Raw genomic sequence first — 57,671 nt, 5'->3', positions numbered from 1 at the left:
AGCAAGGACCGTTGCAACTGGCCATCGGACCCTTGAGCTTTACCGACAACCATTTCGGCCAGCACATGGTGCTGCATACAGGCCAGAGCTGGCGCTCACCTTCACATACCTGGGTACAACTGAGCACCCGGCAAGCGGGTCACGCTCAAGTTCAGGTTCATCAGCCCCAGATGCAGAAAAGCTGCACTACCCCCATCGAAGAAGCGGTGCAGCTTGCTAAAAATGACCAAGCTCAGGGCATGAACGCCACGATGGCCAAAACTTGGTGGCAGGTACTGAGCTTGCGCAGTCTCAGCTGGAGCAGCTTCAGGCGCGGGCAGCGCGTAGCTTGACCGAGAAGTCCTTGAGCGCGGCAATACCACTGGCCTCGGCACGCAGGCACCAAGCCTGCAGCTGACTGGTCAATTGCTCGCGGCTCAGCGTGGTGTTCAGCCACAGCTGGCGCAGCTCTTCACGCATGGTCAGCATCTGATCAATCACCGGGTGAGCGGCCCGGGCCTGCGCCAGCTGGCCTTGTGCGCGCTCTGGCACTTTTTCTGCATCGCGATGCAGCCAGCGCTGAACACCCTTGAGCAATGAAACATCAGATTTTTGCGCCTGCTTTTGCTTGAGCAAATCCAGCTCTTGCTGAACAGCAGAGCGTACGCCGCGCGCATAGCGGGCCATGACTTCGTAGCGATTGGCGATGATGGCTTCCAGCGTCAGTTCATCAGCGACCGGCTTGATCGCACCCATGCGCAGGCGCGGCGGCGTCTTCTTGACCTTGGCCCAGCCCAGCTTCTGCATGATGCTGATATAGAGCCAGCCAATATCAAACTCATAGGGCTTGACCGAGAACTTGGCCGACGTTGGATACGTATGGTGGTTGTTGTGCAGCTCTTCACCACCAATGATGATGCCCCAGGGCGACAGGTTGGTAGAGGCGTCCGTTGCCTCGTAGTTGCGATAGCCCCAGAAATGGCCTAGGCCATTGACCACGCCAGCGGCCCAGAAGGGAATCCAGACCATTTGCACCGCCCAGATGCTCATTCCAATGACACCGAACAGCGCCACATTCAAAATCAGCATCAGCGTGGGGCCCCAGACCGAGTGCTTGGAGTACAGATTGCGCTCCAGCCAGTCATCGGGCGTGCCGTGGCCAAACTTCTTGATCGTTTCCGTATTCTTGGCTTCGCTGCGGTACAGCTCAGCGCCTTCGCGCATGACTTTGCTCAGGCCACGCGTCTGCGGGCTGTGAGGATCGTCCACCGTCTCGCACTTGGCATGGTGTTTGCGGTGAATGGCCACCCATTCCTTGGTCACCATGCCCGTACCCAGCCAAAGCCAGAAACGGAAGAAATGGGAAGGCACAGGCCCCAGATCCAGAGCCCGGTGCGCCTGACTGCGGTGCAGAAAAATCGTGACACCCGCAATCGTGAAATGGGTGGTGATCAAGGTGTACAGCAGCAACTGCCACCATGACAGATCCCACAGCCCGTTGGCCATCCATTCCACGACTTCATTCCAGAGCAAGCCAATATCCAGCGACATAAATAACAAAGCCTTTGGCAAAAAACCATGCTCCACCTTATAAAGCACGGTCGTGCAATTTTAGGTGAGCTGCTTACAAGCCTACTGCTGATACCCTGACAGCTGATACCGGATTTGCACTGAAGTTACGCCTTCTTCACCCAAACAGCGGCGAAAAATCCGTCAGTTTCGTGCTGATGCGGCCACAGGCGCAGATAGCGCTTGCCGTCATCTCCACCGCTGCACAGCTTGTCGCCATCAGCAATCTTCAGCTGCTCCAGCACATCGGCAGCATTCAAGGGTTCAAACTCAGGGTGAGCAGCGCTGAAAGCTTCGGCAATGGCTTCGTTTTCCTGCGGCAGGATGGAGCAAGTAGCGTAGATCAGGCGGCCACCGGCCTTGACCAGACGAGCGCTGCTTTCCAGAATCGCGGCCTGCTTGACGGTCAGCTCTTCCACGGCCTTGGGGCTTTGGCGCCACTTCAGGTCAGGGTTGCGGCGCAAGGTACCCAGGCCCGAGCAAGGCGCATCCACCAGCACGCGGTCAATCTTGCCAGCCAGGCGCTTGACGCGTTCATCACGCTCATGGGCAATGGCAGCGGGGTGCACATTGGACAGACCCGAGCGCGCCAGGCGTGGCTTGAGTGCATCCAGGCGGTGACCCGACACGTCAAACGCATACAGGCGGCCGGTATTGCGCATGGAAGCGCCAATGGCCAGCGTCTTGCCGCCGGCACCGGCGCAAAAGTCCACCACCATCTCGCCGCGCTTGGCATCCAGCATCAGGGCCAGCAGTTGCGAGCCTTCGTCCTGCACCTCGATGGCACCACGATTGAAGGCATCCACCTTGGCCAGCGCAGGCTTGCCATCGACACGCAGACCCAGTGGCGAGAACGGTGTGGGCTTGGCCTTGATGCCAGCTTTTTCCAGTTCTTTGCGCACTTCAGCGGGCTTGTCGTTCAGGGCGTTGACGCGCAAGTCCAGCGGCGCAGCCTTTTCCATGCTCGCAGCCAAGGCCCAGAATTCGTCACCCACCTGTGCCTTGAGCGGCTCAACCAGCCACTCGGGCAGGTTGTGGCGGTGGGATTCCATCAGCTCTTCAGGCTTGATGTTGTCGCAAGCGTCCAGCCACTTGAGTTCCTGAGGTGTCAGCGCAGCCTTGATAAAGGTCTCGCTGTCCTGGCCGTCCTTGTTCTTGACGTTGCCTTGCTTCTTGCCCTGCTCACGCAGGACAGCGGCAAAGCCGAGAATGGCCAGACGGCGCTCACGCGGGCCGCTGCCGGAATGTGCCAGGCCTTCAAACAACAGCTTCTTGCGCAGCACGGTGTAAGTGGTTTCGGCCAGAGTGGCGCGCTCACGCGGGCCGAGGTAACGGTTTTCGCGGAAGAAGTAAGACACCACGGAATCGGCCGCGTGTTCAAAAGTCATGGCGCGCTTGACGAGTTCAGCGCAAGCGTCGAGAAGCTGTTTGGGATGCATAGCCCCAATTGTCCCACTGTCACCCTAGCCTTGGCTTGCGCCAGAAATCTATGGCCTCCAAGCGTCAACGAAGATTCATAGTAAAAACAGGCTCTAGCCCTTTTAGAGCATGCACTAACCGCTCACCTTTTTAAAATATCATGTCCGACCACAACCTGCCGCCCCTCATCACCACCCCGCCCGGCCTGTACGAACATTACAAAGGCATGCCCTATGAAGTGATTGGCACCGTGCGCCACAGCGAGACGCTGGAGCCTCTTACGCTGTACCGCGCCCTGTATGGCGAACGTGGTCTGTGGGTGCGCCCTGCCGCCATGTTTAATGAAACCGTGGTGATTGATGGCGTGGAGCAGTCGCGTTTTCGCCGTCTGCCGGAAGATCAGCAGAAATTGGCATAAAAAAGGCTCTAGCGCCTATTCAATAAGCGCTAGCAGCTATCAAATCTGATTTAGCTCTTGATCAGATTAAGCACAGCACGCGGGTAAATGGCGTGTTCTTGCACCAGCACGCGCGCGGCCAGCAGGTCGGCTGTATCGCCGGGCAGCACAGGCACCACAGCCTGCTCCAGAATCGGTCCCACATCCAGCTCGGCCGTCACGCGGTGCACGGTGCAGCCCGCAAACTTGCAGCCTGCATCAATGGCGCGCTGATGCGTGTGCAGGCCCGTAAAGGCGGGCAACAACGAGGGGTGGATGTTGATGAGGCGGCCTTCGTAATGCGCCACAAAGCCGGGGGTCAGAATGCGCATAAAGCCAGCCAGCACCACCAGATCAGGCGCATGGCGGTCAATCACCTGCATCAGCTCGGCATCAAAGGCCTCGCGGCTATCAAACTGCTTGTGATCCAGCACCTCGGTGGCGATGCCGTTATCGCGCGCAAAGACCAGTCCTTTGGCCTCAGCCTTGTTGCTGACCACGGCCGCGACCCGGGCGTTGTACTGCTTTGCCCAGTTCTGCTGCTGGGATGCACGCACAATGGCGGCCATGTTCGAGCCGCCGCCCGAGATCAGGATCACGATGTTTTTCATGGGCGGCGATTGTCGCATTGACGGGCTAACCCTTGGTGGCTTGCAGCCGTTCCCGTGCGCCGTTCTAGACTTTTGAGGAGACAACATGCCTTTTGACCCACGCAATATCGCCCTCACCCCCATTGAGGCCCGCGTTCTGGCCACGCTGATGGAAAAGGCCCGCACCGTGCCGGACAGCTATCCGCTCACGCTCAACAGCCTCATCACCGGCTGCAACCAGAAGTCCAGCCGCGACCCGGTGATGGAAATCAGCGAAGGCGAAGCCCAGGAAGCGCTGGACAACCTGCGCATGAAAACGCTCGCCGTGCAGATCAGCGGCACCCGCTCTACCCGCTGGGAGCACAACTTTCCCCGCGGCATCGGCGTGCCCGACCAATCCGCCGTGCTGCTGGCCCTCTTGATACTGCGCGGCCCCCAGACGGCGGGCGAGCTGCGCATCAACTCCGAACGCTGGCACCGCTTTGCCGATATCTCCTCGGTCGAGGCATTTCTGGATGAACTGCGCGAGCGCAGCGAAGAAAAAGGCGGCCCGCTGGTCGTACTGCTGCCCCGTGCGCCCGGCGCCCGCGAATCGCGCTGGGCCCATCTGCTCTGCGGCCCCGTCGATGTAGCCGCCCTGCAAAGCGCCGCCAGCGCCAGCGGTGGCACGGGCGGCGGCAATGCATCTGCCCTGCAGCAACGCGTGGATACGCTGGAAGCGGAAGTGACCCAGTTGCGCGCCACCGTGCAGATGCTGTGCGAATCACTGGGGGTGGAGCCACCTGCCATCCAGACAGCACCAGCTGAGTAAGCCAGTGCATTGAAATTGATAGCTGCTAGCGCTTTATAGATAAGCGCTAGAGGCATATTTCAATCAACTATAAAAAACTGGCGCGCTCCAAGCCAGAGACAGCAGGGCCGCCATCCCCCTGAGGGGACGGCACAAAGCCCCTCAGGGGATCAACAACCTCGGGGGAACCCTTCCTTGTCACGACCCGGACAGGAAGAAAAAGAACGTGCGTGCTACAAAACATCCAGATTTTCTGGAGACACCGCATGGACTTGGCATTCACCCCTGAAGAACAGGCTTTTCGCGATGAAATCCGCACCTGGGTGCGGGCAAATCTGCCCGAGGATATTGCGCACAAGGTGCGTAACGATCTGCACCTGACGCGTGACGACATGCAGCGCTGGGCCAAAATTCTGGGAAAAAAAGGCTGGCTCGGTTACGGCTGGCCCACAGAGTTTGGCGGCCCCGGCTGGTCGGCCGTGCAAAAGCACTTATTCGAAGAGGAATGCGCGCTGGCCTGCACGCCGCGCATCGTGCCCTTCGGCCCGGTGATGGTGGCCCCGGTCATCATGGCCTACGGCACGCCGGAGCAGCACAAGCGCTTTCTGCCCGGCATTGCCAGCGGCGAAGTCTGGTGGAGCCAGGGCTACTCAGAGCCCGGCTCGGGCTCTGACCTGGCCAGCGTCAAAACCCGCGCCGAGCGCGTGGGTGACAAATACATCGTCAACGGCCAGAAGACCTGGACCACGCTGGGCCAGTACGGCGAGTGGATCTTCTGCCTGGTTCGCACCAGCAACGAAGGCAAGCCCCAGACCGGCATCAGCTTCTTGCTGATCGACATGAAATCCCCCGGCGTGACCGTGCGGCCCATCAAGCTGCTGGATGGCGGCCATGAAGTCAACGAAGTCTTCTTCGACAACGTGGAAGTACCTGCCGACCAGCTGATTGGCGAAGAAAACAAGGGCTGGACCTACGCCAAGCACCTGTTGAGCCACGAGCGCACCAATATTGCGGACGTGAACCGCGCCAAGCGCGAGCTGGAGCGCGTCAAGCGCATTGCCAAGGCCGAAGGCGTGTGGGAAGACCAGCGCTTCCGCGACCAGATCGCCCTGCTGGAGATTGATGTGATCGCGCTGGAGATGCTGGTGCTGCGCGTGCTCTCGGCCATGAAGTCGGGCAAGAACCCGCTGGACATTGCCGGCCTGCTCAAGATCAAGGGCAGCGAGATTCAGCAGCGCTATGCCGAGCTGATGATGCTGGCCGCCGGCCCCTACTCCCTTCCCTACGTGCAGGAAGCCATGGAGGCAGGCTACCAGGGCGACTTCCCCGGCGGCGTGCTCTGCAACGCCCCTCTGGCCGCCACCTATTTCAATATGCGCAAGACCACCATTTACGGCGGCTCGAACGAGGTGCAACGAAACATCGTGGCTCAGACGGTTCTTGGCTAAAGGCCACAGGAGACAAATATGGATTTCGATTTTTCCGACGACCAGCAACAACTGCGTGATGCCGTGGCCCGCTGGGTGGACAAGGGCTACACCTTCGAGCGCCGCCAGAGCATTGCCAAGCAAGGCGGCTTTTCGCGCGAGGTCTGGAACGAGCTGGCCGAGCTGGGACTGACGGCTCTCACCGTGCCCGAGCAATACGGCGGCCTGGGTCAGGGCGCAGTCGATGTGATGGTGGTGATGGAAGAACTAGGCCGCGGCCTGGTGATGGAGCCGCTGACGCAGGCTTTTGTGGCCAGCGCTCTGCTCAGCCAGTTTGGCAGCGAGGCCATCAAGCAAAGCTGGCTGCCCCAGATTGCAGCGGGCGAGAAACTGGTCGTGCTCGCATCTCAGGAGCGCAAAGCGCGCTACCGTATTGATGTCTGCGATGCAAAGGCGAGTAAAACTGCCAATGGCTATACGGTAGACGCTACCAAAAACATAGTTCTTGCCGGTGACAAAGCCGACGCTTTCATCGTGCCTGCCCAGCTGGACGGAAAAATTGCGCTCTTCCTCATCGAAAACGGTGCCGAAGGGGTGTCAACCAAGGCTTATGTCACTCAGGATGAAGCCCGCGCCGCCGATCTGGTCTGCAAGGCAGCGCCCGCCACGCTCATCACCAACAACGGCCTGGCCGCACTGACGCTGGCGCAGGATGTGGCCAACGCCGCCCTGTGCGCCGAAGGTGTCGGCGTGATGGAGCAAACGCTCAAGCTCACCACCGAGTACATGAACCAGCGCAAGCAGTTCGGTGTGCCCATCTCCAGCTTTCAGGCCCTGCGCCACCGCGTGGCCGATATGAAGATGCAGCTGGAGCTGGCCCGATCCATGAGCTATTACGGCACGCTCAAGCTAAGCGCCCCGGCAGAAGAGCGCCATCTGGCCATGGCTCGCGCCAAGGTGCAGCTGGGCCAATCCATGCGCTACGTGGGCCAGCAGTCCGTGCAGCTGCATGGCGGCATTGGCGTGACCGATGAATACGTGGGCAGCCACTACTTCAAGCGCCTGACGCAGATGGAGATGACGGGCGGCGACACTCTGCACCACCTGGGCACCGTGTCTGCGCACATGCAGGACAGCGCTGGCGTTTTTGCCTAGAAACCCACAGGAATACACAGCAAGTTACGGCAACTGCATTCAACATAAAAGCAAAAGTCAACAGCACGCTACGGCGTGCTGTTTTGCTTTTGGCATGCGCTATGCACAGCCCTGCGCTTCCTATGATCTTTGCGCCATTCACAAGATCAAGGAGACACGCATGAGCACGCAAGACACCGAAAAGTACCTGCTGGAGTCTATTCGCCTGGCCATGGGCAACGTCAAAGGCCGCGAACGCGCCACCTGGCCCTTCGGAGCCGTTCTGGTGCGTGACGGCCAGGTGCTGGCCCGCGCCGTCAATCAGGTCGAGGAGCTGTGCGACCCTTCGGCTCACGCCGAGATGCAGGCCCTGCGCATTGCCGCCAAGGAGCAAGGCAGCACCGATCTGTCCGGCTCGGTGATGTATGCCAGCGGCTACCCCTGCACCATGTGCCACACGGCCATGCTGCTGGCCGGCGTGAAGAAGGTCTTTGTCGCCTACTCCAACGAAGAGGGCGAGCCCTATGACCTGTCCGCCTCCCGTGGTTACGACGAACTGGCTCGCCCCGAAGACAAGCGCGAGATGCCCGTCATCAACCACCGCGTGCGTGATACGGGTGAAGACTTGTACGAAGCATGGCAAAAAGCCGTGGATGAAGATCGCGCCACTGTCTAAGCAGTACAAGCGCTAGGCGCTATCAAAAACAAAGCCCTGAATGATGAGTTCAGGGCTTTTTTGTTCTCAGCACAGCGGCTTCAGGTCAGCAGATAGTCCACCGGCTTGAGGGGTGGCGGAACCTGCGGGTCGCCCAGCGACTGGCTCAGGCTGATCTCAATGCCACGGCACATGGAGTCCAGCGCCAGATCGTTGCTTTCCATGCCGAAAGGCTCTTCCAGCTCATCGCCCAGTGCATCAAGACCGTAGAAGGTATAGGCCACGATGCCCACCACAAAGGGGGTCATGAAGCTGGTGACATCGACCAGGCCAAAGGGCAGCAAGAAGCAGTACAGGTGCGCCGTGCGGTGGAGCAGCAAGGTGTAAGAGAAGGGAATTGGCGTGTTCTGAATGCGCTCGCAAGATGCCGCAGCCGAGGTGAACCCGCTTAGCGTCCTGTCAATCGACACCGCCAGACAAGGATCGATGCGCTTGTCCTTCAAGCATTGCCCCAGGTCCTGCCCCATGGCCAGAACAATGGCGTCTGTGCGCTGGCCCAGCGGCAATTGCTTCAGGCGCAGCCATTCGTCATCGGTCAGCCATTGCTGGGCTGCCGTATCCTCTTTCAGGCCGCGTAGCTGGGCGCGCAGCGCGTGGGCAAAGGCCACGGCGCGGTGCACCATGCGCACGCGCACATCGTTGGCGCGCTGACGCGGGTCAATGGGGTGATCAGATTCAATCAAACTCTGGCACTGGCGCGACAGAGTGCGCGCGTAGATGACGATTTCGCCCCAGAGCTTGCGCCCTTCCCAGTAGCGTGAGTAAGCGGTGTTGTTGCGAAAGCCCAGAAAAATCGCCAGAGGCAGACCGATCAGCGTGAACGGGATCGGCGTGATGGGAATCTTGGTGTGAAACAAGGTGCCGTGGGCCACCGTGACGATGACGGCAAGCACGATGTTCACGGCCAGCACACTTTTGATGCGTTGCAGCACCGAGCCCCGGACAATCCAGAACAGCCTGAAGCCCGATGGGCGATCTCTGACGATCATGAAAACCTAGATAGGCATAAACCCCAATTCAATCACAGACCCCGAGAGCCTTCAGCCAACGCAGCAAACTCCCACTATCTTGCTCAACTGCGCCAGCGCGAGCCACGCGGAACGTGGGCGACGAGAAACTCCATCTGGTCGGCCAGAATGCGGCGGTTTCTCAAAATGAAGTCTTCCCACAGCGTGGGGGTGTAGGGGGTGTAGAGCAGCGGCATGCGCGCCTGCTCGGGCGTTCTGGCACCCTTGCGGTGATTACAGGCACGGCAGGCGGTAACCAGATTCATCCAGGTGTTCTCGCCGCCGACACTGGCGGGAAGAATATGCTCACGCGTCAGATCGCCCTCATGGAACTGGCGCCCACAGTAGGCGCAGACGCAGTGGTCACGCGTAAAGAGCTTGCCATTGGTCAGACCCGGCAGCAACTCGTGCGGGTTGATATTGGGCATGCCCTTGGTGCCAATGATGGAGTTGATGTGAATGACTGACTGCTTGCCGGTCACCGCATTGTGGCCACCCCGAAAGCAGGCGATTTCGACACCGGCTTCCCAGCGCACATCTTCAGCTGCATAGTGCAGCGCCGCTTGCTCCAGCGTTACCCAGGACTGCGGCAGCCCCTGGGCTGTCAGCTTCAAGACTTTCACAACACGCCTCCAGTCAGTCAACAAGACCACAGAAAACGGCAGAGCGTCTTGGCGCTCTTTTGCAGCCTCCTCAGCTGCATGGATTGAAGCAATATACTCTGAAACTATGTCAAATAGACGGCTTGCGCCGCATGCATAGGCGCTAGCTGCTACAAATAACAAAGCAGCCCATGAAGATTTTTCGCGGTATAAATCATCCCGGACTGGCCCCCGCCTGCGCCGTGACCATTGGCAATTTTGATGGTGTGCACCGGGGACATCAAGCCATGCTCGGCCTGCTCAAGGCAGAAGCCGCACAGCGTGGCATTCCCAGCTGCGCGATGACCTTTGAGCCGCACCCGCGTGACTACTTTGCGCAAAAGCTGGGCAAGCCCGAGCTGGCACCAGCGCGCGTGGGCACGCTGCGCGACAAGCTCAGCCAGCTTGAAATCTGCGGCGTTGATCAGGTCGTGATCCTGCCCTTCAACGAGTCCCTGGCCAGCCAGCGCCCCGAAGACTTTATTCAGGATGTACTGATTTCCGGTCTGGGTGCCAGATACGTGCTGGTGGGCGATGACTTCCGCTTTGGCAACAAGCGCGCCGGCGACTACGCCATGCTGGATAACGCCGGTCAGGCTCTGGGCTTTGATGTGGCGCGCATGAACAGCTATGAAGTCCACGGTCTGCGCGTCTCCAGCACCGAGGTGCGCGCCGCCCTAGCTGCAGGCGATATGCAGCAGGCCGCCAAGCTGCTGGGGCACCCCTACAGAATCTCGGGCCATGTGGTTCACGGTCGCAAACTGGGCCGCAAACTGGCCGAATCCCAAAACGGTGCCAATGACGGCTTTCGCACGCTAAACCTGCGCTTTGACCACTGGAAACCCGCAGCCAGCGGCATTTTTGCGGTGCTGGTGCATGGACTGTCGGACCAGCCGCTGCGCGGTGTCGCCAACCTGGGCGTGCGCCCTTCTCTGGACCCCAATGACATCAACGGCGGACGCGTGCTGCTGGAGACCCACTGTTTTGATTGGCCCGCACAGCTGGGAGGGGAAGGTGCCTACGGTAAAATCATCCGCGTGGAACTTCTGCACAAACTGCACGACGAGCTGAAGTATGACAGTCTCGATGCCCTGACGGCAGGCATCGCCAAGGACTGCGATGACGCGCACGCGTTTTTCGCCTCCGGCCACACGCCGTCTCATACTTCTGCACACACAGAGACTCGTCGCCAGACCACGCGCGACCGAATTTGACGCTCGCTGCTCGCACGCCATAGGCGCGGCAGCGCATCTGGCGCTCACCTCATCATTCACGCCCAGGCAGCACTGCCCGGGCCCAGTATTGCTCTCAAGGTTTCCCATGTCTGATTCGAAGTCCAACAAGCCCGAAGCGTCCGTCTATCGCGCCACGCTGAACATGCCCGACACCCCCTTCCCCATGCGCGGCGACCTGCCCAAGCGCGAGCCGGCATGGGCCAAGGAGTGGGAAGATCAGGGCACCTATCAAAAGCTGCGCGTGGCACGCAAGGGCGCGCCCATGTTCATCCTGCATGACGGCCCTCCCTACGCCAACGGCAAGATCCACATCGGCCATGCCGTGAACAAAATCCTGAAGGACATGATCGTCAAGAGCCGCCAGCTGGAAGGTTTTGACGCGCGCTACGTGCCCGGCTGGGACTGCCACGGTCTGCCCATCGAAAACGCCATCGAAAAGCTGCATGGCCGCAACCTGCCCCGCGACGAGATGCAGGCCAAGAGCCGCGCCTTTGCCACCGAGCAGATCGCCCAGCAGATGGTGGACTTCAAGCGCCTGGGCGTGCTGGCCGACTGGGACCACCCCTACAAGACCATGAACTACGCCAACGAGGCGCTGGAGCTGCGCGCCTTGAAGAAGGTGATGGAGCGTGGTTTTGTGTACCGCGGCCTCAAGCCCGTGTACTGGTGCTTTGACTGCGCCTCGTCGCTGGCCGAATTCGAAATCGAATACCAGGACAAGCAGAGCCAGACCCTGGACGTGATGTTCCCCGCTGCCGAGCCTGCCAAGCTGGCAGCAGCCTTTGGCCTGCCCCAGCTGAACAAGGAAGCCTTCATCGTCATCTGGACGACCACGGCCTGGACCATCCCCGCCAACCAGGCGCTGAACGTCAACCCCGATCTGGAATACAGCCTGGTCGACACCGAGCGCGGCCTGCTGATCGTGGCCTCGGCCCTGGTCGAAAAATGCCTGACTCGCTGGAAGCTGGAAGGCACTGTTCTGGCCACGGCCCAGGGCAAGGCGCTGGACCACATGCCCTTCAAGCACCCGCTGGCCCATGTGGACAAGGGTTTTGACCGCATCTCGCCCGTGTACCTGGCCGACTACGCCACGGCGGACGACGGCACCGGTATCGTGCACTCGGCCCCTGCCTACGGCGTGGATGACTTCAACAGCTGTGTCAACAATGGCATGGACTACAAGGACATCCTGAACCCCGTGCAAGGCAATGGCGTGTACGCAGCTGATCTGCCCATGTTCGGCGGTCAGTACATCTGGAAGGCCGTGCCCGTCATTCTGGATGCGCTGAAGGTCGCCAACCGCCTGATGGACACCACCAGCCTGGAGCACAGCTACCCCCATTGCTGGCGCCACAAGACGCCCGTCATCTACCGCGCTGCAGCGCAATGGTTCATCCGCATGGATGAAGGCGAAGGCGTGTTCACCGACCCCGCCCAGAAGCCCGAAAAGACTCTGCGCCAGATCGCGCTGGACGCCATCGAGCAGACCAATTTCTACCCCGAAAATGGCCAGGATCGCCTGCGTTCCATGATCGCCGGTCGTCCCGACTGGTGCATCTCGCGCCAGCGTTCGTGGGGCGTGCCCATCCCCTTCTTCCTGCACGTGGACACGGGCGCTCTGCACCCGCGCACCATGGAGATCATCGACCAGGCGGCCGACATGATCGAGCAAGGCGGCATCGAGGCCTGGAGCCGCGTGACCACCGAAGAAATCTTGGGCGTTGAAGAAGCCAAGCAATACACCAAGAGCACCGACATTCTGGAAGTGTGGTTCGACTCTGGCAGCACCTTCTGGCACGTGATGCGCGGCACGCACAACGACATGCACCACGACCAGGGCCCAGAAGCCGATCTGTACCTGGAAGGTCACGATCAGCACCGCGGCTGGTTCCACTCTTCGCTGCTGCTGGCCTCGGCCATCTTTGGCCGTGCCCCGTACAAGGGCCTGCTGACCCATGGTTTCACCGTGGACGGTCAGGGCAAGAAGATGTCCAAGTCCGTGGGCAACACCGTGGCGCCACAAGACGTCAGCAACAAGATGGGCGCTGAAATCATCCGCCTGTGGGTCGCTGCGACCGATTACTCGGGCGATCTGGGTATCGACGACAAGATTCTGGCCCGCGTGGTGGATGGCTACCGCCGCATCCGCAACACGCTGCGCTTCTTGCTGGCCAACGTCAGCGACTTTGACGTGACCACCGATGCTGTTGCCTATGGCGACATGCTGGAGATCGACCAGTACGCGCTGGCCCGTGCTGCGCAGCTGCAAAAGGAAATCATCGGCCACTATCAGGTCTATGAGTTCCACCCCGTGGTCGCCAAGATTCAGCTGTTCTGCTCGGAAGATCTGGGCGGTTTCTACCTGGACGTGCTCAAGGATCGCCTGTACACCAGCGCGCCCAAGAGCCTGGCCCGCCGCTCGGCCCAGACCGCGCTGCACCAGATCACCCACGCGCTGCTGCGCTGGATGGCTCCGTTCCTGTCCTTCACAGCCGAAGAAGCATGGAAGATTTTTGGCAACGGCGAAACCATCTTCCTGGAGAAGTTCACCGATCTGCCCGAAGGCGACGAAGCCCTGCTGGCCAAGTGGACGCGTCTGTGCGAAATCCGCAACGTGGTCAACAAGGACATCGAGAACGTGCGCGCCGACGGCAAGCTGGGCTCGTCCCTGCAAGCCGAAATCACCCTGTCCGCACAGCCCGAAGACCTGGCTTTGCTGCAATCGCTGGCGGATGACCTGAAGTTTGTCTTCATCACCTCCGCCGCCAACGCGGTGGCTGGGGATGCATTGCAAACCACGGTCAAGGTGAGCGAGAACGCCAAGTGCGAGCGCTGCTGGCACTACCGCGAAGACGTGGGCGTGAACCCCGAGTACCCCACTCTGTGCGGCCGTTGCGACAGCAATCTGCATGGCGATGGTGAAGTGCGCACCAAGGCCTAAGCACTTAAAAAGTGAGCTGCCAGCGCCTGCTGGCAGTCTCTTTCAGCATCAAACCATACTGAAACCTTTTTAAATCAGGCGCTAGCCGCTATCAAAAAACATTAGCAAAGAGCTGTCATGAGCAACACCCAGACATCTTCCGCAGGCTTTGGCCGAATCTGGCCCTGGCTTTTGTGGGCGCTTGTCATCATCGGCGTGGACCAGATCACCAAGCAGATCATCCTGGCCCATTACCAGCTTGGGGACTGGACGCCCGTCGCCAGCTTCTTCAACATCGTGCGTGCGCACAACACGGGCGCAGCCTTCTCCTTTCTGGCAGATGGCAGCGGCTGGCAGCGCTGGTTGTTTGTGGGCATTGGCGTCATCGCCACCGTGCTCATCGTCTGGCAGTTGCGCAAGAACCCCAACGAGAAAATGTTCTGCCTGTCGCTGTCCAGCATTCTGGGCGGCGCCATTGGCAACGTGGTTGACCGCCTTCAGCACGGCTATGTGGTGGACTTTCTGGACTTCTTCTGGGGCCGCAGCCACTTCCCAGCCTTCAACGTGGCAGATATGGCCATCACGCTAGGCGCTATTTTGCTGATTCTGGATGAAATCCTGCGCGCGAGGCGTGCCAAGAATCAAGCCTGAAAATAGGCTAAACCTACATCCCATAAGCGCTAGCCGCTATCTTTTAAAAGCCGCAACCCACTGGGTCTGCGGCTTTTTTATGGCATCTCGTACTCGGGAGTATTGGCCCAGACCAGTTGCCCATCCTTCCAGTAACGCACCGAAATGGGGTTGGTTTGATAGCAGGTATCCCGCACCCAGTCGGCCAGCGTCAGCGTCTGTGCTTTCTCGGGGATGACAAAGGGGTCACGCTCTTGCCTGGCATTGAACTGCACCATATACCCCGCCGCACAATCCTCGGCAGGCCGCCCCTCACGCGCCGCAAACTGCTGCGGCCTGGACAACTCCAGAGTCAGCTGGCCCGTCAGGCTCAGGGCATTGACCCATAGCCCGCCCACCTCTACCGGCACGGGAAAGCGGATGTCCTGCACCGCCCGCAAGTCGGGCTGGCCGTCAGCGCGCTCCACGCCGCCTTCCGGCATATCGCGATGCACATGACTGCCCGCCGGCACGGTGATATCACCCCAGACCACCGCGCGAGTCAGCGTAATGTTCATCAGCCGCTCCTGCTCGGCAATCTGCGCATCGGCATAGCGCTGACTCAACGCCATCTGCACCAGCATCACCCCTGTCGATATGGGCAGCACGGACAAAACCACGGCCACAATCCATTGCCACACCGCAAGCGGCGGCCTTGGCGTGCCGCGCCGCTCATGCCACAGCCGCCAGCCCCACCAGCCCAGCAAACCGACAGCCAGCAATAGCGCCAGCAGCAACAAGAAAAGGCCTGCAACGGCAGCACCTGGAACAGCAGGAATCATGGAGAACCCGTTTTGATGACAAGCCGCATAGGCAACGCCTGGATATTCTTGCAATGGAGGCTCTGCCTCACAAGGAGTTTTTCACGTATTCAAGGCTTGGCATCGGCCTGAGCCTGCAGCCAGTCCAGAAACTGACGAAGGTGGCGCGGCTTGTCCGAGTCCAGCGGCACCAGGGCTTGAAAGCTGCTGCCGCGCATGGTGACTTCGGGAAAAGGCGCCAGCAGGCGTTGCTGCTGGATATCGTTGCTCAAGGTCGGCAGCGGCCCCACGCCGTAGCCCAGCCCGTCCATCACCGCCTGCAGGCTGACGAAGAAATGGTCGAAACGCAGCACCTGCACGGGCCGCAGATCAGGCTGACCAGCCATCTGCAACCAGGTTTCCCAATCCCCGGGCCGGGTCTCCGCCGCCAGCCAGATGGTCTTAGCCAGATCCTTGGCGGACTTGAGCGGCTTTTGCTGCCACAGCGCCGGGCTGACGATCACGGTGTTGACCTCGGTATAGAGCGGCAGCACCTCGTACTGGCCGGCCTCGATAGGGCCGCGGCGGATTGCCACGTCAAAGCTGCCCTTGAGCGCCGGCTCGGTGCTGAAGGCAGTGGAAACGCGCACCTCGATGCCCCGGTACAGCGCATGAAAAGCCGCCAGACGCGGAATCAGCCAGCGCATGGCCATGGTGGCCGGGGCGTTAACGCGTATGACCTTCTCCGTCGCCCGCTTGCCGTAGCGCCGGGCCGCATCGCCGATATGGTCAAACGCCTGGCTGATCTCGCGTGCAAACGCCTTGGCATGCGGTGTGGCCACCATACGCTGGCCTTCTTTGCGAAACAAGGACTGGCCCAGCGCGGCCTCCAGCAGCGCAATCTGGCGGCTGACGGCGCCATGGGTCAGGTGCAGCTCCTTACCCGCCTCGGTAAAGCTGTTGGCCCGGGCTGCGACTTCGAACACGCGCAAGGCATGCAAAGGGGGAAGTTGATGTGGCATGGGGCGTAGTGGATAAGGCTTTGATGAAAGCTAAGTGACTTTATCCGTGATCTTTTATCACGCCTATCGCACTATTTGTCGATAGTGTTCACAGAGCGCACTGCCTAAGCTGCAAGGCATGAAACACCTACACATCAACCAACGCAGCTATCAGCTGCCTGCCTCACCCACCGTCATCGTCTGCATCGACGGCTGCGAGCAGGAGTACATCAACCAGGCCGTGCAGGCCGGCGTGGCACCGTTCTTTGCCAGCTTGCTGAAGAAGGGCGCGGTGCTCTCGGGGGACTGCGTCATGCCCTCCTTCACCAATCCCAACAATCTCTCCATCGTCACCGGCACACCGCCCAGCGTGCACGGCATCTGCGGCAACTATTTCTACGACACCGAACAAGACGCCGAAGTGCTGATGAACGACGCCCGCTATCTGCGTGCCCCCACCGTGCTGGCCGCCATGGCCGAGCAAGGCCTGAAGGTGGCCGTGGTAACCGCCAAGGACAAACTGCGTGCCTTGCTGGGTAACGGCCTCAGCGGCATCTGCTTCTCGGCCGAGCATGCGGACAAAGCCTGCATGGAAGTGAACGGCATAGACCAGTTGCTCACTCGCGTCGGCCTGCCCCTGCCTTCGGTCTACAGCGCCGATCTCTCGGAATTCGTCTTTGCCGCAGGCACCATGCTGATGCGCAGCGAGCGGCCCGATCTCATGTATCTGTCCACCACCGACTACGTGCAGCACAAGCATGCACCGGGCACAGATGAAGCCAATGCCTTCTACGCCATGATGGACCGCTACCTGGGCGAACTTGACGCCATGGGCGCTGTCATCGCCATCACGGCCGACCATGGCATGAATGCCAAAACCGATGCACTGGGCCGCCCGCAAGTCGCTTTCTTGCAGGATGTGCTGGATGCTCAGCTTGGAGCAAACAGCGCCCGCGTGCTGCTGCCCATCACCGACCCCTATGTGGTCCACCACGGCGCGCTGGGCTCCTATGCCACGGTGTATCTGAAAAACGGTACGGCGCAGCAGGCGGTGGTCGATGCGCTGAGAGGCATTCCCGAGGTTGAAGAAGTGCTGGACCGCGCCACCGCAGCGGCACGCTTTGAGCTGCCGCCGGACCGCATCGGCGATCTGGTGGTGCTGGCCCACCGCCTGGCCGTGCTGGGTACCAGCGCCAGCAAGCACGATCTCTCGGGACTGACGGTGCCGCTGCGCTCACACGGAGGCCTGTCGGAACAAGCCGTGCCTCTGCTGTTCAACCGCCCCCTCAAGGACATCCCGGCGCGTCGCCTGCGCAATTTTGATGTCCTGCAACTGGCACTCAATCACCTGCCAGTGCCTGCGGCCTCGGCCGCACCGCAGCAGCACGCTGCGCTGATCTAAGCCCTCCCTCCCCACAGCCATCCCCCGCAGCACCAGCAGTCCAACTGGTGCGGCGCGGAGTTGCTCGCCCTTTTTTCGCGCTAGCCCTCTACAAAAAATGCAGCGCCCCTGCTGCAATGCCCCAGGAGCCCATGATGAAAAACCCACTGCATCCAAGCCACTCCCGTTCCTTCAAACCGCTTTTTGGCACCTTGCTGATGCTCGCAGCCTTTTCAGGCCAGGTGCAAGCGCAAGGCTTCCCCAGCAAACCAGTGCGCATCGTCGTGGGCTTTGCGGCCGGCGGCTCCACCGACAAGCTGGCCAGAGTGATGAGCAAGCGCATGGGCGAGCTACTGGGTCAATCCGTCGTGGTGGAAAACCGGCCCGGAGCAGCCGGCAATCTGGCCGCCGAAGTCGTGGCCGGTGCGCCGGCCGATGGCTATACCTTGTTCATGACCACATTGAGCAGCCAGGCCATCAATCCACATATTTATTCCAAGCTGCGCTTCGATCCCGTCAAAAGCTTTGAGCCCATCTCTCTGGTTGCCAAATATCCGCTGCTGCTGGTGGTGGCTCCGCAGCTCAAGGTCAACTCGGTGCAGGAACTGATTGCTTACGTCAAGAAGAGTGATCAGCAAAGCTTCTTCAGCTCTGCCGGCAGTGGCTCGCCAGCGCATCTGGCAGGCGAGATGTTCAAGGCGCGCACCGGTGCCAATCTGCAGCATGTGCCTTACAAGGGCGGCAGCCCGGCATTGCTGGCGGTCATGGCCAACGAGGCACAGTTCGCTTTTGAAACCATTCCCAGCGCCATAGGCCAGACCAAGGGCGGTAAGCTCAAGCCCTTGGCAGTCTCCTCCAGTGCACGCTCGACTGCGGCACCCGAGCTACCGACCTTGCAGGAGGAAGGCCTTTCGCAATTCGTCGTGACCTCCTGGGCAGGACTGGTCGCCCCAGCAGGCACACCCCGCGACGTATTGGAAAAACTCAATCAGGCAACTCAGCAGACTCTGGCAACGCCCGCCGTCAACGCCGCCTTGGTAGCCGACGGGGCCGAGCCTGCTGGTGGAAGCAGCGCCGAATTTGCACGTTTTCTATCTCAGGAGTTCAAATCCTGGGGCGATGTGGTGCGCTCTGCCCAGGTAAAACTCGATTAATACGGGGACAAACCCAGTCAATGCCTCTGATTCGGTACCAAACGCACACTTTCGCGCCTATGCTTACCCTTAATTCGCACTGACATGTACGTTTTGGAATCATTGATACCAATGCGGCTCATCAGTCAGAGGTATATTTGACCGCTTCTCCGCAATAGCACATGAAGCATTTACTGAATCTTTTAGCAGCCATTGCCCTGTTGATCTGGGGCTCTCAGATGGTTCGCACCGGTGTTCTGCAGGTCTTTGGCGCAAACCTGCGCAACATCCTTGCTCGCAGCATGAGCAACCGTTTTTCGGCAGCGCTCTCGGGCATGGGTGTCACCGCTCTGGTGCAGTCCAGCACAGCCACATCGCTCATGACCTCGTCCTTCGTGGGTCAGGGCCTGATCACTTTGCCATCAGCGCTTGCTGTCATGCGCGGCGCCGACGTAGGCACCGCCATGATGGCCGTGCTGTTCTCGGCCGATCTGTCGTGGCTATCGCCCCTGTTTATTTTTGTCGGCGTGCTGCTCTACATCACGCGCAAAGACTCCAAACCTGGCCGCATTGGCCGCGTGCTGATTGGTCTGGGCCTGATGCTGCTGGCCCTGCGTCTGGTGGTCGAGGCGACCGAGCCCTTGCTGCAAGCGCCTGCCGTGCGCACCCTGCTGGCTTCCGTCAGCAGCGATCTCTTCATGGAGCTGCTGCTAGGTGCTGTGCTGGCCGTGGTGTCCTACTCCAGTCTGGCCGTGGTGCTACTGATTGCCGCCATGGCAAGCTCAGGCGCCATTCCCATTGATGTGGCGCTGGGCCTGACGCTGGGCGCCAACCTGGGCAGCGGTCTGGTCGCAGCGATCACCACAGCCAAGTCTGCGGTGGAAGAGCGCCAGGTCACCATCGGCAATCTGCTGTTCAAGATCATGGGCGTGGCCATTGTTGCGCCCTTCATCGGGCTATGGACGCAATACGTGGAGGTATACCTGCCCAATGGCGGCCAGAACGTGGTGATGTTCCATCTGGCCTTCAACATCTTCAACAGCCTGTGCTTTATTGGCTTGACCCAGGTGGTCGCCCGCTGGGTCACGGCCATCCTGCCCAAGCCTGAGGATGAAAGCACCTCTACGCTGCTTCGGCCCCGCCACCTGGACCCTTCTGCGCTCTCCACCCCATCATTGGCCATTACCTGCGCCGTGCGTGAGTCGCTGCATCAGGCTGACATGATCGAATCCATGCTGATCGGCCTGCAAAAAGTGGCCGAGACCGATGACCTCAAACTCTCCGAAGAAGTGCGCAACCTTGAAGGTACGGTGGACGATTTGTACTCCGCCATCAAGTACTACATGACCAAGATTTCGCGCGCCGAACTGGACGAGCGAGAAGGTCAGCGCTGGACAGAAATCATCAGCTTCACCATCAATATGGAGCAGATCGGGGACATCATCGAGCGTGTGCTGCTGGACCTGGAAGACAAAAAGATCAAAAAGGGCCGCAAGTTCTCGCAGGCCGGTATGCAGGAAATTCACGAACTGACCCAGCACCTGCTGGATAACCTGCGCCTTGCCATGAGCGTCTTCCTCAACGGCAATGTGCGTGAAGCGCAGAAGCTGCTGGAAGAAAAAGCACGCTTTCGCGACCTGGAACTGGCCTACTCCGCCACCCACCTAGAGCGCCTGTCGCAGCACACCGTCAACAGCATCGAAACCAGCTCGCTGCATATCGACATGATCAGCGACTTGAAGCGCATCAACTCCCTGCTGTGCTCGGTCGCGTATCCCATTCTGGAGCAGGCTGGGGCGCTGGCACCCAATCGCTTGAAGCCTGTCATTACGGACACTCAGCGTTAAGCGTTGCCTGACTCGGCATAGCGAACATGGTAGCCACGCGCTTCCATCATCCGCATCAGGTCAGGCTCGCCATACATGTTTTCCATGTCTGCACGTGAGCAATGGCTGCGAACTGTCAGTGGGTGCAGTGATGCCAGTTGCCGGTTACGCGAATGATGTCCAAAAATCCGCAATGCATCGACACCTGAGTGCAAGGGGCTTGCATTCTCAATCGCAAAACCAAGTGCCACATCAAGAGGCGCAAAACGCAGGCCCAGCGCTTCCAGTTGCGGGCGTAAAACGCCGCTCAGCTGCACGTCCTCATTGAGCACATCGCCAGCCCAGCCAAACTGCAACAGTGAATCGGAAAACCAGTCTGGCGCAGAAACTTCCACCCGCAGCGATGGATTCTCAGCAAACACGCGCATCAGCTTGCGGCTGCGCAAACTGAAGCCCCCATTGAGCACAGGCACAGCCTGATGCCCTTCTGGCACGCCATATGCCCACTCAAAGCGACGGCTCCAGTAATCGCCATCACGGCTGTAGACACGGGCCAGATGCACAGGCGCGCCAATGTAGTCGTAGTACAGATAGTCATCGCGCCAGAGTCGGCCATCCAGCACCCAGCCGTCGTCTTGCACGACCAGCGCAAAGTCGGTCTCGATCACGCGCCAGAGCATGAACAGCATGAACCAGCTATAGCCCTGATAGTCCATAGGCGCGATAGCGCGATGCTCCACGGATGACGGTAAGTCTGCGGGCCTGACGGGACTGCACAGCAGTGCCCTGCAACCGGGCATTTGCGCCTGACTCAAGGCTAGGGCCCAGCCAGCGGCCTTTGCATCAGGCAAGCCTGTGACGGAGACAATCGTGATTCGGCGCGCAGATTCTGCGGAGATATAGGTAGGCTCTGGCATGAACAGGCATTGTGACGATTTCACCCCTCGCAGGAAACGGGGAAACTGCGGCTGTGGCTACCAGCCCATATAGCTCGCCAGCACCAGCGATGCCTCGGGCGTAAAGCGCCCCTGCACCAGCCAGTCTTCCAGCGCACTCAAAGTCAGCCTCTCAAAGCGTTGCACCTCGCCATCCTGATTCACAGGCTGCAGCACATCAGGCACCAGCGCCGAGAACCAATCTATGCGCTCGACCATATAGCCTTGGCCTTCAGCCTCATCACTGGGTCTGGAAAATTCGATGAGTCCGCCGTGTGTGACCTGCGCCAGCTCGGTCACGTGCAGACCCGCCTCTTCCCAGGTCTCACGCGCCAGTGCCTCGGGCAGGCTGTCTTCGGCAGAGACCATGCCGCCCATCAAGGTGTCCCACATGCCGGGGTTGTTGGCCTTGTCTTCTGAGCGCTGCTGTACCCAGAGCGCGCCGTCCTCACCGTAGCCAACCAGATGCACCGCACGCGTGGCTATGCCCAGCGGCCGCACGGCACCGCGCTCAATCGTGGCAATCTTCAGCCCAGCCGCATTGCAAACAAGCAGTTGCTCATCGCGCCAGGCTCCGGCCAACCCTTTCGCACGCATAAGTTGGGCCAGTTGATTGAGCCTGAGCGTGCAATCAGCCTGCCCATCCAGAACCCAGGTGTCGTTGCGCCAGTGAAGACTCAAGCCGTACTGATTGAGCGCATCAGCGCCCAGTTGCAGGACCAATGACTCCTCGATGCTCCCGATCAGCTCACCCTCTACAGACAGCCCATGCCTGGGTCTCTCAGGCAGCTGATGGGCCAGCAGGCGCTGCGTCTGCAGCCAAGCCGATGTTTCTTGCTTCATTGCCAATCTCCAATGCCGCTCATTGTCACAAGCTTTCGCAAAGCGCCATGTCTTGCATCACCATTGATGACTGATATCCATCCCCTGCCAAACACCATCTGGGTACGTATATGTCTCAGCACCCGTGACCACCGCGTTACAGTGGCTCTCCATGAATTCTTCCCTGAAACCCTCCACAGTCGCCATGCTCAGTCTGGCTCCTGCGCTGTGGGCCGGTAATGCGATTGTGGGTCGACTCGCCCAAGACCTGATCTCGCCATTTGCGCTGAATTTCTTTCGCTGGTGCATCGCCTTTGTCCTGCTGCTGCCACTGGCCTGGCGGGTGCTACGCAAAGACAGCCCCATCTGGCCGCTGTGGCGCCAGTACATGTTGCTGGGTCTGCTGGGCATTGGCTGCTACAACGCCTTGCTGTATCTGGCACTCAAGACTTCTACGCCGCTCAACGTGACGCTGGTTGGCTCCAGCATGCCGGTGTGGATGCTGGCGATTGGCCGCCTGTGCTGGGGGACTCCTATCAGCCGCAAGCAGATGAGCGGCGCCCTGCTGTCTGTGCTGGGCGTTGTGGTGGTCATGTCGCGCGGTGATCTGCAAACGCTGATGAACCTGCGCTTTGTGGCGGGCGACTTATTCATGGTGCTGGCCACGATTGCCTGGGCTTTCTACACCTGGCTGCTGTCGCGCAGCACCGGGCCGCAGGAAGTGAAGTCGCACTGGGCCAGTTTTCTGTTGGCGCAGATTCTGTTCGGGCTGCTCTGGTCTGGCCTTTTTACGGGGGCTGAAGCCGCTCTGGGCGGCTTTCGCTTTGTGGTGGGCTGGTCGCTGCTTGGCACTTTGCTCTTTATTGCCATAGGCCCGGCCATTCTGGCCTACCGCTTCTGGGGCATGGGCGTGCAGCGCTCCACGCCAGCCATTGCAGGCTTCTTTGGCAATCTCATCCCGCTGTTTACGGCCCTGCTCTCCATTCCCGTGCTGGGCGAAACGCCGCATCTCTATCACGGCATAGCCTTTGTATTAATCGTGGCCGGCATCGTGGTTTCATCCCGCAAATAAGCAGCAATCGCCATAAAAAAGCCCCGCAATGCGAGGCTTTTCAGATGCGATCAATGAACGATCAATAAGTACCAGGGTACAGGCCACCGTCGGGCAGAAGGTTCTGACCCGTCATATAGCCAGCCTGACGGCTGCAGAGGAAGGCGCAGATCGCGCCAAACTCTTCGGCCGTGCCAAAGCGCTTGGCCGGGATTTGCGCAGCCTGAGCCTGACGAACCGCATCCAGCGCCTGGCCAGTCTTGGCCGCCGCTGCCTGATGGGTGGCCACCAGACGGTCGGTATCAAACTTGCCAGGCAGGATGTTGTTGATGGTCACGCCCTTGGCGGCAATACCCGAGCGAGCCAGACCCGCCACAAAGCCCGTCAGGCCGCTGCGTGCGCCGTTGGACAGGCCCAGAATGTCGATGGGCGCCTTCACCGCACTGGAGGTGATGTTGACAATGCGGCCAAAGCCGCGCTCGGCCATACCGTCCACCGTGGCCTTGATCAGCTCAATGGGGGTCAGCATATTGGCGTCCACCGCCTTGATCCATGCTTCGCGGTCCCAGGTGCGGAAGTCACCTGTGGGCGGGCCACCAGCATTGGTCACGACAATGTCGTAGTCCTTGCCCGGGCCGCCAGCGGCTTCAAACACGGCGGTGCGGCCTTCAGGGGTGGTGATATCCTCTGCCACGCCGATCACCTTGATCTGCGGAGCAATGGCTTGCAGTTTTTGCACGGCGGTCTGCAGTGCTTCGGGATTTCTGCCGTTGATAACCAGATTCACGCCTTCTTCAGCCAAAGCCTTGGCGCAGCCAAAACCCAAGCCCTTGCTGGCGCCGCAGACCAGTGCCCAGCGGCCGGTGATACCAAAGTCCATTTCAAAGTCCTTTCACACAGTTATCAGACCGGGCAATGCCAGCCCGGAATTATCAAAATCTATAGCTGCTAGCGCTTATCAATAAAGCGCTAGCGGTCAATTTCATGATTGACGCCCATGAAACAGCTTGTGGTGCAGCCTGCGCAGCGACCACCAGACGCAAAAGGCCACCACCGGAATGGCCACGGCCGCAGTCGATTCAGGCGACCAGGGCCAGCCCAGCTTTTGAGCGCCCTTGGCCAGATAGCTGATGAGACCGGTGATGTAGTAGGTAATCGCAGCAACGGACAAACCTTCCACCGTGGACTGCAGCTTGAGCTGCGTGCCCTGGCGGTCATTCATGGTGCCCAGCAGTTCCTGGCTGCTTTGCTGCTGCTCAATCTCGACACGCGTGCGCAGCAGACTGCTGACGCGGGAGACCCGTTCAGACAGCGCATTCTGGCGACGCGTGGCCCACTCACAGGTCGCGCGGGCGGGCGTCAGCCGTCTATCCATGAACTCACGAATGGTCTGAATGCCACTCAGCCGGGTTTCCTGAATCTCCTGAATGCGGCGATCCACCAGCTCAAAGTAGGCTGAGCTGGCCGAAAAACGCGAATGCGTGGCTGCATATTCGCTCTCGACCTGACCGGCCAGACGCGTCAGACGATCCAGCAAAGCAGGCTCGGCATCACGGTCTGCGGCGCGAATGGCATGAGCCAGCTCGGCCAATTCACGCTCTGCCGTCGCCAGCACTGCGGCGGCCTGGCGCGCAGCGGGCAGACCCAGCAACGCGGCCATGCGGTAGGTTTCAATCTCGAGCACACGCTGCACCAGCCGCCCCAGACGGCGTGGCGTCAAGCTGGCGCCCGCCAGCAGCAACATGCGCGAGAAACCATCGGGGTGGATGGCAAAGTCGGTATAGATAGAACCTGCATCGCCCGACACGCGCGAGCCGACAAGGGTATCGGCATGCAGCATGTGGCGAATCAGGTGCTGCGCATCCACATCCTGCTCGTTCAGCGCCCACAGGTGCAGGCTGCTTAGGCACTGGCCGGGCAAACTCGCCACCCAGTCTTGCGGCACGGCATCAATGGCTGTTTCGGGCTCACGCACATCGGCCACGGCGGCTTGCGCCATGGGCGTGGTGAAGGTCCAGGCCACAAATTCGGTGTGCTGCTCCCAGCGCAGGTGAAATGCGCCCAAGTCAATCAGCACATGGGTGGTGGCCGCATCGGGCAAGGGGCGGTGGTGGTTGCGCAGCAATGCCGCCACATGCTCGCGGCTGGCCTCGCGCTGGGCAGCGTCAGTCAACATCACGATATGCGTGATGGCCAGCGGCGCCTGCATGATTTCCGCAGGACGGGCGTGGATTTCGTTGTGCAGCAAGACCCGCTGAGGGTGCTGCGCGGGCAATAAAGACAAGGCCATGCAATCTTTCCAGTAACTGCAGCTATTTTGCAGCCCGAATCCGTATTTTCCCGAGCAAAAGTCCCCAGATAAAAAAAGCGGCCCTTTCGGGCCGCTTCAAACTTGATTCAGCAGTCAGGCAAGACCTTAGTCTTCCACGAAAGCTTCTTCACGCTTGTTCTTCACTGCAGGCATCAGAACGATGACCAGCAGAACCACAGCAGCGGCCAGCAAGCAGGCGGAGATAGGACGTGTCACAAACACGGACCAGTCACCACGCGACAGCAGCAGAGCGCGGCGCAGGTTTTCTTCCATCATCGGGCCCAGAATGAAGCCCAGCAGCAGCGGTGCAGGTTCGGTACCCAGCTTGTGGAACACATAGCCGATGAAACCGAAGATACCGACCATCCACACGTCCCATGCATTGTTGTTGGTACCGTACACGCCGATAGCGCAGAACAACACGATGGAGGGGAACAACCAGCGGTAAGGCACAGTCAGCAGCTTGATCCAGACGCCGATCAGCGGCAGGTTCAAGATGATCAGCATCAAGTTACCAATCCACATGGAGGCAATCAGACCCCAGAACAGTTCTGGGTTGCTGGTCATCACCTGAGGGCCGGGCTGGATGTTGTGAATCGTCATGGCACCCACCATCAGCGCCATCACGGCGTTGGGGGGGATACCCAGAGTCAGCAGAGGAATGAACGAAGTCTGCGAACCGGCATTGTTAGCCGACTCAGGAGCGCACACACCACGGATGTTGCCTTGACCGAAAGGAACTTCGCCGGGCTTCAGCTTGGTCTTCTTTTCGATGGTGTAGGCAGCAAAGGCCGACAGCATGGCACCGCCACCGGGCAAGATACCCAGGGCCGAGCCCAGAGCTGTACCGCGCAGCATGGCAGGAATCATGCGCTTGAAGTCTTCAGCCGTAGGCATCAGACCCGTCACCTTGGCGGCGAACACTTCGCGTTCGTCGTCGGGCTTGGACAGGTTGGCAATAATTTCGCCGTAACCGAACACACCCATGGCGATCACGACAAAGTCGATACCGTCAGTCAGTTCAGGAATGTCAAAGCTGTAACGAGCCACGCCGGAGTTCACGTCCGTACCAACCATGCCCAGCAGCAGACCCAGCACGATCATGGCGATCGCCTTGAGCAGCGAGCCGGAAGCCAGCACCACAGCACCGATCAGACCCAGGGTCATCAGCGAGAAGTACTCGGCAGGGCCGAACTTGAAAGCCACTTCAGTCAGCGGAGGAGCGAAGGCAGCCAAGATGATGGTGCCCACGCAACCTGCGAAGAAGGAGCCGATACCGGCAGCTGCAAGCGCTGGACCCGCCCGGCCTTTTCGGGCCATCTGGTAGCCGTCAATCACGGTCACCACAGACGAGGACTCACCTGGCAGATTCACCAAAATGGCGGTGGTGGAGCCACCGTACTGGGCACCGTAGTAAATACCGGCCAGCATGATCAGCGCCGCCACAGGGGGCAGAGCGTAAGTTGCGGGCAGCAGCATGGCGATGGTCGCCACTGGGCCGATGCCTGGCAACACGCCAATCAGCGTACCGAGCAGACAGCCCACAAAGCAGTAGATCAGGTTCTGGAACGTGAAAGCCACGCCAAAACCTATCGACAAGTTATTAATCAGATCCATGGACGATGCTCCTGGTTAGCCAGCGATGAAGCTAGGCCACACGGGGAACTGCAGATTCAGCGCCCACACGAAAGCGAAATAGCTACCCACGGCCAGAACGGTGGCCAGAACAGCTGTTTCCTTGATATTGAAAGTCTGTCCAGCCATGCTGGCGATGAAGACCAGCGCGTAGATAGCGATGATCAGACCGAACTGAGGGATACCCACAGCAGGCACGCCCACCAACAAAATGCCGAAGGCAAAGTTGGCAGCCAGCACGAAGAACACAGGCTTCCAGGCCCACTTTCCAATCTTGTCGCCATCAGAGGGGCCCTTTGTCAGGCCGCCTACGCAGATGGCTGTACCCAGGATGGACATAAGTACACCCAGAATCAGCGGAAAGTAACCGGGGCCCATACGTGCGCCAGTACCAATGGTGTAGTTGGATGCGCCGATCGCAAATGCGAGTCCGACGACCAAGAACATCAGACCGGAGAAAAAGTCTTTTTGGCTCTTGATTTTCACAAAAATGTCCCCTTACGGAAATCACGACTTGGCGATTCTCGTTTCTTACAAATGCCAAATTGATGTGGATTCCACCTACAAAGGGCTTACCCTATGGATGACGTTTTGTACACATTACCCGCATACACGGCATAAAAGTGCTGCTTGATTGGTCTGCGCAAGACAAAAAGCAGGCGCTCACACTCAAAACGTATTCGCGAGCTTGAATCGTCAGATTTCGCTCATCAGCGGCGTGCAGGCCAGCACTTCGGGCAAGGTGGTGATGCCTTCGGCCACACGTAAAGCACCAGCCAGACGCAGCGGGCGCATGCCGTCCTGCACGGCCTGACGGCGTAAAACGTCCATGGATGGCGCGTCGTGAATCTGCTTTTTCAGGCCCTCGCTCACAATCAGCAGCTCATACAGGCCCATACGGCCGCGATAGCCGGTCATGCGGCAATCTTCACAGCCCACGGGCTTGAAGGGCTGGTAGCTACCGGTCAGCTTCCACGGCTTGACGCTTTCGGCCAGTTCATCGGGGGCCGCTGCTTCATCGCGCACCTTGCAGCTGACGCATAGCGTGCGCACCAGCCGCTGGGCCAGCACGCCCAGCAAGGTGGCGTTAATCAGATAAGAAGGCACACCCAGCTCCATCAAGCGGCTGACGGCACTGGGTGCATCGTTGGTGTGCAGGGTGGAGAACACCAGATGCCCCGTCAACGCCGCCTGCACGGCCATCTCAGCCGTAGCGAGGTCTCGAATTTCCCCCACCATGATGATGTCCGGGTCCTGGCGCATCAGTGCGCGCAAGCCTTCGGTGAAGGTGAAGTCGAGCTGGGGCTGAACCTGGGTCTGGTTGAAGCTGGGCTCGATCATTTCGATGGGGTCTTCCACCGTGCTGACATTGACCTCTTCGGTCGCAACGCGCTTGAGCGTGGAGTACAGCGTGGTGGTTTTTCCCGAGCCAGTAGGCCCGGTCACCAGAATAATGCCGTGCGGGCGCTTGACCAGGTCTTCCCAGCGCTGCGCATCATGGGCGCTGAAGCCCAGTGCATCGAGATTTTTAACGGTATTTTCGGGGTCAAAGATGCGCATCACCATCTTCTCGCCAAAAGCCGTGGGCAGCGTGGAAAGGCGCATTTCCACTTCTTCGCCGCGCGGGTTGCGGGTCTTGATCCGGCCATCCAGCGGGCGGCGCTTTTCCACCACATCCATGCGGCCCAGCAGTTTGACCCGCGCCACCATGGCATTGAGCACGCCCATGGGCATTTGATAGACAGGGTGCAGCACGCCATCGATACGGAAACGAATCACGCCCTGCTCGCGCCGCGGCTCCAGGTGAATATCGCTGGCGCGCTGATCAAACGCGTATTGCCACAGCCAGTCCACCACCTTGACCACACCTTGGTCGTTCGCATCCAGTTGCTTGCTGCTCTTGCCAAGCTCTACCAACTGCTCAAAGCTCGCGCCGCCTGTGGCACCCCCGGCTTTTTCAGCCGCACGCACAGACTTGGCCAGTGCAAAAAACTCAGCCGTATAGCGCTTGATATCCAGCGGGTTGGCCACCACGCAGCGCACGCTGCGGCGGGCCTGGCGCTCTACCTCGCCCACCCAGTCGGTAATAAAGGGCTCGGCCGTGGCAATCACCACTTCCTTGGATGTCACCTGCACGGGCAGCACCTTGTGGCGCTCCGCATAGCTGGCGCTCATGGCCTCGCCCACGCGGCCCACATCCACCCGCAACGGGTCAATGCGCAGATACGCCAGACCACTGCGCTGGGCCAGGTACTGGGTCAGGGTTTCAAGATCCAGCGGCTTCAACGTCTGCGCGCTGACCACGCCCACATTGGCCAATCGCACCAGCGGCAGTTGTGCGCTTTCAGCGGCAGAGCAACGCATCACTGTGCGCTCAGCCTCCTGTGCGGTAATGACACCATCATCCTGCAGCCAGCGCACCAGCATGCGCCAGTCCAGCGGACCTTCGTAGCGGGCTGGCTTGATGGGCAGGGGAAAAATGGATTCAGTCAGGGACATGGCAGGCTGCGTCGATAAAACTGCCTTCAATGTAACCGTCCTGAGTCAGCGCCTCACTGCTGGGCGGCAACGCTGCAGCACAACGGCAATCACTCTGCCTTGGTGCGGCTGATGCGCGCGACTTTGGCCTTGGCCGTCTTGGTGCCAGCTTCGGCATCGCGTGCAGGCACAAACACTTTGGACCAGCGCAGGGTTGGCAGGTCCCAGCGGGCCTGAACCTGATCGCAGGCTGCCTCCAGCTCGGCGCTATCCAGCATGCGCGGCGTGCGCTGGGCCAGCACCACGGTGTTGCCCTCACGCGTGGGGCGAAAGGCCCAGAGCGCATCTTCACCAAAGGCCTGCGCCATCTGGTCAAGACTCTTGTCAAAGCTCGACGAGCGACCGAACAGGTTGACCGTCATGATGCCGTCTTCGGTCAGCAAGTTACGGCAATCGGCATAAAACTCGGCACTATCGAGCACGGGTGCCGCGGCCTCGTGGTCGTACAAGTCCACGGCCAGCGCATCTACGCTGCCATGCCATTCGCTCTTCTTGATCTCCAGCGCCGCATCGGCCAGCACCACCTTCAAAGTGCTGCTGTCGGGCGGGAGTTTGAACCAGCTGCGGCACACGGCCAGCACCTGCGGGTTCAGCTCAATAGCCGTGGTCTTCATGCGCAGTTTTTTGTGGCAGAACTTGGTGATGGCTGCAGCACCCAGACCCAGCTGCATGGCGTGCTTTTCAGGCACGCTTGCCGGGTCGGTGAACAGCAGCCAGCCCATCATGCGCTGCACATATTCCAGATCGATATCGAACGGGTCGCGAATACGCATCGAGCCCTGGACCCAGGGCGTTCCCAGATGCAGATAGCGGATATCGCCGTCGTCAGAGACGCTGACTTCGGGCAGCTCCTGCACGCTGGCAGCATTCTTGTCTTGCGCGGGCTTTGCGCCGCCACGGGTTTTACGAATCACGTTTCACACCAATCTTCAAAGCAGGCCATGGGCCGCCAGCGCGTCGCGCCAGGCCTGCAGTTTTTTATCGAATGACCAACTGGCATGCGCCGGGCTGGTAGATGGCAGCTTCAAAGCCGTCAGCCCCAGCGCCTCGGTCTGGCGCGCGTGCTTATAGCTCTCTGCGCCGTTGTGCAATGCCAGTTTCAGATCCGGGCAGCGCTGGCGCAGCCCTGCAAAGTCGTTGACCTGAGCTGCGCGAATGGCACTATCCAGACTGCCTTCTCGCTCGCAGCTGGCGTACACATCCCACAAGCCCAGCCCGCGTGCCAGCAGCCATTCACAGCGGCCCGCATAGTCATCGCGCGGCGGCTGTGCATATTGCGGCCACAGGGCCTGCAGCAGCGGCCAGAGCTGGTTTTGCGGATGGGCGTAATACTGCGCTTGTTCCAGCGATTTCAGTCCGGGGAAGCTGCCCAGCACCAGCGCACGCGTGCGTGCATCGGCCACCGCAGCCAGCCCCTGCCAGCGCGTGCCAGTCTGGGTTGCAGAAGAATCCTCAGTCATGCCTTATTGTCGCCCACCCGCCATCAGCGTGCGCTGCACACTGCTATTCAAAAAATGAGCAGCTAGCGCTTGATCTGCAAGGGCCAGGCCTCGTTTTGGCTTGAACTATGCCAGCGGCAGTGCAGGCAGGCCTTTGAGCGCCGAACGTGCATTGGCCGTGCTGGCCTGCGCCAACTCAGCAGCGCTGATACCGCGCAACTGCGCCACTTCGGCTGCAATGCGCGGCAGCTCAGCCGAGCTGTTGCGGCCTTGCGGCTGGCCAGCAATACGCTGCTCTGCCGTGGTGTAGAGCCAGTGCGGGGGGATGTCAGGCGCATCGGTCTCCAGCACCAGTGCATCCAGCGGCAGACTGGCAGCCATTTCGCGCAGTTTGAGTGCTCTGTCATAAGTCACAGCACCACCAAAACCCAGTTTGAAGCCCAAATCGATAAATGCCTGTGCCTGCTGGGCGCTGCCGTTGAAAGCATGGGCAATACCGCCCACCACTTTATTCGCACGCAAGGTCTTGAGCAGGCGGTCGCTGCTTTTGCGCACATGCAAGATGACGGGCAAATCAAACTCGCGTGCCAGCTTGATTTGCTGCTCGTAAAACCAGATCTGCCGGTCCGCATCCAGACCCGGAACAAAAAAATCCAGCCCGATCTCGCCCACAGCCACCAGATGCGGGTCATCACGCTGCTGCATCAGCAACTCGCGCAGCGCTGCAATATCGGACTCATCTGCGCCCGGCGTAAACAGCGGGTGTATGCCCAGCGCATAGCTGTCGCCATGGCGGTGCGCCAGCGCAATCACCTCCTGCCAGTGGCTGCGCTGCACAGCAGGAATCACCAGATGACTCACACCCGCTGCGCTGGCGGCAGCCCGCACGGCATCGCGGTCGGGCGCGAATTCGGCGGCGTCCAGGTGGCAGTGGGTATCTATCCAGGTCGTCATTTGCGCATCATGCACCGACTCATGCGCCTGCATTGCGATGCCATTTGAGGCGAGTCGGTGTAAGCCTACAAGCAACATCCAATCTTGTCCTACTCGAAACACATTGAAACAAATAAAACATTAGGCAACTTCACCCTCTGCACTCTGCGACTGGCCAAAGGATCACGTTATGACAGGACTTCTGCAAGGCACGCTCTGGCAACGACTGAGCCAGAACCAGCATCGCAATGACATGCAAAGCAAGCTGGCCGCGCTCGATCAGGTGCAGGCCGTGATCGAGTTTGATCTGCAAGGCCATGTGCTGTCGGCCAACGAAAACTTTCTGCGCACCATGGGCTATGACGCCAAGCAGATCATCGGCCAGCACCACCGCCTATTTGTGGATGAGGAAACCCGTGAATCCGCCGAATACGCACAGTTCTGGCAGCGACTGGCCGCTGGCGTGCATGACAGCGGGCGCTACCGCCGCATCAACAGTCAGGGGCAGGATGTGTGGCTGCAGGCCAGCTACAACCCGATTCTGGACAGCCACGGCAAGCCGCGCAAAGTCATCAAGTACGCCACTGACATTACCGAGCAGCAGCAAAACGAAGACGATGCACGCGGCCAGCTGGAGGCCATTGCCAAGGTGCAGGCCATCATCGAATTTGATCTGGATGGCACCATCATCACGGCCAATGATCTGTTTTTACAGACGATGGGCTACCACCTTCAAGAAGTCGTGGGCAAGCACCACCGCATGTTTGTGCAGCCGCATGAGGGCCAGAGTCTGGCCTACCACCACTTCTGGCAAAAGCTGGGCATGGGTCACAACGATGCGGGGCAGTACCTGCGCATAGGCAAGAACGGCCGCCAAGTGTGGATTGAAGCCAGCTACAACCCGATTCTGGACGCTGAGGGACGCCCTTTCAAAGTCGTCAAATTTGCCACCAACATCACGCAGCGCGTGACGGCTGCGCACACTTTGCGCGCCACGGTGGAAGGTCTGACTGAAAGTGCCAACCATGCACGCCAGGCCAACGAGCTGGCGCAAGACGCCTGCAGCGTGGCCGAGGCCGGTGGCCGCACCGTGCAAGAGGTGGTCACGACCATGGAATCCATCAGCGCCAGCTCACGCAAGATCAGCGACATCATCGGCATGATGGACTCCATCGCCTTCCAGACTAATCTGCTGGCACTCAATGCAGCGGTAGAAGCGGCGCGCGCTGGCGATCAGGGCCGGGGCTTTGCCGTGGTGGCCAACGAGGTGCGCCAGCTGGCCCAGCACAGCGCAGAAGCGGCCAAGGAAATCAAGCAGCTGATTCAGGCATCGGTCAATCAGGTTACGCAGGGCGTCACGCAGGTGCGTGAGGCGGGCACCACCATGGCCGAGATCGTCACCTCATCGCGCCAGGTCACGCAGATCATGGGCGAGGTGGTTCAGTCATCGCTGGCCCAGTCGGCCAGACTGCGTGAAGTGACTGACGACCTGACTGCGCAGGATGCTTCCGGCAATCAGCGCACAGAACGCTCCCACGCATCGCTGCAGAACAGTCAGTCGGCCCGTGCGCAAGCCCATATCGCTATCAAAAACGCAGCTGCGACCGCTTATTGAATAACGGCTGCATGCCTTTATCCATCAAAAAAAGGCCCGGAATGTCCGGGCCTTTTTTTCATGCAGCGGCTATCAGCCTAGCTGGCCAAGACCCAGTCTCACCATGCGGTCGCAGCGGGCCGCCAGTGCTTCGTCATGGGTGACCATCACAAAGGCCGTGCCGTTGTTGCGTGCCAGCTCCAGCATCAACGCAAACACGGTGTCTGCCGTGCCGCGATCCAGATTACCCGTGGGTTCATCGGCCAGCACACAGGCCGGGCGGGTGACCAGCGCGCGCGCAATGGCCACACGCTGGCGCTCGCCGCCTGAGAGTTCGGCCGGGCGGTGCGTCAGGCGGTCGCTCAGGCCCACGGCGCGCAGCATCTCGGCGGCACGCTCCATGCAGTCATCCTTGGCATCGCGGCGAATGCGCAGCGGCATGGCCACGTTTTCCTGCGCCGTAAATTCGGCCAGCAGGTGGTGAAACTGGTAGATAAAACCCAGATGTTGATTGCGCAGCGTGCCTTGCTTTTGCGGGCTGAGCTGGTTCAAGGGCTGACCCATCAGGCTGACGCTGCCAGTCGTCGGTGCATCCAGCCCCCCCAGCAGGTGAAGCAAGGTGCTCTTGCCCGAGCCCGATGCGCCCACCACGGCCAGTGTTTCGCCGGCCTTGACCTGCAAGTCCACGCCCTGCAGCACCGTCACATCCAGCTTGCCTTCGGCAAAGCGCTTGGTCAGGCCCCGCGCTTCAAGCACGGTCTGACCCATCACAACATTATTCATAGCGCAGTGCCTCCGCAGGGTTCACGCGGCTGGCGCGCCAGCTGGGGTAAATCGTGGCCACAAAAGAAAGAATCAGAGAAATCACGGCAATCGGCACGATGTCTGTGGACTGCGGCTCACTAGGCATCTTGCTGATGAGGTAAATGTCCTTGGGCAGGAAGTTGGCGTGCAGCGCCTGCTCAATAGCGGGCACGATCACGTCAATATTGAAAGCAATACCCAGACCCAGCACCAGACCGGCTAGCGTTCCAATCACACCCACCATGGCACCCTGCACCATGAAGATGCCCATGATGGACGATGGCGAAGCGCCCAGCGTGCGCAAGATGGCAATATCGGCGCGCTTGTCCTGCACGCTCATCACCAGGGTGGACACCAGATTGAAAGCCGCAACGGCGACGATCAGCGTGAGGATGATGAACATCATTCGCTTTTCAAGCTGCACGGCGGCAAACCAGGTCTTGTTTTGCTGCGTCCAGTCGCGGATGAACAGGCGGTCGCTCAGCGTATCGGCCAGCTCATGCGCCACGCGCGGCGCTTCGTGCAAGTCCTTGAGCTTGAGGCGAATGCCGGTCGGGCCTTCCAGACGGAAGAGGCGCTGCGCATCTTCGTAATGCATCATCACCAGCGCCGAGTCGTATTCGTAGTGGCCCGAATCAAACGTGCCCGCCACCGTCATCTGTTTCATGCGCGGCAGCACACCGGCAGGGGTGACCTGACCACTCGGGGCAATCATGGTGATGACATCGCCCTCAATCACGCCCAGCGAGCGGGCCAGCTCAATGCCCAGCACCACCTTGAATTCACCGGGGATCAGGCGCTTGAGCACCTCGCCGCTGGTCGCAGCCAGATCGGTTACTTCGCCTTCGCGCGCCGGATCAATACCGCGCACCAAGGCCCCTTTCATGTCTTCACCGCGCGCCAACAATGCCTGAGCAGCTACAAAAGGTGCAGCACCAATCACGTCCTTATTGGAGCGTGCCTCACGCATGGTGCGCTCCACATCGGGCAAGGGTGCGCCTTGCGGGGCGTAGATTTCCACATGGGAGACAACGCTGAGCATGCGGTCGCGCACTTCCTTCTGGAAGCCGTTCATCACACTCAGCACAATAATCAGCGCCGCCACGCCCAGCGCAATGCCAAGCATGGAAACACCCGAGATAAAGGAGATGAAGCCATTGCGGCGTGTAGCGCGCCCTGCACGGGTATAGCGCCAGCCCACGGCCAATTCGTAGGGAAATTGCATGTTGACCGCATTGTGGCATTGCCCGGGATGCCCTACAGCCTGCGCCAGCCTTGTGCAAATTTTTACCAGTGCTGCCTTCCAGCCCTTGCCGGGGCATATGCAGCGGCCATGCACGACAATAGCCAGCATGTCTTTGACCGCGCCTTTGCTACCTGCTGCCCACGCCCTGGGCACAGGCACCTCTGAAATCATTGTTGCCTACGCCAGCGGCCCTGCCGACATTCCCAAAGCCTGGGATGGCCTGCAACTCCCCCACCTGCAAGCCTTGCTGGCAACGCTGATGCCCACCACGGTGGTGCAAGGCGACGAGATGGATTTCTCGCCCCCGCACGAGCGAGCACTGGCCCGCGCCATGCAACTACCCGACACACCGGGCCTGATCCCTTGGGCCGCACTGGCATCGGGCGAGACCACGCAGGCCTGCGCCTTCATCACGCCCTGCCACTGGCATATCACGCCCGATCAGGTGCACCAGACCGATCCCGCCAGCGCACCGCTGAGCGAGGACGAATCCCGCCAGTTGCTGGCGCTGATTGCGCCGTGGTTCAGTGATGACGGCATCACGCTGGAATATCTGCGCCCTGACCTCTGGCTGGCGCGCGGCGCAGCTTTCAAGGACTTGGCCACCGCCTCAATGGACAGAGCTCTGGGCCGCGATGTGCGCCCCTGGATGCCCAACCCGATTCAGGGCGCCATCATTCAGCGCCTGCAGACCGAGCTGCAAATGCTGCTCTATACCAATGTCTTCAACGACCAGCGTACCGAGCGCCGCCTGCCGCCCATCAACTCCTTCTGGGTGCATGGCACGGGCAGTCTGCCCAGCTTGCCCGTGACCAAACCACAGGCGGTCTGCATCAACGATCTGCGCCACGCCACCTTGCAAAGCGATGTGCAGAGCTGGCAAAAAGCCTGGCAAGCGCTGGACAGCGGCCTGATCGCCGACTTGCAGCAACGTGCCGCCAAGGGCGAGCCCATCAAGCTCACTCTCTGCGGCGAGCGCAATGCCGTGCAATGGCAAAGCCAGCCACGCAGCTTCGCGGACAAAATAAAGAGTCTTTTGGGAGCTAAGCGCTTACCAGACTTGCGAGAGATGCTATGAAAATAAAATCTCTCATTGCCCTGCAAGCCAAGGCCGCTCAACCATGAAGATCACGCCCCGCACCATTCCCAGCGACAGCGTATCGACTCTGCTGCAGGCCCAAATTCACCCGCTGCTGGCCCAGCTCTACGCTGCGCGTGGCGTGTGCTCTGCCGATGAGCTGGATGACGCGCCCGCCTTGTTGCTGACACCCTCCGGCCTGCGCGGCATAGACAGCGCTGTGCAGCTGCTGGCCGATGCCATTGCCCAGCAAAAGCGCCTGTGCATCGTGGCCGACTATGACTGCGACGGCGCTACCGCCTGCGCCGTGGGTATGCGCGGCCTGCGCCTGCTGGGCGCGCAGCATGTGGATTACCTCGTGCCCGACCGCGTGGTCGATGGCTACGGCCTCACCGCCCCAATCACCCGCCGCGTCAAGGAAACCGGTGCCGACATGCTGATCACCGTGGACAACGGCATTGCCAGCGTAGAAGGCGTGGCCGTGGCCAAAGAGCTGGGCCTGTCCGTCGTCGTCACCGACCACCACCTGCCCGGCGACAGCCTTCCTCAGGCCGATGCCATCGTCAACCCCAACCAGCCCGGCTGCACGTTTGAGAGCAAATCCATGGCAGGCGTGGGCGTCATGTTCTACGTGCTGCTGGCCCTGCGCACCGAGCTACGCAGCCGCGGCCGTTTTGATCGCCACACCCAGCCCCGCCTTGAGCAATTGCTGCCACTGGTGGCACTGGGCACCGTGGCCGATGTGGTCAAGCTCGATGCCAATAACCGCCGGCTGGTGGCGCTGGGCCTGAAACAAATTCGCCGAGGCATCATGCAGCCCGGCATTCGCGCGCTGTTTGAGGCTTCAGGCCGCCGATTTGACACGGCCAGCACCATCGACTTTGGCTTTGCACTGGGCCCGCGCATCAACGCCGCAGGCCGCCTTGCCGACATGACCATCGGCATCGAATGCCTGACCACCGACGACGCCAGCCGCGCCGACAATCTGGCCCGCATGCTGGACAGCATCAACCGCGAACGCCGCGAGATTGAAGTGGGCATGCGCGAGCAAGCACTGCTGATGGCCGAAGGCCTGTTCAAGGACGGCATGACGCCGCCGCCCGCCATCAGCGTGTTTGACCCCGACTTTCATGAAGGCGTGGTGGGCGTGGTCGCCTCCCGCATCAAAGACAAGCTGCACCGCCCCAGCTTTGTGTTCGCCGCCAGCGGCGCGCCGGGTAAAGAGCATGAAATCAAGGGATCAGGCCGTTCTATCCCCGGCTTTCATCTGCGCGATGCGCTGGACCTGGTCAGCAAGCGCCACCCGGGAATGGTGCTGCGCTTTGGCGGTCACGCCATGGCGGCAGGCTGCACGATTGACAGAACACGCTTCAAAGACTTTGAACAGGCACTGGCCCAGGTCGCGCAGGAATGGCTGGATGCCGCCACGCTGATGCGCAGGCTGGAAACCGACGGCCCGCTCTCGCCCCAATGGCTGGACACCGCCCTCATCGAGCAAATGCAACTGGCCGTTTGGGGCCAGGGCTTTGCCGCCCCGACCTTCAGCGAAGAGCTGGAGATCACCTCCCAGCGCCTCGTCGGCGAAAAACACCTGAAGCTAGAGCTGCTGCACCATGGCTCCAAGGTCGATGCTATCTGGTTCAACCATACCGACCCGCTACCCGCCCGCACCACGCTGGCTTATCGTCTCGACATCAACGAATGGCGCGGCGAGCGCAAAGTGCAATTCCTCGTAGAGGCCGCGCAGGACTTTGAAGGCGGCGCAGGCAATATGGGGTTTTGACGCTGGCAAAAATGCAGCCGCTGCACGGCGGCTGCATTTTTTCAGCGCTTAAAACTTCTCCCAGTCGCCTTCACTCGCCATAGTTGCAAGCGGCTGTGGCTTCTTCAGGGCTGGCGCCAACTTGGGTGCACCTGCTGCCTGCCGGTTCGATGGTTTCATCACCTTGGCTGCAGACATACGAACGGGAGCCAGCGCCGGTGCGCCAGCAGTTACAGCCCCCGCACCTAAATTGAAGACAGAAACCACCTCAGACAAACGCTGAGCCTGCGCCTGCATGGACAGCGCAGCCGCACTGGATTCCTCCACCAGCGCCGCGTTCTGCTGCGTCATCTGATCGAGATTGGTGACGGCCTGATTCACTTGATTGATACCGTCGCGCTGCTCAGTCGACGAGGCGGTGATTTCACCAATCAGATCACTGACGCGGCGCACGCTGGTCACGATCTCATTCATGCTCTTGCCTGCCAGCTCCACCTGCTGAGAGCCCGACTGCACGTTGTCCACGCTGGTGGTGATGAGCTGCTTGATTTCCTTGGCCGCATCGGCGCTGCGCTTGGCAAGGGCTCGCACCTCGCTGGCCACCACGGCAAAACCACGGCCTTGCTCCCCCGCACGGGCGGCTTCTACCGCCGCATTCAGCGCCAGGATATTGGTTTGAAAAGCAATGGAATCGATCACGCCGATGATGTCGGCAATTCTGCGGCTGCTGTCCGTGATCTGGCCCATGCTTTGCACCACGCGCTGCACCACCTGACCGCCTTGCTCTGCGGCCTGTGCAGCGGTGGATGCCAGTTGATTGGCCTGGCGGGCCGTATCGGCGGATTGCGTCACCGTAGCGGTCAGCTCTTCCATGCTGGCGGCGGTTTCTTCCAGGTTAGCGGCAGTCTGCTCGGTACGAGCTGACAAATCCTGGTTGCCCATGGCGATCTGGCCTGAAGCCGAAGACACGGATTCCACGCCCGAGCGCACTTGCCCCACCACCGTGCGCAAGCGCGCAGCCATGACATTGAGCGAACGATGCAGCTGACCTAGCTCGTCATCACGCTGATGGTCTGTACTGACGCTCAAGTCAGCATCTGCAATAGCATCCGCCAGTTCAACCGCCTTCATCAGCGGCTGGGTAATGGATCGCATGATGAGCACGCCGGTCACCAGCCCCAGCAGCATGATCAAACCGCAGGCTGCTGCAATAACCCAATAGGCTTTGGTGCGACTGGCTTCTCCATCTTCCAGCGCCTGCATGCGATAGCGATCCTGCAGCTGTACATAGGCATCAAGGGCTGCGTAATATTTCTGAGCACCCGGGTTGAGCTGCTCTTCAATCAGTTTCTGAGAGTGCTCAAAGTCACGTGCACGCCGGGCTTGATCGACCTCCTTGTTCGCGGCAAACAAGGTGTCGCGGTGCTTGTTGACATCCGCCATCAATTTCCTGGCTTCATCGGTATGCACCTGCGCCAGCACTTTCTCACGCAGCGCATTAATGCTGGCGATCAGGCTACCCATCAGCTTGTACTGATGCTCCACCAGATTTTCCTCAGTCGACATGGCTGCCGCCGTAAAGCGGTCCATGCTCATTTGCGTCAGGATGCGCCATTCTTTGGCTTGATCAGCCGCAGTCTGTGCCTGCACGGCTGCCGAGAAAACGCTTTCATTGACACGACTGGAATAGGCCAGACTGCCCGCCACCAGCAACAACATGCTCACCAAAAGACCGATCACCAGCACCCATAGCTTCTGGGCTACAGTGAATTGAAACAACTTCATGAACCAACCAATCCAGACAAGAAAATCCAAACACTGGTACGTCACGCATCGTGAACTCCGGGCTGGCTTATTCATGACTCTGGCGGTCAATTCCTGGCCCTTGACGTCCTCTCTCAAGCCAGGCGGAGTTAGCTCCTCAAGGCTGCCCCGGAATATTAATAATTGTTACAACTGCTTTCCATCTTGGGCATAGCTCTTGTTATTAGGACTTTCCCGCTTACCGCAAAACCTTACTTCGTAAAGAAGGCATGAAAAAGCCCGCAGCTTCTTTTCAGATGCTGCGGGCTTTTGGGATGCGGATGCGGCTACTTAAAAAGTTTCCCAGTCCCCGTCATCAGCCGCTGTAGCCGACTTGCTGCTGGCAGCCAGTGCCGTGGGCGTAGCGGCCTTGCTGGCTGGCTTAGTTGTCATCGCTGCTGCACGCTGCTTGACGGGTGCCATGGCAGGCACCGCGCGGCTTGCGGCGCGCTGGGGTGCAGCCACCTTGGCATAGCCGCTTTCTTGGCCTAGCTTGAAGATGGAAACCACCTCGGCCAGACGCTCTGCCTGCTCTTGCATGGACAGCGCAGCTGCACTGGATTCCTCCACCAGCGCCGCGTTCTGCTGGGTCATCTGATCGAGATTGGTGACGGCCTGATTCACCTGATTGATACCGTCGCGCTGCTCAGTCGACGAGGCGGTGATTTCACCAATCAGATCACTGACGCGGCGCACGCTGGTCACGATCTCATTCATGCTCTTGCCTGCCAGCTCCACCTGCTGAGAGCCCGACTGCACGTTGTCCACGCTGGTGGTGATGAGCTGCTTGATTTCCTTGGCCGCATCGGCGCTGCGCTTGGCAAGGGCTCGCACCTCGCTGGCCACCACGGCAAAACCACGGCCTTGCTCCCCCGCACGGGCGGCTTCTACCGCCGCATTCAGCGCCAGGATATTGGTTTGAAAAGCAATGGAATCGATCACGCCGATGATGTCGGCAATTCTGCGGCTGCTGTCCGTGATCTGGCCCATGCTTTGCACCACGCGCTGCACCACCTGACCGCCTTGCTCTGCGGCCTGCGCAGCAGTTGATGCCAGTTGATTGGCCTGGCGGGCCGTATCGGCCGATTGCGTCACCGTAGCGGTCAGCTCTTCCATGCTGGCGGCGGTTTCTTCCAGATTGGCGGCAGTCTGCTCGGTACGGGCCGACAGGTCCTGATTGCCCGTGGCGATCTGGCCCGAGGCCGAGGAGACAGATTCCACCCCCGAGCGCACCTGACCGACCACGCTGCGCAGACGCTCGGTCATGGCATTCAAGGCCTTGAGAAGCAAACCCAGTTCGTCATTGCGATCCGCATTGACAGAGGCCGTGAGATCGCCCCCTGCAATGGTGTTGGCCAGGGCCACGGCTTCGTTCAAGGGATGGGTCACGGAGCGCACGATCAGCACGGCCATAACCAAGCCCAGCAAAACCAGCAAGCCACACACACTGCCGCTGACCCAGTAGGCGTTGCTGCGCAGCCGCTCGCCATTGCTCCTGGCCTGATCACGGTGCTGCTCTTGCAGGCGCACAAAGGCTTCCTGGGCATCGATATAGGCCTTGGCGGTGGGGCGCAGTTGCTTTTCTACGAGGTCGTAGGTCGCAGCAAAGTCGCTGTTGTTACGGGCCTGCTGTACTGCTGCATTGATTTCCAGTGTCTTGCGGCGATGCTCCGCAATACCTTCCAGCGCCTTTTGCGACTCTTCGGAGCGAGCGGTTTCCACCACCTGCTTTTGCAGGGCATTGATGCGCTCAATGCCCTGAGTCATCAGCTGGCGCTGCTGCACGACCAGGTTTTCCTCGCTGGAGATCGCCGCCACGATGGAGCGGTCAATACTGGTCTCGGTGAGATTGCGCCATTCCCGCGCCAAGGTGGCAGCGGTCTGGGTGCGGTCTACGTTGTCGGCAATGGTGGTGTTGACATTGTGTAAGTACACCAGGCTGCCGGCGTTCACCACCAACATGCCCAGCAACAGGCCAATCACCAGCACCCACAACTTTTGGGCCACAGTGAACTGATTCAACTTCATGGAAAACCAATCTAAGCAATACGGTTGAGCAAGAGCAATCCCCAGGCTGCACAGATCCAAACCGCCATGAGCGGTTGGCAGCGCCCGTGTCAGCCCGGAACGGCATCCCCATATCATCGTCATCGGTCGGGGAATATTAAATATTGTTACAAATCAAGCACTCCGCACTGCAGCACTTTGTCGGTAAAGCCGCTCCAGCCTGTACGGGCAACACAGAAAATGCGACGACCTACAATGAAGCTGTGCCAAAAACCTACCTGAACACCGATCTCCACTGCCACTCTGTCGTCTCCGACGGCACTTTGACGCCTGAGCAACTGGCCCAGCGTGCCGCTGAGCGAGGGGTGGAGCTGTGGGCGCTGACCGATCACGATGAAGTCGGCGGCCAGCACCGCGCTGCCGCAGCGGCCAAGGCTGCGGGTCTGGACTATCTGACGGGCACAGAAATCTCCGTCAGCTACGCGGGCAGCAGCGTGCATATCGTGGGCCTGGGCTTTGATGCCGACAACGCCGAATTGACGCAAGGTCTGTACGACACCCGCCATGGCCGCGGCCCGCGCGCCCGCGAGATGGGGCGTCTACTGGAAGAAGCAGGCATTCCCGGGGCCTACGAAGGCGCACTGCGCCACGCGGGTAACCCCGAGCTGGTCTCGCGCACCCACTTTGCGCGCTTTCTGGTGGAGACCGGGGTTTGCAGCGATACCTATGAAGTCTTCAGGCGCTACCTGACCGAAGGCAAACCCGGCTATGTCTCCCATGTCTGGGCCAATCTGCGCGATGCCGTGCGCTGGATTGTGGATGCTGGCGGCGTGGCCGTCATTGCCCACCCTGCGCGCTATGACTTCAGCGCGCTTGAGGAATACGCGCTGTTTTCAGAATTCAAGCAGCTGGGCGGCCAAGGCGTAGAAGTTATTACCGGTAGCCACCGCCCGCATGAATATGTGACCTATGCCGATATGGCTAAAGAGTTCGATCTCGCCGCATCGCGCGGCAGCGATTTTCACAGCCCCGAAGAATCACAAATCGACCTGGGACAGCTTCCCTACCTGCCCGGCAAGCTCACCCCTGTGTGGGAGCTGCTGCAAGACCGCATTCAGCGTGCTTGAACCTCAACGAAAGCCCGCATGACCACCGTTTTTGAAGTCTATCCAGAGAATCCTCAGCCCCGCATCATCAAGCAGGCGGCAGACATGCTGCGCAAGGGCTCCATCTTGGCAGTGCCTACAGATTCAAGCTACGCCCTGGTCTGCCACCTTGATGACAAGAACGCCGTAGACCGGCTGCGCCGCATTCGCCAGATCAACGACAAGCACCACCTCACACTGCTGTGCCGCGACCTGTCTGAGCTGGCGAATTACGCCCGCGTGGACAACCGCCAGTACCGCCTGCTGAAGCTGGCAACGCCCGGCCCCTACACCTTTATTCTTGAAGCCAGCAAGGAAGTGCCCAAGCGCCTGAGCCACCCCTCGCGCAAGACCATCGGCCTGCGCGTGCCTGATCGCAAAGGCCTGCAACTGCTGCTGGAGGAGCTGGGCGAACCACTGCTGGCAACCACCTTGATTGCTCCCGGAGAGACCGAGCCGCTCAACGATGCGGAATCGATTCTGGAGCGTTTCCCGCATGAGCTCGATGCCGTGGTTGATTCCGGGGCCTGCCCGCAGCAGCCGACCACCGTGCTGGACCTCACGCCCATGGCCCTGAACAACCCGCCCGTCGTGGTGCGTCAGGGTTTGGGCAGTCTGGAAGACATCGGCCTTCAAGCCGACTGAACTCAAAAACTCTTCACCCAATATTGATAGCACATAGCGCCTGTCAATATTGGGCTACAGCCTGATTTCACTTGAAATCAGTATTCTTCATACGCCAGCACTGGCTTTGATGCGAGTGGCGCATGCCGTCCCGCAGGCGCCATGGCTGGGTGCAGCGACAACATGGGCGCGGGCACATCGTCGTCATCCAGCTTGAAAGCACCCACGGCCTGCTGCAAATCCTGCGTGCGGGCATTGAGCGCGGCCGCGGCCTGCGTGGCCTGCATGACCAGCGCTGCGTTTTCCTGATTGGTACTGTCCATGTGCGCCACGGCAGTATTGACGTGGGCAATGCCCTCGCTTTGCTCCTTCAGCGCGCCGGAGATTTCACCCAGCAACCCCGTCACCTGGCCTACGGACTGCATGATGTCCTGCATGGTGCTACCGGCTTGCCCCACCAAGCCGGAGCCGCTTTCCACCTGCGCAACGCTGGCGGTAATCAGCTCCTTGATCTGTTTGGCAGCCTCCGCACTGCGGCCTGCCAGAGAGCGCACCTCGCTAGCCACCACGGCAAAGCCACGGCCTTGCTCTCCGGCTCGGGCCGCTTCCACGGCAGCGTTCAGCGCCAGGATATTGGTCTGGAAGGCGATGCCTTCAATCACCTGAATGATGTCCACAATCTTGCGTGAGCTGCCGCTGATGGCATCCATGGTGTCGACCACCTGATTGACCACCTGCCCGCCGCGCCCTGCGTTAGCCGATGCCGTCACGGCCAGAGAGCTTGCTGAATGCGCGCGCTCGGCGTTCTGGCGCACTGTGATGGTGAGCTGCTCCATGCTGGCCGCCGTTTCGGTCAGCGCGCTAACCTGTTGTTCGGTGCGACTGGAGAGGTTGGAGTTACCTGCATCAATCTCATAGGCCGATACGGCCAGCGAATCCGTGGACTGTTTGATGCGCCCCACCAGTTCAGTCAGCGTGTCTTCCATGGTGCTCAGCGCTGTCAGCAGACGACCAAACTCACCGGTGGCGCTGGATGAAAACTCTTTGCTCAAGTCACCCGCAGCTACGGTCTCGGCAATCAAGATCGCTTCTTGCAAAGGCGCCACAATGCCCCGGCGCAGGCTGAACCACGACCACGCGCAAGAAATAAACACCCAGGCCCCCAGCGCCAGCAACCACCAGCGCGAGCGCTGGACTTCAGTCATCAGTTGCTGCGACTGCTGGGCCGTGAGCGAACCCGCTTGCAGCACCGTCAGCACATCAGACATAGCCACCCACGCAATGCCCATCAGCGCCAGCACAAATACGCTGATGCTGACAAATGCAATCACTAGTCGATTGCTCACCGTCATATTGATCCCCTTGCCCAGCCCTGCTGTGCCGAACGCGTTGTTATTGGTTGATTTATCTGACTCGCATACAACCTGAGCAGCGGCCAAGCGCTGACCCCAAGCTGCATGCGGGTTGCATTTTGCAACAATTGCTTGATCTGGCAACTATGTGCAACCCGAATTTCAGGCCCTGAAGCTGACTTGTGCAAGAGTGAGACAGCGCCAAGGCGCAGCGTCTGAGACAATCACCGGGTGGAATTCACCCAACTCATTCAAACCGTCCTGATCTACGCACTGCCTGTGCTGTTCGCCATCACCATTCATGAGGCGGCGCACGGCTATGCGGCGCGTCATTTTGGCGACAACACCGCAGCCATGATGGGTCGCATCACGCTCAACCCCATCAAGCACATCGACCCCGTCGGCACCATCCTGATGCCGTTGATGCTGTACTTCGCCACGTCGGGGGCTTTTCTGTTTGGCTACGCCAAGCCCGTTCCCGTGCGCTTTGACCAGTTGCGCAACCCCAAGCGCGACATGATCTGGGTGGCGCTGGCGGGCCCGGCATCCAACTTTGTACAGGCCATTTTCTGGGCATTGGTACTGGTGATGCTGGTAGCACTGGGCCAGAACGAGCGCTTCTTCCTGGAGATGTGCCGCGCCGGCATCACAGTCAACCTTGTGATGTGGGCCTTCAACCTCTTTCCACTGCCGCCGCTCGATGGCGGCCGCATTTTGGTTGGCCTGCTGCCCTGGAAGCAGGCGCAAGCCGTAGCCCGTGTTGAGCCCTATGGCTTTTTCATCGTCATGGGCCTGGTTCTGCTCGGCGTGGTCGGCAGCTACTGGCTGCGCCCGCTGATGAGCCTCGGCTACTCGGCCATCGACCTGATCCTCTACCCCTTCATGGCCTTGCTGCGCTGACACAGGCGCGGCAGACTGCTATCGATTTTTGCTGTTGATTCCTATGAGCACTACCCGTTTCCTGACCGGCATCACCCCCAGCGGCACCCCACATCTGGGTAACTACGCAGGCATGATGCGCCCCGCCATTGAGGCCAGCCGCAACAAGAACGTAGAGAACTTCTACTTTCTGGCCGACTACCACGCGCTCATCAAGTGCCAGGACCCCGATCGCGTGCAGCGCTCCACCATCGAGATTGCCGCCAGCTGGCTGGCCGCCGGTCTGGACCCCGAACACGTCACTTTCTACCGCCAGTCGGACATCCCCGAGATCCCCGAGCTGACCTGGTTTCTGACCTGTGTGACCGGCAAGGGTCTGCTCAACCGCGCTCATGCCTACAAGGCATCCGTAGACAAAAACAACGCCGCAGGCACCGAGCCTGACGACGGCGTGACCGCAGGCCTGTTCATGTACCCCGTGCTGATGGGCGCTGACATCTTGGTCTTCAACGCCAACAAAGTGCCCGTGGGCCGCGATCAGGTCCAGCATCTGGAGATGGCGCGCGACATGGCTTCCAGCTTCAACCACATCTACGGCGGCGAATACTTTGCCCTCCCCGAAGCCGTGGTCGAAGAAAGCGTTGCAACCTTGCCCGGCCTTGATGGCCGCAAGATGAGCAAGAGCTACAACAACACGATTCCGCTGTTTGCCCCGCGTGAGCAGCTCAAAAAGCTCATCAACGGCATCACCACAGACTCGCGCGCGCCCGGCGAGCCCAAGGAAGTCGAAGGCTCGGCCCTGTTCCAGATCTATCAAGCCTTTGCCACCGCCGAAGAAACCGAAGCCCTGCGCCAGCAATACGCCGCAGGCATTGCCTGGGGCGATGCCAAGCAGGCCCTGTTCGAGCGCATCGACCGCGAAATCGCGCCCATGCGCGAGCGCTATGAATACCTGATGGCCCACCCCGCCGAGCTGGAAGAGATTCTGCAAGCCGGTGGCATCAAGGCCCGCAAGCTGGCCACTCCCTTGCTGCAGCAGCTGCGCAGCGCCGTGGGCATTCGCAATCTGGCGCAGACCAGCAAAGCCAAGGCAAAGACGGCCAAAACAGCCCTGCCCCAGTTCAAGCAGTACCGTGAGGCGGATGGCCAGTTCTACTTCAAGCTCGTGGCCGCCGATGGCCAGCTGCTGCTGCAAAGCCAGGGTTTTACCGCCCCCAAGGAAGCAGGTCAGAGCATTGCTCAGCTGCAGCGTGAAGGCGCAGCGGCTCTGGAAGCGATCAAACCTCGCCTGCAGTCGCTTGACGGAATCAGTGACGAACAAGTGCTTCAGGCGCTTGAACAGTTGCGAGAAGCCGCAGAGCAGTAAACTGCGCTGGAATCATGGAGAGAGCTGCCCGAGCCATTGCCGGGCAGTGGAGATTCAATACTTCGCACGAAAGGGATGAGAAATGCGTATTGCCGCCCTGGATGACGATCCTTTGCAATTAGAACTGTTGCGCCAAGTCGCCACAGAAGCAGGCCACAGTTGCCACACCTTCCTCAAAGGCGCCGCGCTGCAGCAAGCGCTGCGACGCGAGAGCTTTGATCTATTACTGATCGACTGGGAACTGCCCGACACCAAGGGCCCCGATGTTGTGCGCTGGGTGCGCGAGCAGATCAGCAAAGATGTACCCATCATCTTCATCACCCACCGCAGCGAAGAGGCCGACATTATTGAAGGCTTGGCCAGCGGTGCTGATGATTTCATGATCAAGCCTATCCGTGCGGGTGAGTTACGCGCGCGCATCTCTTCCTTGCTGCGCCGCTCCTACCCGCTGGCTGCGCAAAGCGTTCTGACTTTCGGGCCTTACCGTTTTCTCACCGCCACCAATGGCATTGAGATGGATGACAAGCCCGTGGAAGTCACACACCGCGAATACACGCTGGCGCTGACGCTGTTCCAGAACCGGGGCCGCCTGCTCTCGCGCGATCATTTGCGCGAAGTGGTATGGGGTCATAACGCCGAGGTGCAATCGCGCTCGCTGGACACCCATGTCTCGCGCCTGCGCAACCTGCTCAATCTGCGTGCTGGACAGCCCTATGCCATTTCCGCTATTTATGGCTATGGCTACCGCCTGGATGCCCCCGAAACCGCTGAGGCCGAAGAGCCCAGCGCCGCCTGATTTTTAATAGCACCAACCCCACACCCCACCTTCAAAAAATGCCTATTCGCCCTCAGTCCCGCTTTGCAACCCACGCCTCGCTGTATGGCTTGGGCTCAGGTGCGCTCTGGGTGGCATTGGCAGGGCTGATGGGGGCCAATGCAGTCAACGCCCAGATCACACCCAAGCAACGCGGCGGCGACTTTATCGTGCACCGCGTGGTGGCTGGCGACACACTGGAAATGCTGGCCGCCCGCTATCTGGGCGACCGCACGCACTGGACCGCGCTGCAAAGCCACAATCGCGTGGACAACCCCTTTCAGTTGCGCCCCGGCTCGATGCTTGAAATTCCGACCCGTCTGCTGCGCGCAGCCACGGCATCGGTAGAGTTTGTGCAGGGTGATGTACGCAGCTCACGCTCTTTGAGCCATCTCGCAGACACCGCCAATGTGGTCAGTGCCGCTTCGCAAGCGGTGCAAAAAGGCCAGTTGCTGCAGGAAGGTGACTCGCTCAAGGTTCCGGCCAACGCCTTTGTATCTGTGCGTCTGGCTGATGGGTCGCTGGTGCGGGTGCAGTCAGAGTCTGATGTAGAGCTGCGCCAGATGCGCCGCAAGGGCCGCGCCGGCAGTTTGCAATCCGTCATCGACCTGCGCGAAGGCGGAATTGAGGCATCTGTGCCCAAGCAGACCAATGGTGAACGCCGCTTTGAAGTGCGCACACTGGCTGCATCCACCAGCGTGCGCGGCACCCAGTTTCTGGTGCTGACCGATGCTGCAGGCCAAACCGCTGCAGCTGTGGATGAAGGCTCGGTCGCCATTCAGGCGGGTCAGCCCTCTGCCCTGCTCAAGCCCGGCCAAGGCCTTGCCGTCTCGGCCAGCGGCCAGCTGGGCAAGCCTGCAGCCATGCTGGGGGCGCCTGATATTGCTGCGTGGCCCGCACTGGCGGAAGACGCCAACTGGGTCAGTCTGCCCCTGCCTGCCATGCCCGGCGCGGTGCGCTATCAGGTGCAACTGGCCAAAGACAAAGAAATCACCCAGATCGTGCGCGGCGGCATGTTCACACAATCGCCCGCCCGCCTGACGGGCGTGGAAGACGGCAACTACATCGCCGCCATTCGCGCCATTGATGTCAATGGCATTCCTGGCGCCCGCAGCCTGCAGGCTCTGCGCGTCAAGGCCCACCCCGTGCCTCCGCACTACGAATCGCCAGAACCGGATGCAACTGTCGGTCTGGGCCAGCGCGGCCTGCAATGCACCAAGGTGACTGAGGCCTCCGCCCATCGCATTCAGGTGGCCGATGCCGCTGGTAACTTCGCCCAGCCCCTGCTTGATGCGGGCGACCTCAAAGATTGCACCCTGCCCGCCGATGCGCTGGCCAAGCTGCCCGTGGGCGAGTACCAGTGGCGCGTTGCCAGCATTCGAACACTCAGCAATGGTCAGCGGGATGCTGGCCCATTCGCCGCCCCCCAGAAGCTGAAACTGGCCCACGCCCCCAAATCGCCAGACCTGCAACTGGACGGCAGCGCGGGTGAGGGCAGCCGCAACATTCGCTGGGCCGGTGAAGAAGGCCAGCGCTACCGCATCGTCGTGGCCAGCGAACCCGGCTTTGCCACGCCAGTGGTCGACACCTGGATCACGCAGCCCGAGTGGGGCACACAAGACCTTCCCGTCGGTGCTTACTACCTGCAAATGCAGGTGGAAGACAGCAACGGCCTGCGCAGCAATTTCTCGGCAGCACGCCAGTTCCAGACCGGCAACTCGGTCACCTCGGTCGAGGGCCAGACCCTGACCTCTGGCGATGGCTCCCGCCTGATGCGCCAGTAAAAACAGTAGCTGCCAGCCCATGATTTCAATGGAATGTCATGGGATTCATGCCTTAAACCAAGAGCTATCAAGCGCTGGCAGCTATTGTTTTATGACTGCTTCACCGCACTCTCTGCATGACTGAAGCACCACCCGAACGCAAAAACCGCCTGCAAAACCTGCGCCTGAGCTGGCTGCTGCTCAGCGCCTTTTTGCTCGGCCTGACGTACTGGCTTAGCGGCAGCAATCAGTTGGTACGCATCAACGGCATCATTCAAGACACCTCGGCCTGGCTGCACCAGCGCCCTGCATCACCCGATATCGTCATCGTCGCCATTGATGACGACAGCATTGACAGCATTGGCCGCTGGCCCTGGCGCCGCGCCCTGCACGCCGCTGCGCTGGAACGCATTCAGCAGGGCCAGCCTCGCGCCATTGGGTTGGATATCGTCTTCAGCGAAGAAGATCTGGACTACCCCGGCGATGACCTTCTGCTGCAACTCTCGCTGCAAAAAAGCGGCGAGGTAGTTCTGCCCATCACCCGCGCCGCGCAGGGCGAAGCTACACCACCACTGCAAGGCCTTGCCAGCGTGGCCGCAGCCTTGGGCCACACGCAAATGCCCATGGATGCCGATGGCGTGGTGCGCCGCTTTTACGCACAAGAAGGGCGGCCCGGCCAGCTCTGGTGGCATATGGCTCTGAGCCTACATTGCGTGGGCGAAACCACTCAGCCCTGCCAGCCCACTCAAGCGGCTCAAACACCCACCAAGCCTGGAGCGACATGGCAACGCCTGCAGCCCCAGCTCATCGCCTTTGCCAGCGCTGCGCAAGACAAGCAGCAAGGCCATCAGTCACCGTTCACCACCTATTCCTATATCGACGTTCTGCGCGGCAACATCCCCCCCGCAGCGTTTCGCGGTAAATACGTGCTGATTGGCGCTACCGCCGCTGGGCTGGGTGAAAAATTCACCGCACCTATCGGCTTTGATGCACGCCTGGTCTCCAATGTGGAAATGCTGGGCCATGTGCTCAACGGCATCTTGCTCGATACGCATCTGGAAGCGGCCTCGCCCTCCCTCAACCGCGCACTCAATCTGCTGCCTGTGCTGCTGGGCCTGCTTGCGCTGGCATGGGTCGGCCCCTCCGGCGGCTTGATTGCCAGCGCCTTGCTGGCACTACTCAGCCTGCTTATCGCCGGGCTTGCCCCGCGCTGGGGCCATGTGCAAACTGCACCCGCTGCGGCTCTACTGGGCCTCTCTCTCGCCTACCCGCTGTGGAGCTGGCTGCGCCTGCGAGCCGCCACCCGCTTTCTCGCGCTGGAACTGCAAGACCTGCAAGGCCAGGGCCTGCCGGTCATCAGCACCAGCGCTCTCAAAGGCGATGCACTCGACCAGCGCATTGCCGCCGTCGAGCAAGCCTCCCGCCAGCTGCGCGCCCTGCACCACTTTGTGAGCGAAAGCCTGCGCCAGCTGCCATCGGCCACCTTTGTCTGCGACCGCGACGGGATGGTGCTGCTGGCTAACACCGCCGCCTACCGCCACATTGAAAGTCTGGGCACCAGCCTCAAGCAAGGCGATGATTTGATTACCCTGCTGGCCGGCCTGCACAACGCCACCAGCCACGACTACCACTCTGCAAGCCTGCCCGCCAGCAGCGCGCCACTGCTCAGCCGCAACGCCCTCCAGCAAGCCACCCTGCCCCGCCAAAGCGAGGGCCGCGACACGCAGGGCCGCTATCTCATGCTGCTCAGTCAGGCATTTGAGGCACCGCCCACATCCGGCTGGCTGATCACGCTGATCGACATCAGCGACCTACGCAGCGCACAGGCCCAGCGCGATCAGGCCATGCAATTCATCTCACACGACATACGCGCGCCAGTCGGCTCCATCATCACGCTGCTGGAGATGCAACGCACCAGCAAACGCATCGAGTCTGAAGACGTTTTGTTTGCCCGCATTGAAAGCTACGCCCAGTCATCGCTCCAACTGGCAGACGACTTTGTACACCTGGCAAGAGCGCAAGAGCAAAACTACCGCAGCGAACTGCTGGACCTAGGCCTGCTCGCCGATCAAGCCGTATCTGACTGCTGGACACAAGCCCAGCAGCAAAACGTGCAGCTGGTGTTTGAGCTGCCAGAGACTGAAGCCAGCGTGCACGGCGACCCCGGCCTGCTGCACCGCGCCGTCATCAACCTGCTGACCAATGCCATCAAATACGGCAAGCCGCAGGACAGCGATCAAGCCGCCATCGTCGAATGCCGCATTGTGGAAGACGCCCAGAGCTGGGGCATTGCCGTGCGCGATCACGGCCCGGGCATGGATGAAGCCTCGCTGACCAAACTCAGCCAGCCCTTCGAGCGCCTGCAGCAGCATGAGCGCATGGATGGTGTGGGTCTGGGCCTGGCCTTTACCCGCACCGTAGCCCAGCGCCATGGCGGCAGCCTGCAGATCAGCAGCCGACTGGGTCATGGCAGCACTTTCACTCTACATATCCCCAAGGCCTGAAGCCAGAACACATCTGAGAGCAAGAAACGAAAAAGCCTCAGAACTTTTCAGTTCTGAGGCTAGACGTTTTTGGTGCGGCTGGCAGGAATCGAACCCACGACCCCTTGGTTCGTAGCCAAGTACTCTATCCAGCTGAGCTACAGCCGCAACAGGGTTGTATTCTAGCGGTGAAAAAACACCTCTCAGACCAAATCAGCAAATTTTTCGCAATCAGGCAAAGAAAAAGCCTGTCACCGACGAAGATGACAGGCTTGATACATGTTTGGTAGGGCGTGACAGACTTGAACTGTCGACCAAAGGATTATGAGTTTCGGCAGGTTTGTGCTTGCCTAGGGAAGTGTACCGAAGTGCACCGAAACCTGCAGAAGCTAAAAGTATTTTAGTGACAGTAAGTTAGCGAAATTTGATGGAGTTCGATAGAACTGGTGGGTGTACCGCTGGTGTACCGAGAAATCCCAGGCCAAAAGCCAAACAAGCTCTTCACAAGAGGGTTTGAATTGCCAGTAGAAGCTAAGAATTTGCCCCACTTTCCACATCGTCCAACAACTCTAGGATCCACACGCATGAAGCGCGAACCGACTCCTTGTTTTAGAGCGTACCTCCAACCAGGTCAACATCTGCCATTACCGGATTGGGCAGAAGACTTGCCCACCGCCTACGAGCGGGCACGTGAAGATTGGTGGAGCCAACTTGATGAGGCCAACCGCAAGCACTGGATAGCCCTCTCGGGCGGGAGCGGGACGGTTACAGACGCTTGGGAAGCATTCCTAGCGAGCAAAGCACGCGGCCCTGTCTTTACATAGCCCCTCAGCAACTACTGCACTGGCACTGCAGATTCACGGCCTTATCACTGCACTTACACCGCAAGTTCACTGCATCGCCACTGCAGTCTCACTGCAAATTCACGGCCCCAACAGGACGCCATCACATGTGCTCGCAATGGAGCACATTTCGGCTTGCGTGTACCACTCATTAACTCAATGATTTAAAAAGAAAAAATCATTAAAAACCACCTACAGCGTGTCACGTTCTTTATGTTCCACTAAGCAGCGAAGTTCGTTCAATTGAGTTGCCGCAGTGTCCAAGACACTCCATCGAATACCGACCACGTGCTGCAACGCAGTCGGTATCAGCAAAACATCAGCAACTCTCAATAGGGCATCAGCAAAAGATCAGCAGAACATAAGCAAAAGACCAGCAAGCCCTAAAGAGTTGACCTCAGGATGCGCTTAAGGACGCGCATTTCCACCTTCCCCTCAGGTCATCCATTTGGCAGACCCGCACCGGCCAAGGCCTGGAAAAAATCCAAGTAACGCCAGCGCTCAAAAAGCAAAGGCCAATTTTTCCAGGCGGAGCGTGGGCGGATGGCCTGCACCCAGCAGTTAGCAGTTAGCAGTTAGCAGTTGCTTAATGAAGCCATGAACAACTGCCTATCCACAGGTCACGCTAGGTAAGAAAAAGGTAATAAGAAGGTAAAGGGCGGCAACGCGTCAAAAAATCCAACAGTGACAGTACCTTGAAGCACCCTTGGGCGATGCTATGCAGATGAAGAGCGATGCTATGCAGATGAAGAGCGACGCTATGCAGATGACGGAGCGATGCTATGCAGATGCCCTGAATCAGGAATCGCGTAATCAAGGGAAAGCAAGGCTCCCTCATTACCTGAGCTGAATTCGAGCATCTAGCGTGTTGTTCAAATCGGCAAGCCACAGTCTCCATAGCATTTTGAGATGATGGTTGCGCTTACTAACTACAGATCACCAAGTGCCTGCCAGTAGCCAATGACGTCAGCCGCAAGACGTGAGCATTACGATGAGCCACTGCGCAGGTGGCTGTTACTACGTCGTCCAGACAGTGAGCTATGTGCCCCCACTCATCCACACCGATCTGCGGCCATACAGGCCTTAATGGCCTGTGTGCCTGCACATGGTGTACAGCACCACTTACTTAACGTTGTCTGAGTCCGACTCAGAGCACTTTGATCGAGAGCTTCTGCGGCAAGTTGGTCTCATCATGAACAGCGCGGTTCTAACCCCAGGTGCAGATTCCAGTCTTACTTGATCGCCCGTTCCAGTGCTCGTGGACAGTAGTCCAAAATTAGATGGACATCCAGCTGCTTAACGTTGACGGCAGCAAACGACCCTGAGCTACCCTCCGAGTTCCAGGAATCTACGTCTGCTGTGAGCCCAGGAAGTGCACTAACCGACGAAGTCGTATATCTCTTCGTTCAAGACATCATTCAACGCATAGCGAAGGAACTTGATATCTATCCATGCGAGCTCGATGCGTGCATATTCGCCAGCTTTGATGCTGACGAAGCAGACAGCTAAGATGACGCTTAACACTTCTATCGAGACGACATGCCTACGGCACGCAGCTCATGTCAATCGTTAGGCATCAGAAGGCGATCGGATCATCTCGAATATGGATCAACTCAATTTCAGCTTTTGGTTTGGCCTAGCGCTGGCCATTCCGATTGGAATTTTTGTCAACCTGGTTACACCATCGATTGGCCAGTGGTGGGCTAAGCGGAATCGCAGTCGGTCACTTCAGCAGACAAAGGCGCTCAAGCGCGAGCTTCTGAAGATTGAACAAATCGCTAAAGAGCCGGGGCAACATCAAGTGTTCTTGCTTGAGGCCGTATTACTCATCACTCTGCTAACGTCAGCATTTGGAGTTATGACGGGGCTCTTCTTCGCCCTATCAAATTTGGCATTCAGTGGGTCCAAAGGATTGGCGATTGGAGCCCAATTCACGTCGATATTTGGCGGCGTCTTGATCGCTCGAGAGGTCATAGACACATTGCGACGGTCCAAACAGATCAAGAACATTGATAAGTACCGGGAGGAAGTTGCAACTAAGTTGAAAGAGTTGGGAGATGGCGGCACTGATGCCTAACCCGTCATTGCAGCGGACGGCCTATGGTAGCCGCTGAATTCAATCGTTAGTGGATTTCTGCTCTGGGTCGATCGCCGGCCGACACGAAGGACTGCTGATGGGTACCTCAGGTTTGTCGTGTTGCCTCATCAAGTCTGCCTTCCGGCAGCAGACCGCTCACAGCTTGAAGCTGTAGTTCGGAGGTGCACCATGGGTGTCTGCTCATGGCCGAAAGCAGAATTAGCAAGCTGTCCAAGTTGGGTGGTTAGCCGTCTAGATGAAATCAGCGTACTGTCCACGAAACCTTGGAATCAGTGACCATAAAGACTGGAATCTGCACCCGGGCAAGGCACGACGCTATGCGGATACTGTCATCCAGATCGATAGCTGTTGTTTACCTTTAGTACTAATCTCGACTTTGTAATTGGCAATGATGTTCAAGCGCTCCAGTTCCCGACATGCACGCGCTAGGGCTTTCTTGAAATCTCGCATTCGCCCCCTGTACTGCATTTTTTCCTTGAGCCATTCCAGCACATAGCGTTGTATGGGGTCACTCGACGTGGCCACAAGCAGCTGAAGAGATTTGGCCATATCTTGCCCCCGGCCTATTTGCTTTCGCTTCTCCCAATCCAGAAGGGCATATTCATCGTTGCCAAACAGCACTGTCCAACGCGAATCCAGCGTGAAGTTATAGGTCTTTGTGACTGAGTCATAGCCAAAGCTCTGAACAATGTGAAACGCATCTGTTTTCCCGACACTGTACTTCCTGGTGCCATCCGAGCGCTTTGCTTCCGCGATGAGGGTTGCCTCGGTTAGTGCCTTCATCCGCCTCATGAGCCATTGGTACTGACTCACATTTGTTTGCCTACCTAGCGCACGCAGCAAAGCTGCGCGATTAACCGCGACCGGCAGGCCTAGCGGCTGGTTCTTGGCCTCAAAAAATAATTGCAACGTAATATCAGCATCAGCCTCATCGAGCTGCTCTCCCGAATAGCTCATGACTGCATCTGAGCGTGTAACAAGCACCGTCTCAATGAGCTGCTGCCGATGCCCTCTAGCGATGGGAGCAAAGAGTGACGATCTTGCTATCTGATTCGGCATTGCCCTTTTAAATTCACCCATGCCTCGTAGAAACAGCTCAGCAGGTCTACTAGCAACTTTCTTCTCAACCTTAGCTTGCACTTCCTCAGTACGTTGCTTGAGCCACGCAATTGAATCAGACACGCGCAACTGCCGTTGCCGTACCTCGGCTTGCGATTCATCAAGGAGCTCGGACACCAGGAAGTTCCAAACTCAGGTCAGTTCATTTGTTCGATGATTTCCGCGATTTTTGCGGTATCAAAATACACTCGCCGTCCGAATTTTTTACGAGCTGCATTGACTTGACCTGCCCAGCCGACATTGGTGCGCAGACTGATACGAAGGCCATCGGGTGAACGATGAAGTTCTTGGGCCAAATGCACCAACGTCATCAAGGTGCCGTATTTGCTTGTGAGGGCTTGTTCTTTCGTCATGCTCTAGCTCCGAAAACAACCGAAACACATCGGGTATGAGCGAAGTTTGAGTAAACGGAACGATGCGCGGAAGTATGGCGCATATGGTGAATATGGTAAAAAATTCACCTAAGTGATTGTTATTAATTGATTTTTAATTTTTATGCATTTTTACAACATCATCCAAATCATAGTGAAACTGCATGCTCAACGGCACACTACTTGCATGACTTGCATGACTTGCATGACTTGCATGACTTGCATGACTTGCATGACTTGCATGA

The 57,671-nt window shown here is 59.5% G+C and carries 48 protein-coding genes and 1 tRNA gene (1 of these 49 running past the window's edge); 24 read left to right on the top strand and 25 right to left on the bottom strand.

The genetic code is table 11. The features are described from left to right. Window positions 1-332: the 3' portion of a hypothetical protein gene (locus tag RSF91_RS06570; RefSeq protein ID WP_332567658.1), read on the top strand. 94 nt of this gene lie to the left of the window's left edge; only the last 332 of its 426 coding nucleotides appear in the window; its start codon lies off the left edge, out of view; it ends in the stop codon at window positions 330-332. Here the strand turns inward: RSF91_RS06570 and RSF91_RS06565 are convergent. Together RSF91_RS06565 and RSF91_RS06560 are read right to left on the bottom strand one after the other, a co-directional pair. Beyond that, a complete protein-coding gene (locus RSF91_RS06565; protein ID WP_332567657.1) occupies window positions 307-1,530 on the bottom strand; it encodes a DesA family fatty acid desaturase in 1,224 nt (407 codons plus the stop codon). The two genes, RSF91_RS06570 and RSF91_RS06565, sit on opposite strands and share 26 nt — an antisense overlap. A 125-nt stretch (window positions 1,531-1,655) precedes the next feature. Continuing rightward, window positions 1,656-2,987 (bottom strand): RsmB/NOP family class I SAM-dependent RNA methyltransferase, encoded by a 1,332-nt coding sequence (locus tag RSF91_RS06560; RefSeq protein WP_332567656.1) that lies wholly within the window; start codon window positions 2,985-2,987, stop codon window positions 1,656-1,658. Window positions 2,988-3,127: 140 nt separating this feature from the next. Between RSF91_RS06560 and RSF91_RS06555 the strand changes: the two genes are divergently transcribed. Continuing rightward, the gene (locus tag RSF91_RS06555) at window positions 3,128-3,385 is read left to right on the top strand and encodes a DUF1653 domain-containing protein (RefSeq protein WP_332567655.1); all 258 of its coding nucleotides are present in this window, start codon (window positions 3,128-3,130) and stop codon (window positions 3,383-3,385) included. Between the two features lie 50 nt (window positions 3,386-3,435). On the opposite strand, the gene purN is transcribed toward RSF91_RS06555, so the two are convergent. After that, a complete protein-coding gene (gene purN, locus RSF91_RS06550) occupies window positions 3,436-4,014 on the bottom strand; it encodes a phosphoribosylglycinamide formyltransferase (protein ID WP_332567654.1) in 579 nt (192 codons plus the stop codon). A gap of 85 nt (window positions 4,015-4,099) precedes the next feature. Between purN and RSF91_RS06545 the strand changes: the two genes are divergently transcribed. The 4 genes from RSF91_RS06545 (at window position 4,100) to RSF91_RS06530 (ending at window position 8,020) form a co-directional block, all read left to right on the top strand. Continuing rightward, window positions 4,100-4,804 (top strand): YceH family protein, encoded by a 705-nt coding sequence (locus tag RSF91_RS06545; RefSeq protein WP_332567653.1) that lies wholly within the window; start codon window positions 4,100-4,102, stop codon window positions 4,802-4,804. Between the two features lie 245 nt (window positions 4,805-5,049). Further along, window positions 5,050-6,231 (top strand): acyl-CoA dehydrogenase family protein, encoded by a 1,182-nt coding sequence (locus RSF91_RS06540; RefSeq protein ID WP_332567652.1) that lies wholly within the window; start codon window positions 5,050-5,052, stop codon window positions 6,229-6,231. A gap of 18 nt (window positions 6,232-6,249) precedes the next feature. Continuing rightward, a complete protein-coding gene (locus RSF91_RS06535) occupies window positions 6,250-7,365 on the top strand; it encodes an acyl-CoA dehydrogenase family protein (protein ID WP_332567651.1) in 1,116 nt (371 codons plus the stop codon). Between the two features lie 160 nt (window positions 7,366-7,525). Further along, complete coding sequence (locus RSF91_RS06530) at window positions 7,526-8,020, top strand: nucleoside deaminase (protein ID WP_332567650.1); 495 nt, start codon at window positions 7,526-7,528, stop codon at window positions 8,018-8,020. A gap of 80 nt (window positions 8,021-8,100) precedes the next feature. Here the strand turns inward: RSF91_RS06530 and RSF91_RS06525 are convergent, their stop codons facing one another. Then, window positions 8,101-9,048 (bottom strand): bestrophin family protein, encoded by a 948-nt coding sequence (locus tag RSF91_RS06525; protein ID WP_332567649.1) that lies wholly within the window; start codon window positions 9,046-9,048, stop codon window positions 8,101-8,103. 83 nt (window positions 9,049-9,131) lie between these two features. Beyond that, window positions 9,132-9,689 carry an HNH endonuclease gene (locus RSF91_RS06520; protein ID WP_332567648.1) on the bottom strand — a complete coding sequence of 186 codons (558 nt, stop codon included), beginning with the start codon at window positions 9,687-9,689 and terminating at the stop codon, window positions 9,132-9,134. A 170-nt stretch (window positions 9,690-9,859) separates the two neighbouring features. On the opposite strand from RSF91_RS06520, the gene RSF91_RS06515 reads away from it, so the two are divergent. The 3 genes from RSF91_RS06515 (at window position 9,860) to lspA (ending at window position 14,513) form a co-directional block, all read left to right on the top strand. Then, window positions 9,860-10,921: a bifunctional riboflavin kinase/FAD synthetase gene (locus tag RSF91_RS06515; RefSeq protein WP_099738384.1), complete on the top strand. Its 1,062-nt coding sequence runs from the start codon at window positions 9,860-9,862 to the stop codon at window positions 10,919-10,921. A 106-nt stretch (window positions 10,922-11,027) separates the two neighbouring features. Beyond that, window positions 11,028-13,883, top strand: a complete 2,856-nt coding sequence (gene ileS / locus RSF91_RS06510; RefSeq protein WP_332567647.1) for an isoleucine--tRNA ligase — start codon at window positions 11,028-11,030, stop codon at window positions 13,881-13,883. Between the two features lie 117 nt (window positions 13,884-14,000). Further along, a complete protein-coding gene (gene lspA, locus RSF91_RS06505; protein WP_332567646.1) occupies window positions 14,001-14,513 on the top strand; it encodes a signal peptidase II in 513 nt (170 codons plus the stop codon). A gap of 77 nt (window positions 14,514-14,590) precedes the next feature. Here the strand turns inward: lspA and RSF91_RS06500 are convergent, their stop codons facing one another. Both RSF91_RS06500 and RSF91_RS06495 read right to left on the bottom strand, forming a co-directional pair. After that, window positions 14,591-15,313: a hypothetical protein gene (locus tag RSF91_RS06500; protein ID WP_332567645.1), complete on the bottom strand. Its 723-nt coding sequence runs from the start codon at window positions 15,311-15,313 to the stop codon at window positions 14,591-14,593. An 89-nt stretch (window positions 15,314-15,402) separates the two neighbouring features. Beyond that, the gene (locus tag RSF91_RS06495) at window positions 15,403-16,293 is read right to left on the bottom strand and encodes a LysR substrate-binding domain-containing protein (RefSeq protein ID WP_332567644.1); all 891 of its coding nucleotides are present in this window, start codon (window positions 16,291-16,293) and stop codon (window positions 15,403-15,405) included. 118 nt (window positions 16,294-16,411) lie between these two features. Between RSF91_RS06495 and phnA the strand changes: the two genes are divergently transcribed. The 3 genes from phnA (at window position 16,412) to RSF91_RS06480 (ending at window position 20,633) form a co-directional block, all read left to right on the top strand. After that, on the top strand, window positions 16,412-17,674 hold the full coding sequence (phnA, locus tag RSF91_RS06490) for a phosphonoacetate hydrolase (RefSeq protein ID WP_332567643.1): 1,263 nt from the start codon (window positions 16,412-16,414) through the stop codon (window positions 17,672-17,674). Between the two features lie 134 nt (window positions 17,675-17,808). After that, window positions 17,809-18,807, top strand: a complete 999-nt coding sequence (locus RSF91_RS06485; RefSeq protein ID WP_332567642.1) for a Bug family tripartite tricarboxylate transporter substrate binding protein — start codon at window positions 17,809-17,811, stop codon at window positions 18,805-18,807. 161 nt (window positions 18,808-18,968) lie between these two features. Then, entirely contained in the window at window positions 18,969-20,633 is a 1,665-nt protein-coding gene (locus tag RSF91_RS06480; protein WP_332567641.1) for a Na/Pi cotransporter family protein, read from the top strand. Here the strand turns inward: RSF91_RS06480 and RSF91_RS06475 are convergent. Together RSF91_RS06475 and RSF91_RS06470 are read right to left on the bottom strand one after the other, a co-directional pair. Beyond that, window positions 20,630-21,529 (bottom strand): DUF5672 family protein, encoded by a 900-nt coding sequence (locus RSF91_RS06475; protein ID WP_332567640.1) that lies wholly within the window; start codon window positions 21,527-21,529, stop codon window positions 20,630-20,632. The genes RSF91_RS06480 and RSF91_RS06475 overlap by 4 nt on opposite strands. A gap of 57 nt (window positions 21,530-21,586) precedes the next feature. Continuing rightward, window positions 21,587-22,390, bottom strand: coding sequence for an NUDIX hydrolase (locus tag RSF91_RS06470; protein WP_332567639.1), 804 nt, complete (start codon window positions 22,388-22,390; stop codon window positions 21,587-21,589). A 151-nt stretch (window positions 22,391-22,541) separates the two neighbouring features. Here RSF91_RS06470 and RSF91_RS06465 point away from each other — a divergent pair, with 151 nt between their 5' ends. Continuing rightward, window positions 22,542-23,441: a DMT family transporter gene (locus RSF91_RS06465; protein ID WP_332567638.1), complete on the top strand. Its 900-nt coding sequence runs from the start codon at window positions 22,542-22,544 to the stop codon at window positions 23,439-23,441. Between the two features lie 61 nt (window positions 23,442-23,502). Here the strand turns inward: RSF91_RS06465 and RSF91_RS06460 are convergent, their stop codons facing one another. The 8 genes from RSF91_RS06460 to RSF91_RS06425 all read right to left on the bottom strand — a co-directional run bounded on the left by RSF91_RS06460 (window position 23,503) and on the right by RSF91_RS06425 (window position 32,297). After that, on the bottom strand, window positions 23,503-24,300 hold the full coding sequence (locus RSF91_RS06460) for an SDR family oxidoreductase (protein ID WP_332567637.1): 798 nt from the start codon (window positions 24,298-24,300) through the stop codon (window positions 23,503-23,505). Between the two features lie 102 nt (window positions 24,301-24,402). Continuing rightward, window positions 24,403-25,710, bottom strand: a complete 1,308-nt coding sequence (locus RSF91_RS06455; RefSeq protein ID WP_332567636.1) for a DUF3422 family protein — start codon at window positions 25,708-25,710, stop codon at window positions 24,403-24,405. 126 nt (window positions 25,711-25,836) lie between these two features. Next, window positions 25,837-27,348: a tripartite tricarboxylate transporter permease gene (locus RSF91_RS06450; RefSeq protein ID WP_332567635.1), complete on the bottom strand. Its 1,512-nt coding sequence runs from the start codon at window positions 27,346-27,348 to the stop codon at window positions 25,837-25,839. A 15-nt stretch (window positions 27,349-27,363) separates the two neighbouring features. Beyond that, window positions 27,364-27,852: a tripartite tricarboxylate transporter TctB family protein gene (locus RSF91_RS06445; protein ID WP_332567634.1), complete on the bottom strand. Its 489-nt coding sequence runs from the start codon at window positions 27,850-27,852 to the stop codon at window positions 27,364-27,366. A 210-nt stretch (window positions 27,853-28,062) separates the two neighbouring features. Next, window positions 28,063-29,865, bottom strand: coding sequence for a GspE/PulE family protein (locus tag RSF91_RS06440; protein ID WP_332567633.1), 1,803 nt, complete (start codon window positions 29,863-29,865; stop codon window positions 28,063-28,065). 89 nt (window positions 29,866-29,954) lie between these two features. Beyond that, window positions 29,955-30,818: a spermidine synthase gene (locus RSF91_RS06435; protein WP_332567632.1), complete on the bottom strand. Its 864-nt coding sequence runs from the start codon at window positions 30,816-30,818 to the stop codon at window positions 29,955-29,957. Between the two features lie 15 nt (window positions 30,819-30,833). Beyond that, the gene (locus RSF91_RS06430) at window positions 30,834-31,364 is read right to left on the bottom strand and encodes a DNA-deoxyinosine glycosylase (protein WP_332567631.1); all 531 of its coding nucleotides are present in this window, start codon (window positions 31,362-31,364) and stop codon (window positions 30,834-30,836) included. A 105-nt stretch (window positions 31,365-31,469) separates the two neighbouring features. Continuing rightward, window positions 31,470-32,297: a TatD family hydrolase gene (locus tag RSF91_RS06425; protein ID WP_332567630.1), complete on the bottom strand. Its 828-nt coding sequence runs from the start codon at window positions 32,295-32,297 to the stop codon at window positions 31,470-31,472. A gap of 169 nt (window positions 32,298-32,466) precedes the next feature. Here RSF91_RS06425 and RSF91_RS06420 point away from each other — a divergent pair, with 169 nt between their 5' ends. Beyond that, window positions 32,467-33,891 carry a methyl-accepting chemotaxis protein gene (locus RSF91_RS06420; RefSeq protein ID WP_332567629.1) on the top strand — a complete coding sequence of 475 codons (1,425 nt, stop codon included), beginning with the start codon at window positions 32,467-32,469 and terminating at the stop codon, window positions 33,889-33,891. Window positions 33,892-33,963: 72 nt separating this feature from the next. Here the strand turns inward: RSF91_RS06420 and lolD are convergent, their stop codons facing one another. Continuing rightward, window positions 33,964-34,653: a lipoprotein-releasing ABC transporter ATP-binding protein LolD gene (gene lolD, locus RSF91_RS06415; protein WP_332567628.1), complete on the bottom strand. Its 690-nt coding sequence runs from the start codon at window positions 34,651-34,653 to the stop codon at window positions 33,964-33,966. Beyond that, entirely contained in the window at window positions 34,646-35,899 is a 1,254-nt protein-coding gene (locus RSF91_RS06410) for a lipoprotein-releasing ABC transporter permease subunit (protein ID WP_099739083.1), read from the bottom strand. The genes lolD and RSF91_RS06410 overlap by 8 nt, the downstream gene beginning before the upstream one ends. A gap of 127 nt (window positions 35,900-36,026) precedes the next feature. Here RSF91_RS06410 and RSF91_RS06405 point away from each other — a divergent pair, with 127 nt between their 5' ends. Both RSF91_RS06405 and recJ read left to right on the top strand, forming a co-directional pair. Further along, entirely contained in the window at window positions 36,027-36,998 is a 972-nt protein-coding gene (locus tag RSF91_RS06405) for a phosphoglycerate mutase (RefSeq protein WP_332567627.1), read from the top strand. Window positions 36,999-37,041: 43 nt separating this feature from the next. Next, window positions 37,042-38,781: a single-stranded-DNA-specific exonuclease RecJ gene (gene recJ, locus RSF91_RS06400; protein WP_332567626.1), complete on the top strand. Its 1,740-nt coding sequence runs from the start codon at window positions 37,042-37,044 to the stop codon at window positions 38,779-38,781. Between the two features lie 48 nt (window positions 38,782-38,829). Here recJ and RSF91_RS06395 read toward each other — a convergent pair whose 3' ends face one another. Together RSF91_RS06395 and RSF91_RS06390 are read right to left on the bottom strand one after the other, a co-directional pair. After that, entirely contained in the window at window positions 38,830-40,545 is a 1,716-nt protein-coding gene (locus RSF91_RS06395) for a methyl-accepting chemotaxis protein (protein ID WP_332567625.1), read from the bottom strand. 309 nt (window positions 40,546-40,854) lie between these two features. After that, on the bottom strand, window positions 40,855-42,591 hold the full coding sequence (locus RSF91_RS06390) for a methyl-accepting chemotaxis protein (protein WP_332567624.1): 1,737 nt from the start codon (window positions 42,589-42,591) through the stop codon (window positions 40,855-40,857). Between the two features lie 242 nt (window positions 42,592-42,833). Between RSF91_RS06390 and RSF91_RS06385 the strand changes: the two genes are divergently transcribed. After that, window positions 42,834-43,697 carry a 3',5'-nucleoside bisphosphate phosphatase gene (locus RSF91_RS06385; RefSeq protein ID WP_332567623.1) on the top strand — a complete coding sequence of 288 codons (864 nt, stop codon included), beginning with the start codon at window positions 42,834-42,836 and terminating at the stop codon, window positions 43,695-43,697. An 18-nt stretch (window positions 43,698-43,715) separates the two neighbouring features. Next, window positions 43,716-44,360: an L-threonylcarbamoyladenylate synthase gene (locus tag RSF91_RS06380; RefSeq protein WP_332567622.1), complete on the top strand. Its 645-nt coding sequence runs from the start codon at window positions 43,716-43,718 to the stop codon at window positions 44,358-44,360. Between the two features lie 77 nt (window positions 44,361-44,437). On the opposite strand, the gene RSF91_RS06375 is transcribed toward RSF91_RS06380, so the two are convergent. Continuing rightward, a complete protein-coding gene (locus RSF91_RS06375; protein ID WP_332567621.1) occupies window positions 44,438-45,691 on the bottom strand; it encodes a methyl-accepting chemotaxis protein in 1,254 nt (417 codons plus the stop codon). Window positions 45,692-45,922: 231 nt separating this feature from the next. Between RSF91_RS06375 and RSF91_RS06370 the strand changes: the two genes are divergently transcribed. The 5 genes from RSF91_RS06370 (at window position 45,923) to RSF91_RS06350 (ending at window position 53,017) form a co-directional block, all read left to right on the top strand. Then, window positions 45,923-46,591: a site-2 protease family protein gene (locus RSF91_RS06370; protein WP_332567620.1), complete on the top strand. Its 669-nt coding sequence runs from the start codon at window positions 45,923-45,925 to the stop codon at window positions 46,589-46,591. 43 nt (window positions 46,592-46,634) lie between these two features. Further along, entirely contained in the window at window positions 46,635-47,936 is a 1,302-nt protein-coding gene (locus RSF91_RS06365) for a tryptophan--tRNA ligase (RefSeq protein ID WP_332567619.1), read from the top strand. An 82-nt stretch (window positions 47,937-48,018) separates the two neighbouring features. Further along, complete coding sequence (locus RSF91_RS06360) at window positions 48,019-48,732, top strand: response regulator transcription factor (RefSeq protein WP_332567618.1); 714 nt, start codon at window positions 48,019-48,021, stop codon at window positions 48,730-48,732. 38 nt (window positions 48,733-48,770) lie between these two features. Continuing rightward, on the top strand, window positions 48,771-50,534 hold the full coding sequence (locus tag RSF91_RS06355; RefSeq protein WP_442878808.1) for a FecR family protein: 1,764 nt from the start codon (window positions 48,771-48,773) through the stop codon (window positions 50,532-50,534). Window positions 50,535-50,650: 116 nt separating this feature from the next. Then, window positions 50,651-53,017 (top strand): CHASE2 domain-containing protein, encoded by a 2,367-nt coding sequence (locus RSF91_RS06350; RefSeq protein ID WP_332567617.1) that lies wholly within the window; start codon window positions 50,651-50,653, stop codon window positions 53,015-53,017. Window positions 53,018-53,087: 70 nt separating this feature from the next. Here RSF91_RS06350 and RSF91_RS06345 read toward each other — a convergent pair. Further along, window positions 53,088-53,164, bottom strand: a tRNA-Arg gene (locus RSF91_RS06345). A gap of 2,277 nt (window positions 53,165-55,441) precedes the next feature. Here RSF91_RS06345 and RSF91_RS06340 point away from each other — a divergent pair. Beyond that, complete coding sequence (locus RSF91_RS06340; RefSeq protein WP_332567616.1) at window positions 55,442-55,915, top strand: hypothetical protein; 474 nt, start codon at window positions 55,442-55,444, stop codon at window positions 55,913-55,915. A 336-nt stretch (window positions 55,916-56,251) separates the two neighbouring features. Here the strand turns inward: RSF91_RS06340 and trfA are convergent, their stop codons facing one another. Next, on the bottom strand, window positions 56,252-57,172 hold the full coding sequence (trfA, locus tag RSF91_RS06335) for a plasmid replication initiator TrfA (RefSeq protein ID WP_332567615.1): 921 nt from the start codon (window positions 57,170-57,172) through the stop codon (window positions 56,252-56,254). A gap of 20 nt (window positions 57,173-57,192) precedes the next feature. Then, window positions 57,193-57,408, bottom strand: coding sequence for a DNA-binding protein (locus RSF91_RS06330; protein ID WP_332567614.1), 216 nt, complete (start codon window positions 57,406-57,408; stop codon window positions 57,193-57,195). Between the last annotated feature and the right edge of the window lie 263 nt (window positions 57,409-57,671).

The organism is Comamonas sp., assembly GCF_036643215.1.
Classification (GTDB): Bacteria; Pseudomonadota; Gammaproteobacteria; order Burkholderiales; family Burkholderiaceae_C; genus Comamonas.
The sequence above is the reverse complement of the archived record's forward strand: the minus strand, read 5'-3'. Positions and strand labels throughout refer to the sequence as shown.

Coding starts and splice junctions, on each gene's coding strand:
- RSF91_RS06455 (WP_332567636.1), bottom strand. CDS start 25,710: ATGGCCTTGTCTTTATTGCCCGCGCAGCACCCTCAGCGGGTCTTGCTG.
- lspA (WP_332567646.1), top strand. CDS start 14,001: ATGAGCAACACCCAGACATCTTCCGCAGGCTTTGGCCGAATCTGGCCC.
- RSF91_RS06480 (WP_332567641.1), top strand. CDS start 18,969: ATGAAGCATTTACTGAATCTTTTAGCAGCCATTGCCCTGTTGATCTGG.
- RSF91_RS06545 (WP_332567653.1), top strand. CDS start 4,100: ATGCCTTTTGACCCACGCAATATCGCCCTCACCCCCATTGAGGCCCGC.
- RSF91_RS06530 (WP_332567650.1), top strand. CDS start 7,526: ATGAGCACGCAAGACACCGAAAAGTACCTGCTGGAGTCTATTCGCCTG.
- phnA (WP_332567643.1), top strand. CDS start 16,412: ATGAAACACCTACACATCAACCAACGCAGCTATCAGCTGCCTGCCTCA.
- RSF91_RS06420 (WP_332567629.1), top strand. CDS start 32,467: ATGACAGGACTTCTGCAAGGCACGCTCTGGCAACGACTGAGCCAGAAC.
- RSF91_RS06360 (WP_332567618.1), top strand. CDS start 48,019: ATGCGTATTGCCGCCCTGGATGACGATCCTTTGCAATTAGAACTGTTG.
- RSF91_RS06430 (WP_332567631.1), bottom strand. CDS start 31,364: ATGACTGAGGATTCTTCTGCAACCCAGACTGGCACGCGCTGGCAGGGG.
- RSF91_RS06555 (WP_332567655.1), top strand. CDS start 3,128: ATGTCCGACCACAACCTGCCGCCCCTCATCACCACCCCGCCCGGCCTG.
- RSF91_RS06355 (WP_442878808.1), top strand. CDS start 48,771: ATGCCTATTCGCCCTCAGTCCCGCTTTGCAACCCACGCCTCGCTGTAT.
- purN (WP_332567654.1), bottom strand. CDS start 4,014: ATGAAAAACATCGTGATCCTGATCTCGGGCGGCGGCTCGAACATGGCC.
- RSF91_RS06350 (WP_332567617.1), top strand. CDS start 50,651: ATGACTGAAGCACCACCCGAACGCAAAAACCGCCTGCAAAACCTGCGC.
- RSF91_RS06540 (WP_332567652.1), top strand. CDS start 5,050: ATGGACTTGGCATTCACCCCTGAAGAACAGGCTTTTCGCGATGAAATC.
- RSF91_RS06560 (WP_332567656.1), bottom strand. CDS start 2,987: ATGCATCCCAAACAGCTTCTCGACGCTTGCGCTGAACTCGTCAAGCGC.
- RSF91_RS06330 (WP_332567614.1), bottom strand. CDS start 57,408: ATGACGAAAGAACAAGCCCTCACAAGCAAATACGGCACCTTGATGACG.
- RSF91_RS06380 (WP_332567622.1), top strand. CDS start 43,716: ATGACCACCGTTTTTGAAGTCTATCCAGAGAATCCTCAGCCCCGCATC.
- RSF91_RS06365 (WP_332567619.1), top strand. CDS start 46,635: ATGAGCACTACCCGTTTCCTGACCGGCATCACCCCCAGCGGCACCCCA.
- lolD (WP_332567628.1), bottom strand. CDS start 34,653: ATGAATAATGTTGTGATGGGTCAGACCGTGCTTGAAGCGCGGGGCCTG.
- RSF91_RS06460 (WP_332567637.1), bottom strand. CDS start 24,300: ATGGACTTTGGTATCACCGGCCGCTGGGCACTGGTCTGCGGCGCCAGC.
- ileS (WP_332567647.1), top strand. CDS start 11,028: ATGTCTGATTCGAAGTCCAACAAGCCCGAAGCGTCCGTCTATCGCGCC.
- RSF91_RS06470 (WP_332567639.1), bottom strand. CDS start 22,390: ATGAAGCAAGAAACATCGGCTTGGCTGCAGACGCAGCGCCTGCTGGCC.
- RSF91_RS06535 (WP_332567651.1), top strand. CDS start 6,250: ATGGATTTCGATTTTTCCGACGACCAGCAACAACTGCGTGATGCCGTG.
- RSF91_RS06495 (WP_332567644.1), bottom strand. CDS start 16,293: ATGCCACATCAACTTCCCCCTTTGCATGCCTTGCGCGTGTTCGAAGTC.
- RSF91_RS06565 (WP_332567657.1), bottom strand. CDS start 1,530: ATGTCGCTGGATATTGGCTTGCTCTGGAATGAAGTCGTGGAATGGATG.
- RSF91_RS06465 (WP_332567638.1), top strand. CDS start 22,542: ATGAATTCTTCCCTGAAACCCTCCACAGTCGCCATGCTCAGTCTGGCT.
- RSF91_RS06450 (WP_332567635.1), bottom strand. CDS start 27,348: ATGGATCTGATTAATAACTTGTCGATAGGTTTTGGCGTGGCTTTCACG.
- RSF91_RS06525 (WP_332567649.1), bottom strand. CDS start 9,048: ATGATCGTCAGAGATCGCCCATCGGGCTTCAGGCTGTTCTGGATTGTC.
- RSF91_RS06340 (WP_332567616.1), top strand. CDS start 55,442: ATGGATCAACTCAATTTCAGCTTTTGGTTTGGCCTAGCGCTGGCCATT.
- RSF91_RS06410 (WP_099739083.1), bottom strand. CDS start 35,899: ATGCAATTTCCCTACGAATTGGCCGTGGGCTGGCGCTATACCCGTGCA.
- RSF91_RS06440 (WP_332567633.1), bottom strand. CDS start 29,865: ATGTCCCTGACTGAATCCATTTTTCCCCTGCCCATCAAGCCAGCCCGC.
- RSF91_RS06515 (WP_099738384.1), top strand. CDS start 9,860: ATGAAGATTTTTCGCGGTATAAATCATCCCGGACTGGCCCCCGCCTGC.
- RSF91_RS06395 (WP_332567625.1), bottom strand. CDS start 40,545: ATGAAGTTGTTTCAATTCACTGTAGCCCAGAAGCTATGGGTGCTGGTG.
- RSF91_RS06500 (WP_332567645.1), bottom strand. CDS start 15,313: ATGATTCCTGCTGTTCCAGGTGCTGCCGTTGCAGGCCTTTTCTTGTTG.
- recJ (WP_332567626.1), top strand. CDS start 37,042: ATGAAGATCACGCCCCGCACCATTCCCAGCGACAGCGTATCGACTCTG.
- RSF91_RS06390 (WP_332567624.1), bottom strand. CDS start 42,591: ATGAAGTTGAATCAGTTCACTGTGGCCCAAAAGTTGTGGGTGCTGGTG.
- RSF91_RS06375 (WP_332567621.1), bottom strand. CDS start 45,691: ATGACGGTGAGCAATCGACTAGTGATTGCATTTGTCAGCATCAGCGTA.
- RSF91_RS06425 (WP_332567630.1), bottom strand. CDS start 32,297: ATGACGACCTGGATAGATACCCACTGCCACCTGGACGCCGCCGAATTC.
- RSF91_RS06485 (WP_332567642.1), top strand. CDS start 17,809: ATGAAAAACCCACTGCATCCAAGCCACTCCCGTTCCTTCAAACCGCTT.
- RSF91_RS06405 (WP_332567627.1), top strand. CDS start 36,027: ATGTCTTTGACCGCGCCTTTGCTACCTGCTGCCCACGCCCTGGGCACA.
- RSF91_RS06475 (WP_332567640.1), bottom strand. CDS start 21,529: ATGCCAGAGCCTACCTATATCTCCGCAGAATCTGCGCGCCGAATCACG.